Annotated in this window: 38 protein-coding genes and 5 pseudogenes (2 of these 43 running past the window's edge); 21 read left to right on the forward strand and 22 right to left on the reverse strand. The window is 69.6% G+C overall.

What is annotated here, in order from left to right:
- Nucleotides 1–72 carry the beginning of a metallophosphoesterase gene (locus A3Q37_RS08150; RefSeq protein ID WP_065479888.1) on the reverse strand. 1,161 nt of this gene lie to the left of the window's left edge, so only the first 72 of its 1,233 coding nucleotides appear in the window; its start codon is at nt 70–72; the stop codon falls past the left edge of the window.
- A gap of 369 nt (nt 73–441) precedes the next feature.
- Here A3Q37_RS08150 and A3Q37_RS08155 point away from each other — a divergent pair, with 369 nt between their 5' ends.
- The 3 genes from A3Q37_RS08155 to A3Q37_RS08170 all read left to right on the forward strand — a co-directional run bounded on the left by A3Q37_RS08155 (nt 442) and on the right by A3Q37_RS08170 (nt 6,728).
- Complete coding sequence (locus A3Q37_RS08155) at nt 442–2,055, forward strand: S8 family peptidase (protein WP_065479893.1); 1,614 nt, start codon at nt 442–444, stop codon at nt 2,053–2,055.
- Between the two features lie 271 nt (nt 2,056–2,326).
- Complete coding sequence (locus A3Q37_RS37710; protein ID WP_255311771.1) at nt 2,327–5,563, forward strand: AAA family ATPase; 3,237 nt, start codon at nt 2,327–2,329, stop codon at nt 5,561–5,563.
- A 277-nt stretch (nt 5,564–5,840) separates the two neighbouring features.
- Nucleotides 5,841–6,728: a S1 family peptidase gene (locus A3Q37_RS08170; RefSeq protein WP_065479899.1), complete on the forward strand. Its 888-nt coding sequence runs from the start codon at nt 5,841–5,843 to the stop codon at nt 6,726–6,728.
- 113 nt (nt 6,729–6,841) lie between these two features.
- On the opposite strand, the gene A3Q37_RS08175 is transcribed toward A3Q37_RS08170, so the two are convergent.
- Nucleotides 6,842–7,195, reverse strand: coding sequence for a hypothetical protein (locus A3Q37_RS08175; protein WP_065479902.1), 354 nt, complete (start codon nt 7,193–7,195; stop codon nt 6,842–6,844).
- Between the two features lie 729 nt (nt 7,196–7,924).
- Here A3Q37_RS08175 and A3Q37_RS36770 point away from each other — a divergent pair.
- The 4 genes and pseudogenes from A3Q37_RS36770 to A3Q37_RS38310 form a co-directional block, all read left to right on the forward strand.
- Nucleotides 7,925–8,380 (forward strand): hypothetical protein, encoded by a 456-nt coding sequence (locus A3Q37_RS36770; RefSeq protein ID WP_141693551.1) that lies wholly within the window; start codon nt 7,925–7,927, stop codon nt 8,378–8,380.
- Entirely contained in the window at nt 8,359–10,881 is a 2,523-nt protein-coding gene (locus A3Q37_RS08190; RefSeq protein WP_065479912.1) for a hypothetical protein, read from the forward strand. The genes A3Q37_RS36770 and A3Q37_RS08190 overlap by 22 nt, the downstream gene beginning before the upstream one ends.
- A 137-nt stretch (nt 10,882–11,018) precedes the next feature.
- A pseudogene (locus A3Q37_RS38305) lies at nt 11,019–11,318 on the forward strand (transposase); the annotation flags it as partial.
- Between the two features lie 154 nt (nt 11,319–11,472).
- A pseudogene (locus A3Q37_RS38310) lies at nt 11,473–12,249 on the forward strand (transposase); the annotation flags it as partial.
- A 59-nt stretch (nt 12,250–12,308) separates the two neighbouring features.
- Here A3Q37_RS38310 and A3Q37_RS35515 read toward each other — a convergent pair.
- Nucleotides 12,309–14,750, reverse strand: a complete 2,442-nt coding sequence (locus A3Q37_RS35515) for a P-loop NTPase fold protein (RefSeq protein WP_079137701.1) — start codon at nt 14,748–14,750, stop codon at nt 12,309–12,311.
- A gap of 275 nt (nt 14,751–15,025) precedes the next feature.
- Between A3Q37_RS35515 and A3Q37_RS08200 the strand changes: the two genes are divergently transcribed.
- On the forward strand, nt 15,026–16,792 hold the full coding sequence (locus A3Q37_RS08200; protein ID WP_065479918.1) for a hypothetical protein: 1,767 nt from the start codon (nt 15,026–15,028) through the stop codon (nt 16,790–16,792).
- Between the two features lie 129 nt (nt 16,793–16,921).
- Here the strand turns inward: A3Q37_RS08200 and A3Q37_RS08205 are convergent, their stop codons facing one another.
- The 8 genes and pseudogenes from A3Q37_RS08205 to A3Q37_RS08240 form a co-directional block, all read right to left on the reverse strand.
- Complete coding sequence (locus A3Q37_RS08205) at nt 16,922–18,406, reverse strand: hypothetical protein (protein ID WP_065479921.1); 1,485 nt, start codon at nt 18,404–18,406, stop codon at nt 16,922–16,924.
- 55 nt (nt 18,407–18,461) lie between these two features.
- The gene (locus A3Q37_RS08210; protein WP_065479924.1) at nt 18,462–22,337 is read right to left on the reverse strand and encodes a caspase, EACC1-associated type; all 3,876 of its coding nucleotides are present in this window, start codon (nt 22,335–22,337) and stop codon (nt 18,462–18,464) included.
- Nucleotides 22,338–22,343: 6 nt separating this feature from the next.
- Complete coding sequence (locus A3Q37_RS08215; protein ID WP_065479927.1) at nt 22,344–22,775, reverse strand: effector-associated constant component EACC1; 432 nt, start codon at nt 22,773–22,775, stop codon at nt 22,344–22,346.
- Between the two features lie 525 nt (nt 22,776–23,300).
- Nucleotides 23,301–24,824 carry an aldehyde dehydrogenase family protein gene (locus A3Q37_RS08220; RefSeq protein WP_065479930.1) on the reverse strand — a complete coding sequence of 508 codons (1,524 nt, stop codon included), beginning with the start codon at nt 24,822–24,824 and terminating at the stop codon, nt 23,301–23,303.
- A gap of 111 nt (nt 24,825–24,935) precedes the next feature.
- Nucleotides 24,936–26,195: a GAF domain-containing protein gene (locus A3Q37_RS08225; protein ID WP_176711373.1), complete on the reverse strand. Its 1,260-nt coding sequence runs from the start codon at nt 26,193–26,195 to the stop codon at nt 24,936–24,938.
- A gap of 107 nt (nt 26,196–26,302) precedes the next feature.
- Nucleotides 26,303–26,890, reverse strand: a complete 588-nt coding sequence (locus A3Q37_RS08230) for an N-acetylmuramoyl-L-alanine amidase (RefSeq protein ID WP_065479935.1) — start codon at nt 26,888–26,890, stop codon at nt 26,303–26,305.
- 254 nt (nt 26,891–27,144) lie between these two features.
- The gene (locus A3Q37_RS08235) at nt 27,145–28,593 is read right to left on the reverse strand and encodes an SWF or SNF family helicase (protein ID WP_065479937.1); all 1,449 of its coding nucleotides are present in this window, start codon (nt 28,591–28,593) and stop codon (nt 27,145–27,147) included.
- Nucleotides 28,590–29,889 (reverse strand): annotated as a pseudogene (locus A3Q37_RS08240) (DEAD/DEAH box helicase); the annotation flags it as partial. The gene A3Q37_RS08235 and the pseudogene A3Q37_RS08240, both read right to left, overlap by 4 nt.
- Before the next feature lie 130 nt (nt 29,890–30,019).
- Here A3Q37_RS08240 and A3Q37_RS08245 point away from each other — a divergent pair.
- The 4 genes from A3Q37_RS08245 to A3Q37_RS08260 are packed head-to-tail and all read left to right on the forward strand — an operon-like array spanning nt 30,020 to nt 35,830.
- Nucleotides 30,020–31,477 carry a site-specific integrase gene (locus tag A3Q37_RS08245; protein ID WP_065480256.1) on the forward strand — a complete coding sequence of 486 codons (1,458 nt, stop codon included), beginning with the start codon at nt 30,020–30,022 and terminating at the stop codon, nt 31,475–31,477.
- 56 nt (nt 31,478–31,533) lie between these two features.
- Nucleotides 31,534–33,195: a hypothetical protein gene (locus A3Q37_RS08250; protein WP_141693552.1), complete on the forward strand. Its 1,662-nt coding sequence runs from the start codon at nt 31,534–31,536 to the stop codon at nt 33,193–33,195.
- Nucleotides 33,192–35,420: a hypothetical protein gene (locus A3Q37_RS08255; protein ID WP_065479943.1), complete on the forward strand. Its 2,229-nt coding sequence runs from the start codon at nt 33,192–33,194 to the stop codon at nt 35,418–35,420. The genes A3Q37_RS08250 and A3Q37_RS08255 overlap by 4 nt, the downstream gene beginning before the upstream one ends.
- Entirely contained in the window at nt 35,417–35,830 is a 414-nt protein-coding gene (locus A3Q37_RS08260) for a hypothetical protein (RefSeq protein WP_065479947.1), read from the forward strand. The genes A3Q37_RS08255 and A3Q37_RS08260 overlap by 4 nt, the downstream gene beginning before the upstream one ends.
- Before the next feature lie 241 nt (nt 35,831–36,071).
- On the opposite strand, the gene A3Q37_RS08265 is transcribed toward A3Q37_RS08260, so the two are convergent.
- A complete protein-coding gene (locus tag A3Q37_RS08265; RefSeq protein ID WP_065479951.1) occupies nt 36,072–38,099 on the reverse strand; it encodes an AAA family ATPase in 2,028 nt (675 codons plus the stop codon).
- Between the two features lie 406 nt (nt 38,100–38,505).
- A pseudogene (locus A3Q37_RS08270) lies at nt 38,506–40,269 on the reverse strand (SNF2 helicase-associated domain-containing protein); the annotation flags it as partial.
- Between the two features lie 260 nt (nt 40,270–40,529).
- Between A3Q37_RS08270 and A3Q37_RS08275 the strand changes: the two are divergent.
- Nucleotides 40,530–41,630 (forward strand): acyl-CoA desaturase, encoded by a 1,101-nt coding sequence (locus A3Q37_RS08275; protein WP_065479954.1) that lies wholly within the window; start codon nt 40,530–40,532, stop codon nt 41,628–41,630.
- Nucleotides 41,631–41,724: 94 nt separating this feature from the next.
- On the forward strand, nt 41,725–41,907 hold the full coding sequence (locus tag A3Q37_RS08280) for a membrane protein (protein ID WP_006129405.1): 183 nt from the start codon (nt 41,725–41,727) through the stop codon (nt 41,905–41,907).
- 40 nt (nt 41,908–41,947) lie between these two features.
- On the opposite strand, the gene A3Q37_RS08285 is transcribed toward A3Q37_RS08280, so the two are convergent.
- Complete coding sequence (locus A3Q37_RS08285; protein WP_065479957.1) at nt 41,948–42,892, reverse strand: hypothetical protein; 945 nt, start codon at nt 42,890–42,892, stop codon at nt 41,948–41,950.
- Between the two features lie 216 nt (nt 42,893–43,108).
- Between A3Q37_RS08285 and A3Q37_RS08290 the strand changes: the two genes are divergently transcribed.
- Nucleotides 43,109–44,014 carry an oxygenase MpaB family protein gene (locus A3Q37_RS08290; protein WP_065479960.1) on the forward strand — a complete coding sequence of 302 codons (906 nt, stop codon included), beginning with the start codon at nt 43,109–43,111 and terminating at the stop codon, nt 44,012–44,014.
- Nucleotides 44,015–44,183: 169 nt separating this feature from the next.
- On the opposite strand, the gene A3Q37_RS08295 is transcribed toward A3Q37_RS08290, so the two are convergent.
- The 5 genes from A3Q37_RS08295 to A3Q37_RS08315 form a co-directional block, all read right to left on the reverse strand.
- Entirely contained in the window at nt 44,184–44,789 is a 606-nt protein-coding gene (locus tag A3Q37_RS08295) for a class I SAM-dependent methyltransferase (RefSeq protein ID WP_065480259.1), read from the reverse strand.
- A gap of 58 nt (nt 44,790–44,847) precedes the next feature.
- Complete coding sequence (locus tag A3Q37_RS08300; protein ID WP_065479962.1) at nt 44,848–45,423, reverse strand: TerD family protein; 576 nt, start codon at nt 45,421–45,423, stop codon at nt 44,848–44,850.
- A gap of 162 nt (nt 45,424–45,585) precedes the next feature.
- Nucleotides 45,586–45,750, reverse strand: coding sequence for a Sec-independent protein translocase subunit TatA (gene tatA / locus A3Q37_RS08305; RefSeq protein WP_065479965.1), 165 nt, complete (start codon nt 45,748–45,750; stop codon nt 45,586–45,588).
- 72 nt (nt 45,751–45,822) lie between these two features.
- Nucleotides 45,823–48,678 (reverse strand): HAD-IC family P-type ATPase, encoded by a 2,856-nt coding sequence (locus tag A3Q37_RS08310; RefSeq protein WP_107471508.1) that lies wholly within the window; start codon nt 48,676–48,678, stop codon nt 45,823–45,825.
- Nucleotides 48,671–49,036 (reverse strand): metalloregulator ArsR/SmtB family transcription factor, encoded by a 366-nt coding sequence (locus A3Q37_RS08315; RefSeq protein ID WP_065479970.1) that lies wholly within the window; start codon nt 49,034–49,036, stop codon nt 48,671–48,673. The genes A3Q37_RS08310 and A3Q37_RS08315 overlap by 8 nt, the downstream gene beginning before the upstream one ends.
- A gap of 315 nt (nt 49,037–49,351) precedes the next feature.
- On the opposite strand from A3Q37_RS08315, the gene A3Q37_RS08320 reads away from it, so the two are divergent.
- On the forward strand, nt 49,352–50,011 hold the full coding sequence (locus A3Q37_RS08320) for an ATP/GTP-binding protein (RefSeq protein ID WP_218064547.1): 660 nt from the start codon (nt 49,352–49,354) through the stop codon (nt 50,009–50,011).
- A gap of 25 nt (nt 50,012–50,036) precedes the next feature.
- On the opposite strand, the gene A3Q37_RS08325 is transcribed toward A3Q37_RS08320, so the two are convergent.
- On the reverse strand, nt 50,037–50,465 hold the full coding sequence (locus tag A3Q37_RS08325; RefSeq protein ID WP_065479973.1) for a PPOX class F420-dependent oxidoreductase: 429 nt from the start codon (nt 50,463–50,465) through the stop codon (nt 50,037–50,039).
- 140 nt (nt 50,466–50,605) lie between these two features.
- Here A3Q37_RS08325 and A3Q37_RS08330 point away from each other — a divergent pair, with 140 nt between their 5' ends.
- The 3 genes from A3Q37_RS08330 (at nt 50,606) to A3Q37_RS08340 (ending at nt 52,694) form a co-directional block, all read left to right on the forward strand.
- Nucleotides 50,606–51,019, forward strand: coding sequence for a roadblock/LC7 domain-containing protein (locus A3Q37_RS08330; RefSeq protein WP_065479976.1), 414 nt, complete (start codon nt 50,606–50,608; stop codon nt 51,017–51,019).
- A 109-nt stretch (nt 51,020–51,128) separates the two neighbouring features.
- Nucleotides 51,129–52,166 (forward strand): DUF6397 family protein, encoded by a 1,038-nt coding sequence (locus A3Q37_RS08335; RefSeq protein ID WP_065479980.1) that lies wholly within the window; start codon nt 51,129–51,131, stop codon nt 52,164–52,166.
- A 39-nt stretch (nt 52,167–52,205) separates the two neighbouring features.
- Nucleotides 52,206–52,694: a GNAT family N-acetyltransferase gene (locus tag A3Q37_RS08340; protein ID WP_065479983.1), complete on the forward strand. Its 489-nt coding sequence runs from the start codon at nt 52,206–52,208 to the stop codon at nt 52,692–52,694.
- A 24-nt stretch (nt 52,695–52,718) separates the two neighbouring features.
- Here the strand turns inward: A3Q37_RS08340 and A3Q37_RS08345 are convergent.
- Nucleotides 52,719–53,421: pseudogene (locus A3Q37_RS08345) on the reverse strand (histidine phosphatase family protein).
- Nucleotides 53,422–53,667: 246 nt separating this feature from the next.
- On the opposite strand from A3Q37_RS08345, the gene A3Q37_RS08350 reads away from it, so the two are divergent.
- Nucleotides 53,668–54,318 carry an LAETG motif-containing sortase-dependent surface protein gene (locus A3Q37_RS08350; protein WP_065479986.1) on the forward strand — a complete coding sequence of 217 codons (651 nt, stop codon included), beginning with the start codon at nt 53,668–53,670 and terminating at the stop codon, nt 54,316–54,318.
- 92 nt (nt 54,319–54,410) lie between these two features.
- Here A3Q37_RS08350 and A3Q37_RS08355 read toward each other — a convergent pair whose 3' ends face one another.
- Nucleotides 54,411–56,543, reverse strand: coding sequence for a SpoIIE family protein phosphatase (locus A3Q37_RS08355; RefSeq protein ID WP_065479988.1), 2,133 nt, complete (start codon nt 56,541–56,543; stop codon nt 54,411–54,413).
- 183 nt (nt 56,544–56,726) lie between these two features.
- On the opposite strand from A3Q37_RS08355, the gene A3Q37_RS08360 reads away from it, so the two are divergent.
- Nucleotides 56,727–57,671, forward strand: the 5' portion of a protein-coding gene (locus A3Q37_RS08360; protein ID WP_065479991.1) for an enoyl-CoA hydratase/isomerase family protein. It continues 159 nt past the right edge of the window; the window shows 945 of its 1,104 coding nt (coding positions 1–945); its start codon is at nt 56,727–56,729; its stop codon lies beyond the right edge, outside the window.

A 57,671-nucleotide genomic window follows, 5' to 3' on the forward strand; every position in this document is an offset into this window, starting at 1 on the left:
ACTCCGCGGCTCTGCTTGCGCCGCGCCGTCTGCCGCGCTGTCCGCGGATCGGGTATCGCTGGTCTCGGTCACGCTTGCCCTCCTGAGGTTCTTCCTGGGCGGATCCCGCCGCCGATGCCCTGCTTCTGCTCCGGCCGCACTGCCGGATTCTCTCGCAGAGCGCAGGATCCGCTTCGGGGGGTCGGTCCGCGACGCCGAGGGGGAGCCCCGTACCTGGGGCCTCTCGCCGCAGCCGTCGCACCGCCGTTCCTTTAGGTAGCGCTACGTATTGATAGGCGCCGTCCGAGCGCCGCAAACTCTGGGCGGCAAAGCCCATCACAGGTCATCCCCGCGGCCGCCCGGCGTCATCTCCCGTCACCACGCCTCTTCCGTGGTGCCCGCGCGCCGTGCGGTCCACCCCCACCAGGCCCGACCGGGTCTGACGCATCAAGAGGAGAAGCTGTGGATCGTCCAGTTCGCACCTTGCGGAGACTGCTCGCCGTCGGCGCCGGTGCCGCCCTGCTCGTCGGTGCCGCCTCGACCGCCGGGGCCACGGCCGTGCCCGTACCGCCGGGCGGCGGCGAAGGCCGCATCGTCGGTGCGGACCGCCCCGACGCGGTCGAAGGCTCCTACATCGTCACACTCAAGGACTCCGTGGCCCGCACCGAGATACCCTCCGTCGCGCGGTCCCTGTCCCAGCGCCACGCGGGCCAGGTCAGGAGCACCTACACCACCGCCCTGCGCGGCTTCTCGGTGAAGATGAGCGAGGAGAAGGCGAAGCGCCTGGCCGCCGACCCCTCGGTGGCCCGCGTGGAAGCCGACGGCGCGGCGTACGCCACCGGCACCCAGCCCAATCCGCCCAGTTATGGCCTGGACCGCATCGACCAGCGCAACCTTCCGCTGGACAGGAGTTTCACCTACCCCAGTGACGCCTCCAACGTCACGGTCTACGTCGTCGACTCCGGTGTCCGTATGAGCCACGGCGACTTCGGCGGCCGGGCCACCAGCGGCTACGACTTCATCGACAACGACTCCAACGCCTCGGACTGTCATGGGCATGGCACGCACGTCGCCGGTACCGCCGCGGGCAGCTCCTACGGGGTCGCCAAGGGCGCCAAGATCGTCAGCGTCCGCGTACTGAACTGCCAGGGCAGCTCCGGCACCACCTGGGACCCGGTCCTCCGCGGTATCGACTGGGTGACCAAGAACGCCAAGAAGCCCGCCGTGGTCAACATGAGTGTCGGCGGCGGCAAGACCCAGTCCATCAACGACGCGATCAGCAACTCCATCGCCTCTGGCATCACCTGGGTCGTCGCGGCGGGGAACAACAACGCCGACTCCTGCCAGTACTCGCCCTCGTCCACCCCGGCGGCGATCACCGTCGGCGCCACGAACAGCTCGGACGCCCGCGCCACCGGCTGGAGCAACGGCCAGGCCTCCAACTACGGCACCTGCCTCGACATCTTCGCCCCCGGCGACAAGATCATCTCCACGTCGAACGCGGGCGACAGCGCCAACCAGTCCATGAGCGGCACCTCCATGGCATCCCCGCACACGGCCGGTGCCGCCGCCCTGCTCCTGGCCGCCAACCCGTCGCTCACCCCCGCCCAGGTCCGCGACAAGCTCGTCGCCGACGCCACCCCGGACAAGATCAGCGACGCCCGCCCCGGCTCACCCAACCGCCTGCTCTACACCGGCGCCGGTGGCGGTGAGGACCCGACCGACCCTCCCGGCAAGAGGTTCGAGAGCACCGGTCAGGTCCAGATCCGCGACAACGCCACCGTCGAGTCCCCCATCACCGTGACCGGCATCGATGGCAACGCCCCCGCCAACCTGTCGGTCACCCTCGACATCCGCCACACCTTCCGCGGTGACCTCAAGGTCGAACTGCTGCCCCCGGGCGGAGGCGTGGCCGTCCTGAAGAACTTCAACCCGAACGACAGCGCCGACAACGTCCAGGGCACGTTCACGGTCGACGCCTCCGGCAAGCCCGCCAACGGCGTCTGGAAGCTGCGCGTCACCGACAACTGGGTCAACGACACCGGCTACATCAACTCCTGGTCCCTCCAGTTCTGAACCACCCCGCGCCTCCCGGGCCGGTGAGCCTCTCCGCGAACCTCACCGGCCCGGGACGGGGGCGTCCGTGGCGCCCGCACACGCGCCGCGGACGCCGCTCCTCTTTCCCACGCCTTTCCAGCGCCTATTCAGAGCCGTCGGTACGGGCCATCATGAGGCTGTTCCGACGGCCCGGTCGCATCGTCCGCCTGCCTCTGCCTGCTTCTGACTGCCCGTTCGCCCTATCACCCATCCGTCATGCCGATGCCGCCCAGGAGCGCGGAAGGAAGCCGTGAACGCCGAGCCGCCGCCTCCTCCCTCCGTCCCCGGCCCCCTGATCGGACGCTTTGCCCTCCTGGCCGACGTGTGCGCGGCGCTCGACCGCAGACCCGCCGTCGCGGTGATCACCGGGGAGGCCGGGGCAGGGAAGAGCCGACTCGTCCATGAAGTCCTGCGGCGGACCGCATCACCGGAGGCCGTCACCCTGGCCGCCCGCTGCCAGGAGACGGACGCGCCCTTCCCGTTCGCGCCGCTCATCGAGGCGTTGAGCCGCTTCCGCTCCGGGTGGATCCCGGCGGACCTGCCGCCGGTGACCGGGGCCCTGCACGCCCTGCTGCCCGAGCTCGCGGATCGCCTCCCGCCCGCGCCGCCTCCCCTGACAGACCCACACGCCCAACACCACCGCGTCCTGCGCGCCCTGCACGCGTACGTGGCATCGCTCGGGGAAGTCGTCCTGGTCGTCGAGGATCTCCAGTGGGCCGACGCCTCGACCTGCGCCCTGCTCCGTACGGTCGTCGCCGACCCGCCGCCCCACCTGGGACTCGTCCTCACCGCCCGCAGCCATACCGCACCCCACACCGACGCCGAGGGGAGCGACGGACTCCCGTTCCCGCTGCGCACACCGCCCCACGTCACGGTGGTCGAACGACACCTCGCACCGCTGACGGCGGCGGAGACCGGCGAGCTGGCCGCCGGACTGCTCGGAGTGCAGGCGGTACCGGAGGAGTTCGCCGACCGCCTGCACCGGTGGACGGGTGGCCTGCCGTACGTGATCGAGGAGGCGCTGCGCGCATGGCCCGGCTCCACGGAGTCCCCCACCGACGCGGAGGGGGAGCCGGGGGAGCCGCCCCTGCCCGCGTCCGTGCGCCGCGTGGTGGTGGAGCGGCTGCGTGGCCTTCCTCCGGCGGCGCGCCAGGTGGTTGCGGCGGCGGCGGTACTGGGCGAGCCCGCGCCCGTGGAACTGCTGGGGGCTGTCGCGGGGTTGGGCGAACCGGAGGCGCGGCGTGCGCTCGGGGCGGCGCTGAGGGAGGGGGTCCTTCGGCCGACGGGGAGCGATGGTGCTTTCCCGCACGATGGGGCGTGCGCCCGAGACGGGGCTTGCGCTCGCGATGGCGCTTACGCCTGCGCCCGAGACGGCGCCGCTGCCCGCTCCTCCGCTGGAGCTGACGCCTTCCCCCGCGACGGCGCTTACGCCCGCGACGGCGCTTACGCCCGCGACGGCGCCTGCGCCCGCGACGGCGCCTGCGCCCGCGACGGCGCCTGCGCCCGCGACGGCGCCTGCGCCTGCTCCTCCGACGCCGCTCACGCCCTCCCCCGCGACAGCGCCTGCGCTCACGACGTAGCTGCCCCCTGCTCCTCCGACGGCGCCTGTGCCTCCCCCCGCGACGGCGCCCACGCCTCCCTCTCCACCACCGCTTTCGCCTTCCCCTACGCCTTGGCGCGCCGGGCCGCGTACGACGCGGTCGCCGAACCGGAGCGGCCTGTTCTGCATCTGCGTGCGGCCCGCGCCCTGGCCCGGCACATGAGTCCCTTCCCGCTGGCGGGGATCGCCGAGCACTACCGGCGCGCCGGCCGTCCCGTCCAGGCGGCGCGCTGCCTGGAGGCGGCCGGGAACCGGGCGGCGGGGGACGGGGACGCGGGCCTGGCCGCGGCTCTCTACCTCGACGCCCTGCGCAACGGACCCCCGCCCGTGGCCCGCGACCGGGTCGCGCTGAAGCTGGCCCGCGTTGCCCTGAACGCCCGGCTTGGCCCGCAAGTGCCCGCCGCGCTGCGGCAGGTCCTCGACCAGCACTCGCTGGGCCCCGGGCCGAGCGGTGAGATCCGGCTGCTCCTGGGCCTGTTGCTGCGCAACCAGTCGGGGGCCGGGGTGGAGGCGCTGGAGGAGATAGCGCGGGCGGTCCCCGACCTCCTCGTCGTCTCCACCGGCCAGGCCGTCCGTGCTCTGGCGATCACGGCCATCCCCTCCCTCAAGGGCTGGCCGGTCGGCGAGCACCGCCGTCTGCTGGCCGAGGCGGAGCGGCTGCTGCCCGAGGTCGAGGAGGAGGACCTGCGCTCCGCCGTGCTGGCCAACCGGGCCACCGCCCTGGCCCTGATGGGCGACCCGTCGGCGTGGGAGGCGGTGGCCGATCTGCCCGAGACCCTGACCGGTGAGGCGGCGGCGAGGGTGTACGCCAATCTGGCGGGCGCCGCGAACTCCCTGGGCCACCCGGAGCGTTCCCGTACCTTCCAGGCCCGGGCGTGGCGGGCCGTGCGGACCAACCATGCCCCCTATCTGGAGGCGTTCGTCGAGACGACGGACGTGGTCGCCGCCTTCACGAACGGCCGGTGGAAGGGGCTCCTGGGGCGGGCCGAGCGTGCCGAGGCGCAGTACCAGGACGTGCCCGACTTCCACGCGGAAGCCCTGCTGGTCTGCGGACTGCTGCGCCTGCACACCAAGGGGCAGACGGATGTGGCGCGGCGGCTCCTGGAGCAGGCCGTACGGACGACCGCGCTGGACACCGGCGTCGTACTGACCGCCGCTGCGGCTGCCGTGGCGCGGATCCACCTGGCGGCCGGCCGCCCCTCGCAAGCTGTTCAGGCCGTGGAAGGGGTGCTGCGGCAGGTCCGCCGTACGGGGGCGTGGGTATGGGCGACCGCCCTCGTGCCGCCGTCGGTCGAGGCCTTCGTCCGGGACGGCCGCCCCGACGAGGCGCATCGCCTGGTCGCGGAGCTGGCCGCGGGCATCGCCGACCGCGACGCACCCGCCGCCCGGGCCGCCCTGCTGACCTGCCGGGCTCTGCTCACCGCCACGGACGACCCGCAGTCCGGGCGTACGGCACCCGATGCGCTGTACGCGTCCGCGGCGGACGCCTGGACGCGGCTGGAGCGACCGTACGAAGCCGCGTACGTGCAGGAGGCTCAAGGGCTCCACCTGCTGGCCTCGGGCGTGCCGGCCGGGCGCGCGGTGCTGCACGAGGTGATCGCGGCCTACCAGGACATCGACGCCGTATGGGATGTGCTGCGGTGTCAGCGCGAACTGCGGGAGCACGGCCAGACCACCGTCCGCAGGCCCGGGGCGCTGGGATACGGCGACCACCTCTCGCCCCGGGAGCGGTCGGTGGCCCGGCTCGCCTCGCTGGGCCTGTCGAACCGCGAGATCGCGCGCGAACTGGTCCTCTCGCACCGGACGGTCGAGCACCACGTGGCACGCGCACTCCGGAAACTGGGGGTCTCGTCCCGAACCGAGATCGGCGCACACCTCGGACCCTGACCGAAGACGTCCGGGAGAGCGACACACTCCACGGTGCATTTTCCGCCATCCCCTGACCTCCCAGGGTCGTCAATCCACCGATTTGTTACGGTCCAGAGCTCGCCGCAAGAACTACTTATCGGCCAGCCGCATTCCGGGGGTCTTGTGTGGGCCGACCGGTCTCTCCAGCATGAATAATGTTGTCAGGGACACGTCGAATTGATCGTGTTCCCGATGACGTGTCATGGGCGTCCACCCAAACGCCCCGAGTTTCCCCCCACGATCTGGAGGAACCACAGTGCGACTCTCTCGCCCCCACAGCCTCACGAGACGAGCACGACTCATCGCCGGCGCCACGGGCCTTGCCGCCGCCGCGGCGCTCGCCCTTCCCGCCGCCGCCACCGCCCAGCCGGCCCCGAAGACGTTCAGCGCAACCGAGCTCAACCAGACCGCCGCCTCCGTGCGCACCGCCGATGTCGGCGGTACGGCCTGGTACGTCGACACCGCCTCGGGCAAGGTCGTCGTCACCGCCGACAGCACGGTCAGCAAGGCCGAGATCGCCAAGCTGAGGAGCGAGGCTGGCGTCAACGCCGACGCTCTCGTGGTCAAGCGCACCCCCGGTAAGTTCTCCAAGCTCATCGCGGGTGGCGAAGCCATCACCACCGGCGGAGCCCGCTGCTCCCTGGGCTTCAACGTGCAGGACAGCGCGGGCACCAAGTTCGCCCTGACCGCCGGCCACTGCACCAACATCGGCAGCTCGTGGTCCATCGGCACCACCGCCGGATCGAGCTTCCCCGGCGACGACTACGGCATCATCCGGCACTCCGACCCGGGTGCGGCCGACGGCCGTGTCTATCTCTACAACGGCAGCTACCAGGAGATCGACGGCGCCGCCGACGCCACGGTCGGCCAGTCCGTCCAGCGCAGCGGCAGCACCACCGGCCTGCACGGCGGCACCGTCACCGGTCTCAACGCCACCGTCAACTACGGCGCCGACGGCATCGTCTCCGGTCTGATCCAGACCAACGTCTGCGCCGAGCCCGGCGACAGCGGCGGCGCGCTCTTCTCCGGGAGCACCGCGCTCGGCCTCACCTCCGGCGGCAGCGGCAACTGCTCCTCCGGCGGCACCACGTTCTACCAGCCCGTCACCGAGGCGCTCAGCGTCTACGGGGTGAGCATCATCTGATCCCGCACGAACCAGGGTTTCGCCATCGGCCCTGAGTGCTGTCCCCGCCGGTTCGTCGGCGGGGACAGCGCCCGTTCGCGTTCGGGACACCCTGTTCCGGGGGCCACCCCGGCTCAGCGGAACTCGTGGACCACCTGGATCTCACCGACGATGTGGGCGTTGAACTCGTCCAGCTCCTCGGCCGGAACCCAGAGCTCAAGGATGGTCCGCCCGCCGGCCTGCTGGACGGGGTACCGACTCAGGAACTCCGACTCGACCTCGAACCGCGTGACGAACCCGGCACCGTCGTGCTTCACGTTCCAGTCTCGCGCGATCCTGACCGCGTAGTCCTCGTTGAGCACGGGGTAGAAGATCGGCTGCTCCGGCAGCCGGGGCGGCCAGGCACGCCAGTTCAGCTCCCGAACCAGCTCAAGCTCCTTGGGGCCGGTGGGCCGCCACAGGGTCGTCGTCGCTCGCCGGCTGGTCATCCGTTGCATCGCTCTCCACACGAGGCCCACCGGTACGGCGGGCCGGGAGACCGGACAATACCGGCACCACGGGCTCGGCCGCGAAGCGTTTTCCCGGTGCCTGACCGATGAAAGCCCAGGTCAGGCACCTCTTCATCTGCCTCTAGAAGAACCCCAGCTTCTTCGGCGAATACGACACCAGCAGATTCTTCGTCTGCTAGTGGTACAGCAGTTGTATCCAAGCTGACCAGGGGAAACAGCAGTTGGTGCGGCTCGCTGGAGGGGTCTGGTCCGGAAATGGTCCGGATCTTGGTCCGTCTCGGCTTGCGCAAGGTGTTGCTGCTGGGCGGGGCCTCCTCGGACTGGCGCTGTGATCGGCAGTGCGACGAGCTGGATTCCGCCGGGGACCTCCCCCCGTTTGCCGAGCACGGGTCGGCTGGTTCAGATGTCCAGGCGGCGGCGGGTAGGCCGTTGAGGAAGTCGGTCGCCTTTCGGCCTTCGGCGGTCAATGAGTCGCAGCGGAACCGTCCGGACGCCACGGCGGCGGAAGCAGGAGCGGCAACCAGGAGCAGGGCGGCGCCCCCCCGGCAGACGACGCAGCACGCCGCCCTGCAGCGGATCTCCTGCCCCGTCGTGCTCGCTGCTGACGCTGGTAGCGCCTGGTGACTACGTGATTCCGATGAATTTTTGACCAGCACCTGAGTTCAGGCGCTAATGTGCCGACATCACCATAGAGGCAGGGGAACTCACGTGAATTTTGACCCGTCACAGCTCTTCGACGACTCGGTCACCTGGCTCCTCCAGGCCCTCAAGGCCGGCACGGGCGAGGGCATCAAGGCTGCTGTAGCGCGGTGGTTCTCCCGGGGGGACGATGATGCCGAGCAAACCGTCCTCAGTCGCCTGGACCGCACGGCTGACGTGCTTGGCGCTGCTCCCGAAGGTCCGGAAGGCGAGGGCGTACTCAATAGTCAGCATGAGCGTTGGGTCGGCCGGTTCGAGGATGCCTACAGCGACTGGGACGGCGACCAACAAGCAGCTGCTCTTGAGGAGTTGAGGTTCCTCCTTGAGGAGCACGCACGGGCCGTCGGCGCGCAGTCGGGCGACGGTGGAGTCTCAGTGGCCGGAAACATGAGTATCAAGGCCGAAGGCGGTTCCATCGCTGCAGCCATCATCAACGGCGGAGCATGCATCGGCTCCCCTTCCTAGCCGACTTCGGCACAGAGCTGAACGAAGCCACGGCCACCTCCAGCCAGGCGGCAGCATTTCCGGACCTGGCTCAGCTCCCCTCTGATACGCGTTTGATCCTTGCGCAGGATCGTTCAATGGCGGCCGAGAAGGTCGTCATCTACAACCTCCCTCCCTCCCACACGTCGGCGCCTCCGCTGCCAGCTGTCAGTAAGTCCTTCGCGTCCTGGGAAGTGGGTGAACTCAGTGTCAAACCATCCGTCGGGGAGGGGCTACCCCCGTACGTCGAGCGGGCCCACGACCTCGAGTTGCGTCAGTGCCTGAGAAAGATCAGGAACGGCTCCTCCTCAGTCGTCGTGATCGAGGGAAACTCCTGTGCCGGGAAAACACGCGCAGCCTACGAAGGCGCCGGTACAGAGCTGCACGACTGGGCGCTGCTCTATCCTCACTCAACTGACGGCCTCAGGCAGGCGGCAGCAGAGGGGCTGGTCAGACCACGAACCATCATTTGGCTCGACGACGCCCACAGCACTGTCCTTGCCGATCGGGACGGCGAGAAGGCCGCCGCGCTGCTCCTGACGCTCAAAGATGCCGTGAGCCACCTGGCGATCGTCGTCACCATCTGGCCCGGCCACTACGAAATGCTCACCGGCGCCGCCCCTGCCTCCCAGGGGCAGGACCGCCTTGCTCGGCGCCGGACGCTTCTTCAAGCCAGCCACCACGTCACCGTTCCCGACATCTTCACCGACCGCGAGCTCGATGACTTCCAACGCCGGGTCACCGACCCGCAGTGGGTGCAGGCGGTAGACAGCGCCCGTGGTACCCAGGAGTTGACCCAGACGCTGGCCGCCGCCGTAGAACTCATGCACCGCTACCGCCGCAGCGACCACCCCGGCAAAGCCCTGGTGACCGCAGCAGCTGACCTCCGCCGACTCGGAGTGCGCGAACCCATTCCAGCGCGCACCCTCACCGCAGCAGCACCCGGCTACCTGACCTCGCACGCACGCATGAAACTCGTCGGAGACTGGGCAGCAACCGCACTCGCCTGGGCACGAGAACCCTGCCATGGCGTGTGCCCTGCGCTGCCGCCAGTCCTGCACCCCGACGGCATCGGACCGGACCCGGAGCGATGCGACCTCAATGACTATCTGGAGCAGCACATTGCCGAGGAGCGTGCCTTCACCGCCCCTCCTTCCCCCTTCTGGCAGGCTGCGCTGACGGCGGATCTCGGCGGTCTCTCCTATGCGAAGTTGGGCACCGCGGCCTTCTCCAGCGCCCGGTTCAAGATCGCTCGTGATCTTTACATCAAGGCACTTGAGCGTCACCACACACCGGCGTTCAGTGACCTCTGCGTCCTCTATAGCGAGACGGGAATGATCCACACGCGGCGCGGAATCGACGAGCTCCTTGCGCTGTGCGAACCGATTGAGGACGGCGGCGAAAGCGCCTTTCATCTGGGCACCGACATCGGTTATGTCGCGACGGGGCAGGTGGACGCCGAGTACCGAGAGAGAAGTGTCGAACTCGCGACGGCGCTGCTCGAGCGCGCTGCTGAGGCAGGCCACGCGCTTGCTAGGACCGCCCTCGTCATGATGTACGAGGATCTCGGCCAGCTGGATGAGGCGGCAGCGGTGGCGCGGGTAGCGGATGCTCCAGAAGCCCAGCAGGAGCATCCAGCGGCACTCTTGCATCAGGCGGCGGAGGGCGACGCGGACGCGCTGCACGAACTGAAGAGGCTCGCGCACATCGTCGGACCCCGCTGGCATGCCCTCGTGGCCACGGCCTTCGACGTGCCCTCCCGTCTATGCGCGTGGCCTTCCAAGCTGAGCAAGCAAGGGGAGCGGGACCTGGCCCGGCAGCTCCTGGATGCCGGCGTCGCCGCGAAGTCCGCTGCGGCTCTGAGCATGTTGCTCAACTTCCTAGACCGCCCGGAGGATCGGCAGGAGGCAGCGGCCCTCAAACGCTCGGCAGCAGAAACCGACTCACACTTCTTGTTCCAGCTGTTCATGGAACTGTGGCCCGAGCGTCGACGCGAGGCACTCGCACTGCTCAGCAGAGCACGCCGTCAGCGCCGGCACGGGGCCGTGTGGACCGTCGTCCGGCATCTACACAAGATCCCCAGTGCACGCCACACCGCTGAAGGCATCGCCCACATTCTGGCCATGAGAGACCGGCAACCCTGGGCACAGTACGAACTGGCCTTGTGGATGTACGAGCGACTTGAAACACCTGAGGAGGGACTGCCCCCGCTGGAGAGCATTCCCGACGAGGTGTTCGCGCTCATGGAAGCTGCAGCGGTTCATCACCAAGGCGCACGCCGCTTGTGGGGACAGTTCCTGAGCCGCATGGGGAGGGAGCACGAAGCCCGCGAGGCCCTGTTCGCCGCTATCGACAGCGGCGACTACACCATCGTCACCCACGGCGAGCTCGGTGAGCACCTGTTCCCGGACCAGCCGACCAAGGCGGAGCAGTTGAAGATGTACGGCCTCACCCCTGAGGGAGAGCCACACGACGTCTGGTAGTCCAACGATTAGGAGCTACTGCCACTCACTCCTCGGCCAGTTGCCCGCGATCGAGTCCGCTCATCCATCTCAGAGCCCGACTAAAGGCAATGCCGTGACTGTGTTGGTGATCTTGTTCGTATGCTGACGACGGTCGGTGGCGGTGGTTCGCTGGTCGTGGCGGGCTGGACGATCCGGGGTTCGACCATTCGCTGCTCAGTGAGTTTCGGGCCCGCCTGACCGAGGGTGACCGGGCCGATCAGCTATTGCAATTGATGCTGGACCGCTTGGTGGAGGCCGGGCTACTCAAGGGGCGAGGGCGACAGCGTACCGACGCCACCCATGTCCTGGCGGCGGTGCGCCGGTTGAGCCCGGCTGGAGCTGGCGGGCGAGAGCGTGCGGGCGGCGCTGGAGGAGATTGCCGGGGCCGATCCGGACTGGCTGATGCCGCTGATTGAGCCCGAGTGGGCCAAACGTTACGGCCGGAAAGTCCAGATCGGAAAAGTTCCGGGCGGCAAGGCAGCGGTGCGCGAGTGCGCCGAGGAGTTCGGCCGGGACGGGCAGAAGCTGCTCGCTGCGGCCTGGGCGGCCGATGCCCCGTCGCGTCTGCGGATGTTGCGGCAGGTGGAGATCCTGCGGCAGGTCTGGATACATCAGTATCACTGCGATCGCGAGGGGTATCTGCGCTGGCGGGAGGGCACGGCCCTGCCGCCGACCGCGCTGCGGTTCGACTCCCCTTACGACACGGACGCGCACTACTGCGTCAAACGCGATGTCGAGTGGAGCGGATACCGGGTTCATTTCACCGGGTCGTGTGACCAGGATCTGCCGCACCTGGTGGTGCACGTGGCCACCACCATCGCTCCCGTCCAGGACGGACAGCCGACTGACAAGATCCACGACGACCTCGCCACCCGCCGGCTGGCTCCGGCCGAGCACATCGTGGACACCGCCTACCTCTCACCCGCCCACATCGAGCGGGACCAGCGCGTTCACGGCATCACACTGCTCGGCCCGATCCTCGCCGGCAACAGCCGCCAGGCCAAAGCTGGCTCGGGTTTCGACAAGTCGGCCTTCATCATCGACTGGGACAACGAGCAGGCCACCTGCCCGCGAGGTGCCACGAGTGCGTCCTGGACCAAGCTGCACATCTCCGGCCACACCGATTTTCAGGCCCGCTTCGCCGACAGCGACTGCCGGCCCTGCCTGGACCGTGCCCGGTGTACCTCCTCGGCCATTCGCTCCCGCTCTGTCGCGGTGCTCCCGCGGCTGCTGCACGAGATCCAGATGCGTAATCGGCTCGACCAGCAGACCGAGCAGTGGCAGCGTCGGTACGCCATCCGCGCCGGGGTCGAGGCCACCCTCTCGCAGAACGTCCGAGCGCACGGCCTACGGGTGTGCGGGGCCCTCCTCGCGACCCGGCCTCCTCGTCACCGGCCAGAAGGGCCTCAGAAGAGTCGTTGTGCAAGGTCGGCAACTGCGGGTCCGTCAGCGGTGGCGAGCAGCGCTCGGAGATCTGCACAGGCGTCGCTATGCCTGGCGGAATCCATGCCTGTTTTTCGCAGAGCTTTAGCCCAGTTGAGATCGTGGCCGGTGTGGGGTGTGAGCACTGCCAGGCCGGTTTCGCCCTCGACTCGGGTGGTGAGGGCACCTTGCAGAGCGGGCCAACGGGCGGTGATCTCGGCGAGGGTGATGAGGTGCATGGCGTCTTCGACAGAGAGGGCTTGCGTGGTGCCGTCTTTGTAGGCGAGGACGCGGAGGTAGAACTGCCACACGGTCAGAAGCCTCTTGGCTTCCCGAATGGAGAGGTGGCGCTGAGCGCTCAGTCTGTCCTGCAGGCGGTCACGTATGACTGGGTGTGTTTCCAGGGCGAGTACTTGGGTTTCAAGCTCGGACTGGGGTGCTGCTGCCTCTGCTGGTATCAGGTTCACTGCTGGGGGGTCGACTACTGCGGCTGAATGTGCAGTTGGTGCGGGGGATGCGGTGTGGAGTTCGGGCGTTTGAGCGACAGGGCCCAGCAGGCTGCTTGTGGCGGCTACGAGGCTGTGGGGGGCGATGGGGGGCAGGGTGACGGGGAGTTGGATGAGTTTCCGCAGATAGGTCCATCCCCAGGATGGGTCTTGGTGGCCTGCCCGTCCTTGCGTTGAGGCGAGATCGGAGTAGGCGCTGTCAAGGTGTGCTGCGACGACGGCGGAGTCCAGTCCGACAACGAAGCGGCATGGCACCGCGTTCGGCTCGACGCGTCGATGCGGGGAGTGGAGTGCTCCGGACAGGAAGAGGTTGATAGCCTCGAAAACTTCGGCGGTTGCGCGTGCCGAGCAGCGATCTAGATCGTCGATGAACACAATGAGTTCGCGACCGCTGGACCAGATTGTTTCCAGGAGGTCGCTGATGTCGTGCTGGACGAGATAGAGGTAGCCGGACCGGGCGTTGTAGTAGGGGTCGCGCAGCGCGTTGTCTGATCCGGATGTCGAGGCGGCAAAGGCACCGCTGAGCACAGGGCCATCGAGGATCTCTCCTGGCAGGAAGGAGTGTGCCCGGCCCAGAAGGAATCGAAGGGCCGTGTGTAGTACTCCTAGGGACAGTAGAAGCAGGGGAAGGCCGATGGCCAGGAGCGCGGCGTTCACGTTGTGTCCCGACCACCTGTAGTGCGTATCTGCTTTGGCCAGTTGCGCCACGACTGGGACGATCAAGGCAAAAACGCCTACCCGCAGTAGCGGCGAGAGAAGCCGCCGACTAACGGTGCGGCGCAGGTGATGGCGGTCGAGTCGTTCTGCGTTACGGCGTAGCCAGTACGCCTCGCGGTCGCGACCTGCGGTGCCTTGCGCTGAGCGTGAGGCTTGCACGATGTCGCGAGAGAGCCCGGCCCAGATCTGGTCGCTGGTTTGATACGCCCAGGGGTTGAAGCGAACCGTTACCACCGTGCGAGAGGCCGGCGGAGGGGAGGGCGTGCCGTGCAGCAGAGGCCACCTGCTGTGCTTGCTATTGGCGCCCGCCCGGCTTTGGCTGAGCAGGAACCTGATAGTCGAGCGCACAGGCAGGTTGCGGCGGCGCAGCCGTCGAAACCACTTGTTTACCTCATCCTTCCAGTGCTGCCAGCGGCCGACGGAGGCCGGAAGCACGTCCTGCTGGCGGGCAATGACCTCCTTCTCAATAAGTTGCATAAGCGTAGATTTGCCTGACCCCCACGGCCCCTCGATCGCTACGACCGAGGGGCCGGTACCGTCCTCCGCAACCAGTTCACCCGTCGGCGAGGAGCCTTCCTCGGCCGGCATGAGCAGGTCGGCCACCGCTGACACCAGGGCCATGCGATCGAGCAGGTCGCTGCCGGCCGGCCGATCGGCAAATCCTCTGAAGTGCACGGTGCCGTTGTGTAGGTCCGATCCATAAGACGAGTCCCCTAGCGCGGCCTCCCGCTCCAGTTGCTCGCGTTCGAAGCTGGCCAGAAGATCGGCGGAGGGGTCGAGCAGGGCCGAGCGCAGGACATTGGGGTGTGCGTCAAGCTGCTGATCTAGCCAGCTCGCGCCCAACCAGTCGCCGAGGAACGGGAAGCTCCCGCGCAGTCCGTGAAACCACTGCAGATCACGTAGCGTGGGGTCCACGGCGCACACCAAGTGCCACTTGTCCGGAGGGTTCCTGGCCGCCACCCTTTCCAGCGTTTGGCGGACCTGGCGACGGCGGCTGGTGGTCATGGTCCCAGCAAAGGCTTTGATCTCATAGGCCACACGCTCGCCGGTCTCAGTCTCCGCCACCACGTCGATGCCGACGTCGGAACGTCCGGCATCGTCCGAAGGTACGCGTGCGCGAGGGTCCACTTGCAGCAACAGCTTGGTGACCAAGGCGTGAAACTGCTGGTAGTTGGCTGTAAGGCGGTCCCATGGGTAGCTCACCGGTCAACGATACGATCATGCCAAAACCCTCGCGCTGCTTTGCCTCGAATTCCCTTTCAGCATTAGCCAGCCGTCGTCTTCCACACGCCCGAGGCCCATGGCAGGGTGCGCGACTACGCGGAGCGCTACCAGGCGGCTGCTGCGTCCTCCGGGCCACGTCGTGTCGACCGTCGCCGTGGCAACCACCATCGCCTGGGCGGTCGGCGGCCCTGCATTGTCAGTGCCCCGCGAGATGATGGAACCGGAAACACTCGTGCATAGGGCAAAGGCAGGGAATGCTGATGTTGGTGCCGTGGACCACGTTGGAGCCGCTGCAGACGGAGAACGTAGTCGCCGTCATGCTGTGCCGTGAGCACCCTCGGGCCGTCCGGATCCGCCCCTCGCAGGGCGACGGCGGCATTGACGTTGTCGAAGTCACCGAAGACGGCTGGGTGGTCTACCAGATCAAGTACTTCGCGACCAACCTCGATGCGAGCCAGAAGAATCAGGTCGCCGACTCCTACAACAAGGTGCAGGCATACGCGGCCTCCCAGGGTGCCCGCATCGCGGCCTGGCACCTAGTTGTCCCGCTGGATGCCACCAAAGAGAACCGCTTTGCCTGGTTCCGTACGCTCACCCAGGGCTCCGACTTCCCCTGCGAGTGGATGGGACTGGCCCAACTCAACGGCCTGGCGGCCAAGTATCAGGACGTCATCGACTACTTCCTCGGCAATGGCCTGGAGCGGGTACTGACGCTGCAGCAGCAACTGTTTGACCTGATGGGCCTCCAGAAGAGCACCGATCGGGCTCTTGACGAGGGCAGGCCGGCTCTTCTCCAGGCTGCCGACGCCATCGGCGGCCTGGAGGGCCTCTACCAGGCCCTCAACGCGCACGATCCGTTCTACCGGTACAGCTTCTCGGTCGACCAGGACCGTACGATGCCGCAAGGGGAACCGATGCTCGTCTTTGCCAGCCAGACCCAGGACGGCGACGGGCCCTGCATCACCTTTCGCGTCTTCGCCCGCTATGAACAGGCTGTGCGGGACCATGAGTTGGGTATCAAGTGGGCGGTGTCCTTCTCCGAAGACAGGCCCGTAACCCAGGCATTCCACGAGGCACTTACCTACGGCACCCCGGTGACCGTGTCGTCCACCGAAACCGCATCCTTCAACTGCACCCTGGACCTTCCTGGCGGCCTGGGCGGCCAGTTCTCCGAAGGCACCGCCAGACTCGGGCCGGCCTGGCAGGACGAGGCACCCAGTCGCAAGATGCGGCTGCAGCTTCTGGATGAAGCTGGCCAGGTCCTGGAGAGCCTGATCTTCGAGATGGAACCGACCCGCAGAGGGCTGTCCGGGAAAGGGCTGTCAGCATTCGGCCGGGACGCCTCTGGCGTGCTGGAGGTGCAGACCCTCACGGTCCTGGAGGGCAAGCGGCAGACGACGATGCGGTTCAGCCGCAACCCCCTTGAAGGGCTTCCTCCTGACGAAGTCCTCCCGGTTGTGCGCTTCATGGCGAGGCTCCACACAGCGCACAGTATTTGCGCTGCTGCACCCTACGGCCCCGTCCACAACAAGCCGATGCCGTTCCAGGGCGACCCGGACAGTGACATGCACGTGATGGCCGCGCGCGCTGCGGCCGTAGCACAGGCCCTGTCGGTCGTACAGGAATACACAACAGAACAGCTGGTGATGCCCGACCTGTTGCAGACAACCCTCGTGGAGGCAGCCAGGCTGCAATGGATCGCACGTCTGCTGCGCGAGACGACGTTCAGCTATCAGTGGAGTCGTGCAGAGATGGCCCTGCCCAAGGAAGCCTCTCCTGTTCCGGTCACGCAGGGAGACGTTCCGGAACGGCGAACCTTCTACCTGCCTCTGACGGTCGCGCTTGCCGGCCAGGAACGTGACCTCGGCCTTGGTATGGAGCGGATCGACTTTTCGTCTGCACTGGTCGAAGCGATGGAGGGCGAGGACGCCTGGCAGTTGAAGTGTCGCCCAGGGGACAGTGCCGAGGGCACCAGTACGCATGTGCCTGTTGCGGACCCTGACTGCGCCCAGCACGCGTAGCCGTGTGAGCCCGGCACGGTGCGACCTGCCCACCGCCCCCCGTTGCAGTACTCAGGCTTCCATGGCTACGTCGATAGGAGACCTGTGAGTAAGCAGCGGGGCACAGTGAATGCGCGCAGATTGACGACGCTACTCCTCGTCGCGGAAGGGCGGGATCTGACGCATGGCCAGCACCGAGCCGTCCCGGCTGATCGAGACAACGCCGCCCCAGACGTGGTCCCAGGATGTCCCGTATTCCTTGCCCTTTCTGGCGTGGACCCGCTTTCGGTAGGCGGCTAAATCGGCCTGTCGTCCGGGCTCTTTCCTGGTGATGAGGGAATCGAGAACATCGGCGGCGACGCCGGAGAATGCTTGTACTCGTTTGCCGTTGAGACGAAAGACGTGGTCTGTGCCCTCGAATCTCTCGCCGAGCAGGGTGTAGTCCTGGTCTTGGACGCTGCCGGAGGCGGCGTGGGCGAAGCCCTGGAAGAAGTCGCTGCCTTGGCGGGTGGTGAGGAGCGCGGCGGTGGATTCGCCGTCCCCGGCGAAGGCCGTCAGACCAGCGGCTCCCACGCGGGCCAAGACGCGCTGGAACCACTCGTAGTCCTTGGGGTCTTTGGGGCCGACTTGGCATCCGGGCTCGGAGGAGTCGGGGTCCTTGCCTTGTCCTGGTTTGAGGATGCCGATGCCTGGTTGCTCGTTGCCAAGGTCTAGGCCGATGCCGGCGGCGGGGGTTCCGTCGGGGATGTGCAACCAGCCGCCGGGGCCGTCGGCATGCAGGACGTGGACAGTGAGCGGGTCGGTCAGGGCGATCTCTGTGCTGAAGAGCAGGGCCGGGGTTTCGTTCCAGGCTCCGATGTGTACTCCGTCGGCGTGGACGGCTGCGGAGGCCAGCTGTTCGTATGCCTTCTGCCGGTCGCTGTGGTTTCCCTTGCAGGCGATGGGGATGACGCGCGAGGACTCGCCTGGCTTCCAGACCTCGGCGAAGAATTGCGGACGGTAGGGGTAGCCGACGGTCTTTGTCTTGGCCTTGTCGCGACTGGTCAGCGTCCAGCCGGCCCGTAGCGCGGTGTCGGCACGGACGAACGAGACGCTGTACTCCGGATAGCGGCGGGTGAGTATCTGTTCGCTGACGGCGAGAGCGAAGGCGTGTCCCAACTCCTCTGACTGCAGCGCCTTGTAGTACATGGCGATTCGCTTGCCCTCGTCGGACAGGCCGAGCAGGTTGCCCTCATGCGTCAGGCCGAGCTGGGTCTCGGTATGGGCACTGAGCGCCTGGCAGTACTTCAGGCTGCCCCAGTGCTCGGCCAGTCCGCGTGATGCACCGCGCTGGGACAGTGCAAGCCCGCGGCCCAGGTGGTGCAGGACGTCCCAGAACGTCAACGTCACGGACAGGTCGACCTCCGTGCCCGGGAGCGGGCGCAGGCCTGGTTTGCGCCGCAGCGGCTCGTAGGTCTCTCCCGTCTTGGTCTTGCCTTCCTCCTGCCGCTTTTCGAACGTCTCGCGACGCTCCCGTTCCTTGTCGGCGGCAGCCTCGTCTATCTTGCCCACGAGCTCCCGCGTCGAGTGCACCGAAACGGAAACCTGCTGCCTGAGACTGTTCAGGACCTCTTCAGTCTTCGGAGTGCTTGCCACGACCGCCCTCCCTACGTCGGATGTCCCGGTCGACCACCGATGGCCGACCGGTCACTCAGTCGAACAGCGGCGCCAGTGCGTTCGGACCGGCGAGGATGCGCCAGGCGGGAATACGGACCACGTTCGTGACAGGACCGGCCTTCGCACCCCGACCGCCTGAGGGAAGCCCGACGAGCAGGCCGGCTCGTTCGTGTACCAGCCGAAGGTGTCGTGCCGGATCACGGTCCGGCCCGGGGCCGGTGTCGACGACGACCGCGGTGTTGCCGCCGGACGCGGTGAACAGCAGATCGATGCGCTGTCCACCGACCAGCGCATCACGTTCCAGCTCGACAACACCGTCTGCGGCGAGGACCTGCTGCACAGTGTCGGTGAGATCCCTACGGTGACGGCCCTGCCGGAGACGCGGCTCTGGCGCAGGAGTGGGCCGCCTGCTGGTGGTCTGTCCTGGGTCCCACAAGAGCGAGCGTGAGGACAGCAGATGAGGGAGCCCCGTCTCTTGCTGCCAGTAGGCGTGGTTGCCCACCGTGATCAACTGCGACTTGGCTCGCGTGATCGCGACGTTCCAGAGACTGACCTGGCTCGTCACCCAGTGGGCCGTGCGTTGTGGGGTGTTTGTGGTGGCCACCGGGCTGAGGATCATCACGTCGCGCTGGCCGCCCTGGAAGGCGTGCACCGTTCCTACCCGGACCCGGTCGCTGCCGATCATGCTCTCCAGGGCGTCCTTCTGGGCACGGAACGGTGTCACCACGCCCACGGTCGCGCTCTCGGGCAGACGGCGAAGCAGCGCCCGCACGATGTCGGCAACAGCGGCGCCCTCGGACGGGTTGCGCCAGGACTTTCCTCCCGGGCCGCGTGCCGACTCGCCGGAGGGCACATGCGCCCAAGCCAGTACAGGGGCCCCCTCCCCGGTGTTCATAAGATCGATCGCGGGTATCTGCCGGCGCACGTCGGTCATGAGCTCCAGCGCGCCGGAGTAGCAATGGCCGTTGACGATTTCGGCGATTTCCGGGTGGCAGCGGTAGTGCTCGTCGAGCAGCAGCGCGCTCTCGCCGTTCTGCGCGGCGGCGTGGTAAGAGGAGTGGACGTGGTAGGCAAGCCGCCGGTCCTCCAGCCAGGCCGCGCTCAGACCCGCCCTGACGCGGGCCTGACGTTCCTGTTCCGGCGAGATACCGGGGATGTGCGTCAACTGCATCGGATCCCCGATGATCAGGGCCCTGCGGGCGCGGAACAGCAGGGGCAGCACCGCCGCGATGGAGCACTGGCTGGCCTCGTCGATGACGACCAGGTCGAAGAGTTTTGGATCGGGCCTCAGTTGGCGCACCGCGTGGGTGGTGATCGCCCACCCTTTCAGGTGGCGCAGCAGGTTCAGCTGGCTGCGCTGGGTTCCCTTGCGCTGACGCAACGTCTGAAGCCGCTGGTCCAGCAGTGATCGCCCGCGGTCGAGCACCTCCGCCGACATGGCCTCGCACAGCTCTGCGGACAGCTGGGCCCGTGTCGTGGCGCAGCCTGAGCGGGCCTGGCGCACGGCCTCCTCGTCGTAGGCGGCCTGAGCCGGCGTGAGGTCACGCACCTGGCGCTCCAGGCCGGTCAGATCCGCCAGGTCATCGAGAAGATCCGAGGCAACGGGTCGTTCCGCGGCCCATGGGGGGAGTTGGACCGCTGCATCGGTACCGGCAGCGGTGACGAATACCTTCATGGCGCGCGTTCGGCGCCAGCGCCCCCACCAGCCGCCCGCCGCTGCTGCCCGGCGGGCCCTCGTTTCCCAACGTGCCAGCGCCGAGAGGTCGCCGGATTGCCACAGCCGTGACAGGGACGCCACCGGAAGCTCGGCCTTTCCGGCCAGGTCGGCGCGCTGCGACAACATCTGGGCCAGCCGCACCTCACCCTCGACCTGTCGTGCGGCCTGGTCGCGCAGGGCGGCGGCGCGCGAGCGGAGGTTTCGCAGTTGACCTGCCACGGTGGCGGAGCTGCGCGCGGGCTGGGCAGGCGGAGCGGACAGCAGCTGCTCGAGCTTCTCGGCCTCCTTGACCAGAGCCTCGACGTTGCCGGTGCGCATCAGCAAGCCGGGAGCGATGTCGTCGCAGCGCTGGGCGACGACGTTCACCGCCTCGTTGTTGGTCGACGCCACCAGTACTGACTCACCTGCCGCGACACAGGTGGCCACCACCGAAGTAACGACCTCGCTCTTTCCCGTCCCGGGTGGACCGGTGGCCACGGTCAGCGGCTGCGTCATCGCGGAGACGACCACCTGCTCCTGGCTCTCGTTGAAGGGCCCGGCCGACACGACGAGAATGGCATCCGTGGTGGGCGCGGGGTTGCCGCCGTTCAGGAGCGCGTCCAGTGCCGTACCCGGGATCTCGTCCTTACGGGTGGAGATGGCCAGGAGATTCTCCACGACGCCGTCGCTGGCGAACCGCTCCACGCTCGACGGGGCCAGGATCACGGCGGCGTTGTGCGCGCCGGGACGCAGGGCCTCGTTCACCGAGTCCCCGCTCAGAGCGGAGGCGTCGAGCGGTTCAAGCTCGGGGAGCCCCAGGACATCAAGCAACTCCCGTACGGCTTTGATCATCTGCGCGTCGTTGCCGTGCTGCCACGTCGGCTGCCAACGGGCTAACAGCTGGGCAGCCTCGTCCTCGGAGAGAACCTCGGTCACCAACTTGGTGTGCAGCGATGGCACCCCGCTCGGGCGGAGCACCGCGCGACCGCTCTCGTCTGGAGCCAACTCCATTTGCTGAATCAACAGCGGGGCGATCCCGACATCCGTGCCCCGGCTGCCCTCACCGCGGGAAGGGAGCGTGATGGCCGGATATCCGTACCAGTATTCGTGCTGATCGGCAGCGCGCCCTGAGCCGTTCTTCGCTGTGGTGCCGCCTGAGCTGTGCGCACCGGGCAAATTCTTGGGGGCCGGCAGTGCTGGGCTCAGACCGGACTGAACGGTCTCGGGTCCCTCGTCTATCAGGAAGTACTGCGTGTTCCGTCCTGCCCGCCGATCGGGCAGCATGCTTGCCGCGGCTTGGGCGTTTAGGCACTGCGCGTAGTAACGCAGCAGGCGCTGCCAGTCGTTGGAGTTCTCACGATCAGCCGCGACCCGCTCGCGAGCCTTGAGGTGAGCCGCCGACGGCGGGGGCGGTTCATGGGGCGGAGAGGGGAGATGGACCGGGCTGGCCACCGATCGGGCGAAGTGCAGCGTGTGGGTGGCACGGATGGTGGACTTGGTCGGGCGTTGCTCCTCCGGCACACCCTTGCGCACCATCTGCGTGGTCAGATACTCGAAGAGGTCCTCCGGCGATATCCAGCCGCTGTCCTTGATCCGTCCGTTCCGCAGTCCTTCGACGATTTCACCGGTGAACCGCGAAGTACCGAGCGTCGATCCCTCGGGAGCCATGGCGGAGGCAGCCTGGAGCGCGTCCGAGGCGGTAATGAAGTACACGCCAGTGGGATGCAGCAGGGTGCTGGGCTCCGCCTCGTCCGAGTCCGCACCCTTCCGGCCCTTGGCATGCCAGCCCTGAACGACGGAACCGCTGGCGCAGCAGTCGAGCAGCACGATCTTGGACGCGGCGCGGCAGGACTGCAGAGTCCGCTCCAGGAACTCCGCCGATACCGCCGTGCGGGGAAGATCGGCGGGGTCGCTGTCGCGGGTGAGGAAGTACAGCTGGTTGTCGGCCTCGGAGAACTCGCCGTGTCCGCTGAAATACAGCAGTGCGCTCTCACTTTGCTGGCGCTCTTCGAGGAACGACTCGATGGCGTGCAGCATTTCCGCACGCGTCGGGTCCGGCACCATGTCGCAGTCGTTGTATTGGCCGATCTCCGTGCTCTGCAGAACGGCTTGCATGTAGTGCAGATCGGCACGGACTGCCGGAAGGTCGTGATAGTGCTCGTTGTCGTATGTGGAGACGCCGATCAGAAGGGCGTATCGATCGTTGTTGCGCACTCCCGATCAGTCCGCCGTGGAGGTGTCGTCGTGGTCCGGCGTGCCATGAGCCGAGTCACCGCCTAGCGGTAGGGATCCCTCAGCCAGGAACCGTTCGAGGCGTGCGTCGTCCTCACGCGCCTCGCGGCCTGTGATGCGCATGGTGGACCCGTCCGGACGGGTCGCGATGATGGTGCGCTGGGGGACCTTGGCAAGCCATACCTGAATGCAGGCTGCGGCAAACGACCCGGCGCTCAGGGCCAGGCCGACGACCTCCGAGACGTCGCCGCCCTTGTCGGTGCTCACCGCGGGACTGGCTGAGGGCAAGCGCAGGGAGGCTGCCGGGTCCGTCTCCGAAACCTCGGCAAGCAATTCGCGGGCGTCCCTCCGAGCTCGCAACGGATCCTCGTCGATCACAGAGATCAACAGGCGCGGCAGGCCTTTTCCGTCGTTGCTCACGCGTCCCCCTGCGCTGTCAGCTGTCGCCCTACGATGCTTCGGGAAAGTACCTGACGAGCCAACTATGGAAACGTGAACTATCCGGAAACTGCTGTTAGTTGACGCGAAAGCGCTCCACCCTTGTAGGCGTCAGCAACCGGTGCACATAGCGCCTCCGGTCGACCAGGACCCTCCCCGCACCGTGGATCAGCCGTGCGAGGCTCAGGTCGGAATGGAACTGGCAGAGCGGGAGCCGATCGTTGATGTCGTCACTTGCTTCGGTTGGCTTCAATGCTTCGAGAGTGTGAGGAGGGCAGGTACTCCAGCGGTTCAAGCGCTGCCTACGGGTATTCGGTGGGTCGTCCGCTCGTGAGCGGACGACCCACAGGATGACTCTCTTCCGGCGCCATTGGTCCGCAACTGGTCCGTGGGGAACTCCGCCGGATGTCAGAGAGTAATGAGAAGAACCCAACACGTTACATTGGGTGGCTGTTGCGTCGGGGTGCCTGGAGCGCAACGATGCCGCCAGGCACCCAACTTGAGGCTCTAGAAGAACCCGAGCTTCTTGGGGTTGTATGAACAAAGAACGTTCTTCGTCTGCTGGTAGTGCTCCAGCATCATCTTGTGGTTCTCCCTGCCGATGCCCGACTGCTTGTAGCCGCCGAACGCGGCGTGCGCCGGGTACGCGTGGTAGCAGTTCGTCCAGACCCTGCCCGCCTTGATCCCGCGTCCCGCCCGGTAGGCCGTGTTGACGTCGCGGGTCCAGACTCCGGCGCCCAGCCCGTACAGGGTGTCGTTCGCCGTGCTGATGGCGTCGTCGAAGTCGGTGAAGGACGTCACGGCCACGACCGGGCCGAAGATCTCCTCCTGGAAGACCCGCATCCGGTTGTCGCCCTCGAAGACCGTCGGCTGGACGTAGTAGCCGCCCTCCAGCTCACCGCCGTGCTCGACGCGCTGGCCGCCCGTCAGGATCTTCGCACCCTCCTGCTGGCCGATGTCCAGGTACGAAAGGATCTTGTGCAGCTGGTCGTTGGAGGCCTGGGCGCCGATCATCGTGTCGGTGTCCAGCGGGTGGCCGGGCACGATCTGTTCCGTGCGGGCGATGGCCGCCTCCAGGAACGCGCCGTAGTGGCCGCGCTGGATGAGCGCGCGCGACGGGCACGTACACACCTCGCCCTGGTTGAGGGCGAACATCGTGAACCCTTCGAGGGCCTTGTCGAGGAAGTCGTCGTCGGCGCGCGAGACGTCGTCGAAGAAGATGTTCGGCGACTTGCCGCCCAGCTCCAGCGTCACCGGCTTGATGTTCTCGGAGGCGTACTGCATGATCAGCCGCCCCGTCGTGGTCTCACCCGTGAAGGCGATCTTCGCGACGCGCGGGCTGGAGGCGAGCGGCTTGCCGGCCTCCGCTCCGAAACCGTTGACGATGTTGACGACGCCCGGCGGCAGCAGATCCGCCACCAGACTCAGCCAGTAATGGATCGAGGCGGGCGTCTGCTCGGCCGGCTTGAGGACCACGGCGTTGCCCGCGGCGAGCGCCGGGGCGAGCTTCCAGGTGGCCATCAGGATGGGGAAGTTCCACGGGATGATCTGCCCGACCACGCCCAGCGGTTCGTGGAAGTGGTACGCCACGGTGTCGTCGTCGATCTCGCTGAGCGAGCCCTCCTGGGCGCGCAGGGCCCCGGCGAAGTAGCGGAAGTGGTCGATGGCGAGCGGGATGTCGGCCGCCAGGGTCTCCCGTACGGGTTTGCCGTTCTCCCAGCTCTCGGCGACCGCCAGCTCCTCCAGATGGGCCTCCATCCGGTCGGCGATCCTGTTCAGCACCGACGCCCGGTCCCCGGCGGACGTGGCGCCCCAGCCAGGAGCCGCCGCATGGGCCGCGTCCAGGGCACGTTCGACGTCCTCGGACGTGCCGCGCGCGATCTCGGTGAACGGGCGGCCGTTGACGGGGCTCGGGTTCTCGAAGTACTGACCCCGGGCCGGCGGCACGTACTCCCCGCCGATCCAGTGGTCGTAGCGGGACGCGTACGTGACGATCGCGCCCTCGGTGCCCGGCGCAGCGTAACGGGTCATCTCTGTGGCCTCCCGGATCCGGTGCCGCCCGCCGTTGGACGGCCCTCGGCGCGAGGCTAGGGACGGTGACGTTGCAAGGCCGTTGCAACCGGGCGCACGGCAGGCAGGCCCTCAGCCGCGCTGCTCGGCGTCGATTCCCCGGACCCGGGCCAGCAACGCCGGCCGCTGGCCCGCCGGGACCGCCTCGGCCAGCGCCCGCCACACCGGCAGGTCCTCCTCGCCCCACGGGCTGTACGCCCAGTCGGCGAGCAACCCCGGATCACCCCGGGCGATCAGCGCGGCCCGCAACTGCTCCTCGATCCGCCGCCGCAGCCGTACGACCGCCGGGGCCCCGGAACCCGGCAGCAGCGGGCCCGCGTACGCGTCCAGCGCCGCCGCCACCGCGCCCGAACCCAGCCGGCGCGTCACCGTGTCGAAATCGGCGTCCACCGGGACGGCCAGCCGGTACGGGCGCGAGTCCAGCAGATCGGGCCCCAGCAGCCGCCGGAGCCGGGAGAGCTCCGCCCGCAGCGTCACCGGGGTCACCGACTCGTCCTCGTACAGCTCGACCAGCAGCTCGTCTCCGCTCAGGCCCTCCGGCCGACGGGCCAGCGCGACCAGGATCTCGCTGTGCCGACGGCTGAGCCGCAGCCTTCGCCCGCCCGCCACCAGCAGCGCCTCGTCCCGGCCCAGCGCACTCAGCCGCACCGCGTCGACGTCCGCCCCGGGCGGCGGTGTCAGCAGTGCGAGATGTGACTCGGCGGCCCGCGCCACCGCCTGGACGAAGGCCAGACTGTGCGGATGGGCGAGCCGGTCCCCGCCCGTGATGTCCACGGCTCCCAGGACCCGGCCCGTACGGGGATCGTGCAGCGGTGCCGCCGCACAGGTCCACTGCTGGACCGGCCGCAGGAAGTGCTCGGCCGCGAAGACCTGGACCGGGCGGTCCACCGCGATCGCCGTCCCCGGCGCGTTCGTCCCCGCCACGGACTCGGCCCAGCGGGCGCCCTCCACGAAGTTCATCAGGCCCGCCGCCCGCCGCGCCGCCGTATGGCCCTCCACCCACAGGAGGCGGCCGTGCGCGTCGCAGACCGCCAGCAGATGTTCCCCGTCCGTGGCGTACGCCCCCATCAGTTCACGGATCACCGGCATCGCCCGGGCCAGGGGATGCGCCGCCCGGTAAGGCCCCAGCTCGTCCGGGCCGAGCTCCACGACGGGGGCCTCGTCCGGGCTGACCCGCGCCCGCGCCGAGCGCCGCCAGGACGCCCCGACCACCGCGCGGACGGGCCGCTCCAGCCGCCCCGCCGAGGTGAACACATCGTGGGCGTGACGCAGCGCGCCGCTCCGTTCGCCGGGATCGGTGTCCGCCGCCAGGGCCACCCAGGGATCCGTCAACTCACCCTCCCGTCCAGGGCCGTCGTGCTCTCCCATCGTCGTCGCCGTCGGCCTCCGCGACAACCTCGGTGCGGAGAGTCATCACCACGGGTGGTGGGGGAGAGGACTCAGGCGGCGTCGCGGACGAGCCGGAGGTAGCGTTCCCAGTCCCAGTGGACGCCCGGGTCGGTGTGGTCGCTGCCCGGCACCTCGTGGTGGCCGACGATGTGCTCCCGGTCCTTGGGGATGCCGTGCCGGTCGCAGATGTCGGCGGTGAGCCCGGCGGACCGCAGGTACATGACGTCCGTGAAGAACTCCGGGCGGTCCACCCACCCTTCGTGCTCGATACCGATGCTCCGGGTGTTCCAGCTCCAGTTGCCCGCGTGCCAGGCAATGTCCCTCTCCCGTACGCACTGGGCGACGTGCCCGTCGCCCGAGCGCACCACGTAGTGGGCCGACACCTGCTTGGAGGGGGAGCGGAAGATACCGGCGGTCGGCGTGAACAGCTGCTGGGCGACATGGATGACGACACGGTCGATCCGGCGCTCGGAAGGGCGGGAGGGGACGGTGTAGTTGGCGGGGTGGGCCGGAACCCAGAGGGCCGTCGCATAGTCGGTGGACCCCTTGGACGCCGCCACGGCCCGGACCGACGACGGCAGAACGGCCGCCGCACCCAGCGTCGCGGCGGCGTACTGGATGATCCTTCTGCGGTGCAACAGTGCTCCTGGGGTGGGGCGACGGGCCCCGGTCGATCGATCGCCCCTGTCGCAGCACATGACGAGCGCATGGGATGCCTGGTTCCCGGTGGTTGCTTTCCGGACGCGCGTGCGATCCGCGCACATCCGGGCACGTGTTGCCGGTTCACTGGAAGCGCCTATGCGCGTGCGGCCCCCGCGTGTCCGGTTCTGGTTCCCGGAGGGACCCAGCCCCCCCCCCCCCCCGGGAACCGGCCGTGTCAGACCGCCGCGCCCTACCCGCTCATCCCGACCGCCGTTCCGTCCGCCGCCCCGTCCTCGGCCCCCGCCAGCGCCCCCGCCGGATCGTCGTCCGCCGGTCCGGCGGGTACCCACCGTCCGCGCTCCTTGCGGTAGGGCCACCAGCGTCCGTCCTGGTCCAGCCGGAGCTGGAGGTCGGTGCCCGCCATGGTCCAGCGGGCCCGCCCGCTCGCCCGCAGGGCCGGGCGCTCACCGGTCTCCCACGCCTCGCCGAGCCGGGCACGGGCCCGCCCCAGGTCGTCCGGGTCCGGGACCCACTCCTCGTCGAGCACGGCGAGCGCCGCCACCCCGCCGTACCGCCAGGCGCGGACCGCCGCGTCCAGGTCCGCGGGCCGGCGGCCGGAACCCGCTGCCAGCCGGGCCCCGACCCGCGCATCCGGCCGGGCGTCCGCGGCCAGCCGTACCGCGTCCTGCTGCGGGGTCAGCTCGACCGGGAGCGACTGCTGCTCGTGCCCCGGGGCCAGGGCGTCCAGCAGCATCCGGTGGGCCCGCACCGCGCTGTCGGCCGCCAGCACCTCCAGCGCCGCCGGGTCGATGCCGGGCGCGGGCGGGGTCTCCGTGTCCAGGGACGGCCCGAGCCCCGGCGCGTCGGGGGCCGACGGGGGAGCGGGGAGCGGCGGAAGGATCCCGGCCGCCGCGAACGCTTCCCCGGCCGGGACCCCGCGAACCTCCCGCGCCGCGTCACCGGTGGCCCCTGCCGTCCCGCCGTCCCCCGAGCGGACCGCGCGAGCGGCGCTGCGCACCTGGAGTTCGTCCAGCAGCCGCCGCTCGTCGCGCCCCCGCATCAGCAACAGGACGAACGGGTCCTCGTCCAGCAGGCGCGCCACCTGGTAGCAGAGGGCCCCCGAATGCGGGCAGTGGTCCCAGGCCCCGCAGGTGCACTCCGGCTCCAGGTCCCCGATGCCCGGCAGCAGTTCGACCCCGGCGCCCGCCGCGTCCTCCACCAGATGCGGCGGCATCTCCCGGTCCAGCAGCGCCGCGATGTGCCCGGCCCGGTCCACGGCCATGTCCAGGAACCGGTCCCAGGCGCCCGCGCCGAGCTGCTGGAGCAGGACGTCGCTGCGGTGGGCCGTGCCGTCGCGGTCCCGCACCATCGCCGTGATCCGCCCCGGCCGTACGGAGACCGCCCCGACCCCGCCCTTCCGGGCCAGTTGGCGGCCCTGCTTCAGCTGCTGACCGTCCAGCGCCGTGTCCTCCAGGGCCTGGAGCCACGCCCGGCCCCACCAGGACGTGGCGAAACCCCGGCCCTGGGTGGGGGGAAGCGCCGCGAACGTACGCTCAGGTCCGGGCGCGCCGACCCGCGACGCACAGGCCCCCTCGTCCCCGCCCGAGACGTTCGCGTCGTTCGCGTCGTTCGCCCCATACTCCGTCTCCGTGCCGTACGGGGAATCGTCCTCGAAGTCGTATCCGTAGTCGTCGCTCATCGCGCGCCCCCTCGCAGCTCGACCAGGTCGGCCAGTTCCGCATCGGTCAGTTCGGTCAGTGCCGCCTCGCCCGAGCCGAGCACCGCGTCCGAGAGACCCTGCTTGCGGGCCAGCATGTCGGCGATCCGGTCCTCGATCGTGCCCTCGGCGATCAGCCGGTGGACCTGCACCGGCTGCGTCTGGCCGATCCGGTACGCCCGGTCCGTCGCCTGCGCCTCCACCGCCGGGTTCCACCAGCGGTCGAAGTGCACGACATGACCGGCACGCGTGAGGTTGAGCCCGGTCCCCGCCGCCTTGAGCGACAGCAGGAACACCGGCGCCTCGCCCGTCTGGAAGCGGGCCACCATCTCCTCGCGCCGCGCCACCGGCGTACCCCCGTGCAGGAATTGCGTGTCCACCCCGCGCGCGGCCAGGTGCTCCTCCAGCAGCCGGGCCATCTGCACGTACTGCGTGAAGACCAGCACCGAGCCCCGCTCGGCCAGGATCGTGTCCAGGAGTTCATCCAGCAGCTCGACCTTCCCCGAACGGTCCGCGATCCGCGGCCGCTCCTCCTTGAGGAACTGCGCCGGGTGATTGCAGATCTGCTTGAGCGACGTCAGCAGCTTCATCACGAGCCCCCGCCGCTCGAAACCGTCGGCGGCGGAGATCTCCGCCAGCGTCTCGCGGACCACCGCCTCGTACAGACCGGTCTGTTCCGGCGTCAGCGACACGGCCCGGTCGGTCTCGGTCTTCGGCGGCAGCTCGGGCGCGATGCCCGGGTCGGACTTCCGCCGGCGCAGCAGGAACGGCCGCACCAGCGCGGCGAGTCGCTCCGCGGCGGCCGGATCGTTCCCGCCCTCGACCGCGGCGGCGTATCGCGTACGGAAGGTGCCGAGCCGGCCGAGCAGACCGGGCGTCGTCCAGTCCAGGATCGCCCACAGTTCGGAGAGGTTGTTCTCCACGGGGGTGCCGGTGAGTGCGACCCTGGCCCGGGCGCCGATCGTCCGCAGCTGCTTGGCCGTCGCCGAGTGCGGGTTCTTGACGTGCTGGGCCTCGTCGATGACGACCATGCCCCAGGACACGGCGGCGAGCCGGGGCGCGTCGAGGCGCATCGTGCCGTACGTCGTCAGCACGAACTCGCCGTCCACCAGACCCTCCAGGGAACGCGACGCGCCGTGGAAGCGGCGGACGGGCGTGCCCGGGGCGAACTTCTCGATCTCCCGCTGCCAGTTGCCCATCAGCGACGTCGGAACACACCACCAACGTCGGCCCGGCGGCGCCGGGATCGGTCTGCCGGTGCAGATGCAGGGCGATCAATTCCCTATAGGTTCAGCGTGTTGAAGGGCTACAGGAGGGGTTGAGTAGAGCTGTGTGGCGGGTGTTCTGGGTGGGTGCGGACTGGTGGGAGCGGTCTGGCGGATCGGGTCTCGTAGGTGCCGACTTTGAAATGCGGGAGGGCGATGCGGTCTTCGTTGCGCCTGATTACCGGATCGATCCCGTGCTGTGCCGGTACGGGCAGTCGGCGGTTTTCCGGGGGTACACGGCGGAGACGCGGCGTAATTACTCCTGTGATTTGGTGCTGCTGCTGACGTTCTTGTGGAGCCGGGGAAGGCATTGGTCGGATGCCCGAGACAAGGACTTGGAGGATTTCAAGGACTGGCGGTTCAAGGCTCCGCAGAATCCGGGGCGGGTCGGGGCCTCGAAATCGAATCGTGAACTCGCCGCTTTCGTTGCGTTCTTCAAGTGGGCGAAGCGGAAGGGGTACGTCACGCACAGCCCGGTAGCGGTGCGCGAGGTCGTCGGGCGCGAGGGTGAGGTACGCGAGGTGCCCGCCGGTCTGGAGCCGGTGAAGCCGGCCTCGGGCATGCACTGGCTCACGCCGAGGGCATGGCGCTTGTGGATCGCTGTCGGGCTGTGTGGGCACGACGCTCAGGATCTCGTGGAGCCGGGTTGGATGGGACGGCTGGAAGACAGGAACGTGGCGTTCACGCGACTGGTGGTGTCATCGGGACTGCGCCGTCAGGAGGCGGGGGCACTGCTGACGTTCGAGGTGCCGGCCACCCGGCTCGGCAACAGCCGCTATTGCTTCGGCCGGCTGGCTGCGGAGTCGACGCGGGCGAAGGCGGCGCGGACCTACTACGCGTCTACGGAGTCGGCGCGGGACATCGAGTCGTACGCGGACGGCTCCCGCGCCTGGGCCGTGAGCAAGGCGCAACTCAAAGGCCGCTATGACCGCTTGGCCGGGATGCGGCTGGTCATCGAGGTGACGCCCGGGCCGCGGAGGAAGGTCCGCTGGGTGGAGCGTGACGGCACCTTGTGTGAGCAGGCCCTGGACCGGCTGACCTGGCAGGAGCGGACGTTGCTGTTCACGGAGGGCCCGCTGGGGCCGGAGCCGATGTGGCTGTGGCTGAACGAGGCGGGACTGCCGTTTCATCCGCACTCGTGGGAGGCCGTCTTCCGTGCGGCGAACTTGCGGTGCCGGAAGGTGCTGGCGCCTCCGAAGCATGAGCGGGTGGATCCGCACAAGGTGTACTGGCCGCACGCCAGGGTGCACGCGGGGCGTCACAGCTTCGCCTTGAAGATGTTGGTCACGCTCAATGAGGTCCTCGACCGCAGGTTCGGCCTGACCGCGCGCGAGCGCCGGCACTATGGGCAGCTTCTCGGGGACCCGTGGCAGATGGTTCAGGGGCTGCTGGGCCACGCCACCCGCCAGATCACGGTCGATACGTATCTCGCGCCGGTACGCCACCTGGACCTGGCCTCGTTGCTGCGGGAGGCAGAGGAGCCGGCTGGTGAGGCGGTGACCGACCTGGACGGCGTGTTCGCGAAGCTCGCCCGGGAATCGGAGGGCATCCAGGACATCGATGTGAAGCTCACCGTCAAGCAGACCGGAGGGAGGGCATGAGCCGCAGGGGACGATCCGCGTCGCTGCCGCCGGCCGACCACTCGGCTCCGGCAGTCATGGACCCGCTCGACGGCCGGGTCGTGCACCACCGCGACCGTGACGGCCACGTGAGGAAGTTCGACTTCGCTACGCTGCCGGTCGCCGAACCCATGCAGCGTTCCCTGGCCGTGCTGTTCGCGGATGTCACCAAGGGCTGGACCTCGCACGAAACGTCCAAGGGAGCGTTCAAGAACATCAGGACGTTCACCAAGTACTTGTCCGAATGCGTGAAACCTCCGCAGGACCTGGATGACTTGACTGCGGCGCTGGTGAACGGCTGGTGGCTGCAGCAGAAGGATCGCCAGGGCAGCCGGGACGCGTTCCGGCAGGTGCGGAGCCTGCTGATCGAGGATGCGCGGCTTCAGCAGGGCCCGGTCGCGGAAGCGCTGACCCGCCGCGTTCCGCTGCTTCCCCGCGACCAGGAATCGTATGAGTCAGCCGAACTCGGACAGATCAAGCTGACGGCCCTGCGGATCTTCCGCTCTGCCCGGTTGCGCATCGAGGAGAACGCCGCACATCTGCACCAGTGGCACGAGGGCGCATTCTCGCCCACCAGCCCGGATGGACTGCTCGGCGAAGCCCTGGACATCATCGCGCGCACGGCAGACGTTCCCCGCTACGTCACCATCGGGCAGGTACAGCGCCGGTATCGGCGGGCGCTGGGAGGCAACAACGCCGAGGCTTTGTGGAAGCGGCTGTTTCTGGACCGGATGGAAGCTGTCTCGCTCGGAGTGCTGCTGATGGCCGAGTTCGGCTGGAACCTGAGCGTGATCAACGTGATGCCCACGCCCACGGCGGCTCCGGACTTCGGCGGGGACGGACATCCCACCTACAACATCAAAGTCTGGAAGCACAAGGGCAATCGGTTCGAGAGCGAGAACGTCACCGACACCGGCGCGGGCTCTCCCGGCAGACTGATCACCGAAGCCCTGGAGGCAACCCGGTTCGCCCGGGCCTTGGCCAACGGCCTGGAGCCGGACATCGATCGCTTCATCGGCTGGCGTCCCTTGCAACGCAGGGATAGCACCGACAAGGCGCGACGGGTCACCGTCGGCCCGATCCGGCTCGGCCTGGACGGCTCCGACGCGGCGTTCTGGGGAAAGAAGACCGGAACAGGCTCGCCGTTCCAGCGGGGACGGCGAACAGTGGTGGTGGAGCGCGGAGAGCCGTCCCAGCACAGTCAGGACACGCATGAACGCCGGTACGTGCTGCCGGACAAGCGAGTTCAGCGGGAAGCAGCACCAGTTGTCGCCGCCGGTGCAGCTGCCGCCGTCCGCACCGCCCGACGCCAGGTGAAGCTTCGCGCCCGATTGGTCGACCAGCGGGTCGCCGAGCACGGTGAGACCGCCACCGCGGACTGCTCCGGAACCGAAGGCGGTCTGGCGCCGTTGCCGGACGGCGGCTGCGGGGCCTCGTTCCTGCTCTGCCTGGCCTGCGAGAACGCCCGCGTCCACGCAGATCACCATCCTCGTCTGGTGCTGCTGCACCAGGCTCTGGCCAACGCCCGCAGCGTGCTGCCGACGCCCGCTTGGGAACGGCGGTGGGGCGACGCCCACGCTCGGCTGGAAGACCTGCAACGGAAGGTCGGCCCAGGCGCCTGGCAACTGGCCCGCGCGAGGATCACCGACCTCGACCGCACCATCGTCGACAATCTGTTGAACGGATACCTCAACCCGTGACCGCTCCTCTTGAAGCCGACCCCTATCTGCTGCCACTGCCCTCAGCGGCCACCCCGGTCTTTCCCGAGCACCTGGTCGTCGCTCGCCACGCTCACCTCAACAGCCGCTATGGTGACGCGATCTGGCCACTCGCGCCCATCATCGACGACCCCAGCATGGAACACGGCCGCCTCGCCTGGGCCTCCTGCCCCGACGGCTTCCGCGAGGAGCTCAGGCTGATCACCTGGACGTTCTTCAACGGCGAACTCCGCAACACCTTCGTACGCGACCGGGGCAGTCGGCTGCGGACCCGCCTCGCGCCCGGGACCGCCCGGAATACGGTCTACCAGTGGTGGGGGATGGCCGACTGGCTGCACAGCCAAGGCCACACCAGCTTCACGGGTTGCGACCGCGGCACGTTCAGCCTTTATGCCGCGCATCTTCGCAAAACGATCACTACCCGGGGCGCCGTGAGGAAGGCCCTGACCGCGGTGACACGGCTGTGGGCATTCGACCAGCTCAGCGCACGGCCGATCGAGATTCGCCGTCCTCCATGGGACGAGGAGGGCATGGACGACTACCTTCCTGCCGCCTCGCCACGTGGCCCGGAGAACGCGCGAGAGCCCCTGAGCGAAGAGGTCATGGGCCCGCTCCTTGTCTGGGCACTGCGTCTGGTGGACGACCTGGCCGACGACATCATCGCCGCCCACAAGGAGACCGTCCGTCTCGACCGGGCGGCCCTCACCCAGCCCAGCACCCCCGAAGGCCGCGCGTCCCTGCGCAGCTACCTCACCGAGCACCTCGCCGAACGGCGCCCACTGCCCTCGACCCGCCAGAACGGGAAGACCGCTCTGGCCCGTCAGTACATCGCCGGCGTCACCGGCGCTTCCCTCAAACAGGTCGCACTGGCCTACCGGGACCGCGGACTTGGCGCCCTGGTCACTGCGGATCCCGGTCCCTGCCCGCTGGACATCCCGGTCACGGGACAGATCGCCGGCCGCCCCTGGCGCTCGCGCATCGACTACACCGAAACCAGCGAACTCCTGAGGCACCTGATCACAGCCGTGTTCATCGTCTGCGCATACCTGACCGGCGCCCGCACCCAGGAAGTGCTCGCGATGCGCTCGGGCTGCTGCCCCGATCCCGAAGACGGGCAAGGACGACACCTCATGCGCATCCAGCCCGACGATGTCGACGAGTCTCTCGACGACGAGGACGAGCTGGACGACGGCCTTGAAGACGAGCCGCATCTGCTGATCCGCAGCAGGCATTTCAAGACTGCCACCGACCCGGACACCGGCAACTACCTGCCCAGCGGAGCCGAACGGGCCGTCCCCTGGGTCGCCATCGTCCCCGTCGTCAACGCGATCAGAGTCCTCGAGCGACTCGTCCCCGAGGACGACCTGCTCTTCGGCGCATCCGTCCACAACCGGACCCACCCCAACACACGGACGGGCTCGCTGATCGTCGACACCATCCGGACCCGGATCGAGGACTTCGTGACCTGGGCCAACGTGGAAGCCGACGCCCACGACCTCCCAGGAGAAGTGATTCCACCCGACCCGCACGGCAAGATCGGACTCGGACGCTTCCGCCGAAGCCTCGCCTGGCACATCGCACGCCGACCAGGAGGACTGGTCGCCCTCGCCATCCAGTACGGGCACATGCGCACCGTGCTGAACACCGACGAGTCGGGCCGCTACGGCAGCCGCAGCCGTTCCGGCATTCACCAGCTCGTCGACATCGAGACCGCCCTGGCCACCGCTGACGCCGCCGCCGACCTGGCTGAGCGGTTCGAAGCCGGCGAAGGCATCTCCGGTCCTGCAGCCCGACGCGCCCTCTTCCAGGCCACCACCGGCCCCATGTTCCAAGGCGGCCTGGTCAAACGGGACTTCCCCTTGAAGCACTCACTGGCCCGCCGCCACCTGGCCCGGGACGGCAGCGTGCTCTACGACAACCCTCAAGCCCTCCTGCTCTGCCTGTTCAGAAGCGACAGAGCCCCCTGCCAGGAGGACGGCCGACTCTCGGAGCCCACGCTTGACCGCTGTGTCCCGAACTGCGGAAACATTGTCCGAACCGACCGGCAGGCAATCGCGCTCCGCGAGCGGGCCCACCAGTTGGAGATTGAAGCCGACCACGTTCCTGGTCCGCTGGCAGACCGCGGTCTCGCGGCAGCCCAGCAGTTCCGCGACCAAGCCGACGAACACGACCGTACCCGCTTCAGTATTGAGGACATCACGGCATGAGCCCGGCACCCGACGAACGTGACCGCATTCGCGCCGCCATGGACCGTATCCTCGACGGCACCCCTGAACGCTCCAACGGAGCGCTCACCATCGTCGCCCTCGCTATCGAGGCCGATGTTCCCCGCAACGCCCTGACCCAGCGGCACACCGACCTCAAGAACAAGTTCTACGACCGGGTCAGGGACCGGGGCGGAACTCCGGATGCCGAAGTCCGGCTCCGCAGAAAGATCTCCGACCTCAAGACCACTATGGCCAACAAGAACAAGGAGATCGTCCGGCTTCGCGACGATGTCCAGGGATTCATGGCGGAGAACACGCGACTGACCCTGGAGAACGAGGAGTTGCGGGACGTGCTCAGCGGGCGCCCGAGCAACGTCACTCCGCTGAGGGCGGGACCACGTAGCCGGTGATCGGCAGCGCGAGACGCTATCCCGCACTTCGAAGCGACTACAGCCTGGTGTTCGCCTACCCGTCCGAGGCAAACCCTCGGACGGGTAGAGCAGGTCGCAGACTCCGTCGGTCTCAGTTTGTAGGTGCCCGGTAGTGGGCTCCCTCGTTGGACGACACACACCGGAAGGCAGGACATCAGGCTGAGCAGGGAGGCCAGGGCTGCACCAGTGCGCCCGCGGCGAACGCGCGGGCGTCGCGTCATCATGCGGGCTGGGCGGTGATGGTGCACAGGCGCTTGGTAGCCCGAGTCAGGGCCACGTACAGGTCCCTCTCCCCGCCGGGGCGGGCCGTGATGATCTCCTCGGGGTTCAGGACGACGACCCCGTCGAACTCGAGGCCACGTGCTTCGGACGCGGGCACGATGCGTGCGTGGTCGGCGATGCCGTGAGCCGTCAACTGGCTCACCCGGGTGTCCGCGCAGATCACTCCCAGGAGCTCGTCCGGCTGCGCGGTGCTTTGGGCGCGCAGTTCCTCCACGACGGCGGTGACCAACCTGTCCCCATGTGTGGTCACGATGCGCGGGCTCTCACCGCTGCGCAGTGACCGTGTGGGCCGCTGGTCCGGAGCGATCCGCGCGAGCAGGTCTCGGACGCTCTCCAGGATCTCCTGCGTGGTCCGGTAACTTACCGTCAGGTCGTGCAGCCTGAACCGCGTCCCGACATGCGGGCTCAGGGCTTGCTTCCAGTCGCGTGCCGTCGTGGCCGGGCCCGACTGGGCGAAGTCACCCACCAGCGTCATCGCCCTCGTCGGGCAGCGGCGGACGATCATCCGCCACTGCATAGCGGTCAGTTCCTGCGCCTCGTCGACGACGACGTGCCCGTACGTCCGCTCGGGCGGACCGTCGACCAGGCTCGCCGCCTCGTCCAGCAACGGCACGTCCGCATCGGTCCACGGGGCGTCCGGGGCGCGCAGGAGAAGGGACCGCTCCTGCGGGGTCAGGGTCGGCAGGCGCTCGGCCAGGGCGTCGGCATCCGTCAGCAGTGCCTTCACGAGGTCGCCGGGTACCAGTCTCGGCCACAGCGCCTCGACCGCCCGGTCGACACCGGCGTCGTCGAGGAGATCGGCCCCGATGGCGTCCAGGTCCAGCTCGTGGACCGGACCCGGTTCGGCGGCGCCCTCGGCACGGCGCTGGGCGACCCCCGTGAACCGGTCGAGGTTCAGGCCCGTCATCTGCTCGGCATCGGCGTCGATCTGTTCCAGGAGGTCGCCCATGTCCCGTTGCATCGCCGTGGTGACGGCGTCGACCAGGAGTTCCTTGAACGCCTGGCGCGCGGGGTTGTGGCCGGATGTGGCCGCCACGGCGGCGGCGCGTGCAGTGGCGACCTCGTTCTCGGACAGGTGGACCAGTTCCTGCCCGACCCGGACGGTGAAGTCACCGGCGGGGGCCTGATGGTCTCGCAGCAGGCCGGCCAAGGCGTCGGCGAGGTCCAGGCCGCCCTTGAGGCGCGCCGTGTCGAACTGCTCGACCGCGTCCGGGGACACTCCGGCCAGTTCCTGACAGGTCGTCAGATCGACGTCGTTCTCCCCGAGCGAGGGAAGGACCTGGGAGATGTAGTCGAGGAAACGGGCGTTGGGGCCCACCACGAGGACGCCTTCCTCCGCGGCGCGCGGGAACGCGTACAGGACGTAGGCCGCCCGGTGCAGGGCGACCACCGTCTTGCCCGTGCCGGGCCCGCCCTGCACCACGGTCACCCCGCGGTGGGCGGAGCGGACGATCTCGTCCTGCTCAGCCTGCAGCGTCGCGACGGCCGAGTGCATCCTGCCCGTACGCCGTGCTGACAGAGCCTCGGTCAACGGGCCGTCCCCCACGACGTCTTCGTCGGTCGGGGCGGTCCCGTCGAGCAGTTCGTCGCTCACCGAGACGACCGTGCGCTCCTCGATGCGCAGGTGCCGGCGCCGCCGCAGATTCATCTGGTGGACCGGTGTCGCCTCGTAGAAGGGTCGCGCCGCGTTCGCGCGCCAGTCCACGAGCAGCGGCAGTTCGTCCTCCTCCGTGTGCAGTCCGATCCGCCCGATGCGCAGGGCCGTGCCGTCCGTCCAGTCGATGCGCCCGAAGACCAGCCCCTTCTCGGCGCCTTCCAGCCGGCTGATCTCCTTGGTTAGACGGTCGGCGGCGAGGTCTCTTTCGTACGCCTCGCCGGCGCCGTCCGCCGGAGCCTTCAGCACATTCGCCCGGTTCGCTCGTACCTCGGAAAGCCGCTCGGTGAGCAGCTCATACAATGAGGACACATAACGTTGCTCCGATTCAATCGCACGCACGGCAGAATCATTTATTTTTGACAACGAGAGGCTCCTTCGATTCGAGCCGCACCATACGGCCAAAGTTCCCTAAAGGTAAGTCTTGACTTACTTGTTGTGTCTATGCCCTTACGGCTGACCGCACTTCGTGTCATGCATTCCGTCGTTTCCTGGAATGTCGGTGATGCTGTCCCGTGCACGGGACAGGTAGTGAATCCACGGGAAAGGTTCGTGGTCGCGTCACAGGCCGGGACGGGGCTGGCCTGCATTCCAAATGCGGACACCGGAGGCCGCCGTGATCCGGTTGTGCGAAGCGGCGAGTTGGGTGGTGTTCCCGCCGCTGTGTGCGGCCCAGATGCCAGACCTCAACGACTCAACATGCTGACTTGACAGGGAAGATGAGCGTGATCGTCTTGCCGAGGCCCATGTCGTCGGCGAGACAGCCGCCGAGACCCAGCGAGGTCATGGTGTTCAGCCAGTTCAGCCCGCGCACCTGGTAGTCGCGCAGCGTCGCGGCGAGCGCCTCGGGCTGCCCGATCGACTGCTGGGCGGCGGATTCCGGATCGGCCAACCGGTCCCGCAACCGCTGGAGCCAGCCGGTCGCCGCCACCTCGACACGCCGGCCGCCCATCTCGGTCGAACCGGTCAGCACCGCGCTCAACGCGTCGATGGGGGTGACCTTGCGGTCCTGGGTCTCCCGGGCCCGGCGTGCCTCCTCGGGGTCGATGAGTACCCATTGGTCACGCAGCCGCACGATGGGCCTGGACGACTCGGCGAGCCGGTCCACCTCCTCGCGGGTCAGCTTCTGGTCGCCCAGGGCGAACCGCCAGTCGAACGAGAGCAGCGCGTCGGCGGAGAGGAACGAGGGTGCGTCCGCGGCTGTACGTCCCCGAGACTCGGCCCCCTCCCCGTCGCCCTTCCGGTCACTGAAGTCCCGGCCCGTGGCGTCCTGGCCCGTGGCGTCCCGGTCTGAGGCGTCCCGGTCGTCCGGGCCGATCACGGCGCGCGCCGTGAGCTTTCTGGCCAGTTCCTTGGGCCAGTGCACCTGCACACCGGCGGCCGCCAGGGCACGCGAGGCGGACCCCAGCAGCTCGGCGATCTCCTCGTCGGCCGGTTCCACCGCGTCCGGCACCGCGGCGGAGAGCAACGGCGCCAGCGGGGGCCAGGCGCGGGCGGCCCGCCGCAGGGTGAGGAGAGCGTCCATCCGGGCCCGCGGCCCGAACGCGGCAGCGGTCCGCGAGCCGCCCGTCCACAGCTCGGCCGCATCGGCGACGAGGGAGGGATCGCTGACGCTGTGGATCTGAAGCACGGCACGGAACGAGGGCGTGCCCACGTCCGTACCGGATCCGGAGCGCCCCGGTTCCGTACCGGATCCCGAGCGTCCCGCGCCCGGGGCGGTCTCGTGGTCCGCTTCCACTTCCGCTTCCGCGCCGCTCTGCCGCGCCGCGAGGCCCGACACCTCGATACGCAACGAGAGCCGTACGCCCGCGTCGTGACCGGCCGCCACATCGGCCGCCCAGGCCCGCCCCTCGGGCAGATGCTGGGGCTGCTGTGCGGAGAACGCGGGACCGGCGGCGGCGAACCCCGCGGCCGGGGTCCGGGGCATCGTGTCGGCCACGGCGTCGAGGAACGCACGCAGCAGGCGCTCCGGTTCGGGCAGCAACGGTTCACCACTGCCATCGGAGCCGCCTGATGTGGCGTCCGGGACCGGAGTCGCGTGCGCGGTCGGCGGCATCGACGCCGCCAGCCCCCGGACCCGTTCGAGGTCCTCCGCGTGCAGCGGTCCGATCCGCCAGGCGTCGTGGTCGGCGGGGCTCAGCCCGGGCAGCAGCAGGCCGCGGGCGACGAACTGGAGGGCGAGGAGCGCCCCCGCGCCCCAGAAGGCGATGGCGGGGGAGGCCTGCGCGTCGGCGCGTGCCCGGGTCAGGACCGGCAGAGCGTCCCGCACGGGGAGGAACAGCGCCGAAACCGTACGGGGCCGCAGGTCGGCATCGACCACGGTCAGCTCCGACACGATCCCGGCACTGGCGCAGGGGGTGTTACCGTCCGGGTCCCAGAACGCGATCATGCTGGTACGGGCCGGATCCGCGGGGACGAAGACCGCGGAACAGCGGGACAGTTCGGCGATCTCGGAGGGCTTTGCCGCAGGGTGCCTGTGCACAGGAATGGCTGATTCCTCAAACTTGACTAGTGGGCGGAGTCGCCGAGGGTACTCCACTTCACTCAGCGGCGGGCCGCTTGTTTGTGTGGCGTACGTCACTATTCCTGGTGGCCGGGTCTCGATGGTGCAGCCAGCCCCACCACCGGACTCGGGGGTCTGCCCCAAGAGGATCGGGGTGGTGGCTCCATGGCTCCGGTGGGCCCTCGATCCGTACGTTCGATGAGGTCAGCGCCGTAGAGGTTCCAGAGACCGGAGACGTCATGCCCCAGGCGACAGCCACTGTTGCGGATCCCGCCGACGAAAGCAGCGTCGACCAAAGGGACGCCGACGAAAGCTGCCCGGACCGTCCGGCCGACCCCCGCGACACAGCGGCCGGGAGCGACTTCGCGCCGCTGCTGCGTGCCGCGAGGGACCAGGGTCTGCTGGAGCGGCGCACGGACCGGTATGCGGTCGGCATCGCCGCCAATCTCGTGGCCCTCGGCGCGTTGGCCACCGGCTTCGTCCTGATGGGGGACACGTGGTGGAGCCTGCTCCTCACCCTGCCGCTGGCGGTCCTGTGGACCCGTACGGCCTTCTATGCCCATGACGCGGGGCATGCGCAGATATCCGCGGATCGCAGGACGAGCAGGCTGATCGCTCTCGTGCACGCCAATCTGCTCCTCGGTATGAACGAGGCGTGGTGGAACGACAAGCACATACGTCACCACGCCAACCCCAACCACATCGACAAGGACCCCGATGTCGGCGTCGGCGCCCTGGTCTGGACCCAGAAGCAGGCGGAGCGGCGCGAGGGCTTCGCCCGTTGGCTGACCAGGAACCAGGCCCGGCTGTTCTTCCCGATGCTGCTCCTCGAAGGCATCGCGCTGAAGATCTACGGATTCCGGTTCCTGCGCCGCCAGCCCCTCCGGGAGCGGGCCGTCTCGGCGCTCCTGCTCGCGGCGCACTTCGCCCTCTACACGACGCTGCTGTTCAGCACGCTGTCTCCCGGCAAGGCGATCGTCTTCGCCCTGGTGCTGCACGCGCTGTTCGGCCTCCACCTGGGCCTGGCCTTCGCCCCCAACCACAAGGGGATGGAGATGCCCGACCCCGACGGCGAGCGCTGGGGGCACCTCCAGCGGCAGGTCCTGACCTCGCGCAACGTACGGGGCGGCATCCTGACCGACTGGTTCCTCGGCGGACTGAACTACCAGATAGAGCACCACCTCTTCCCGAGCATGCCCCGCCCCCACCTGCGGCTCGCCCAGCCCCTGGTCAGGGCACACTGCGCCGGCGTCGGCATGCCGTACACGGAGACCGGACCGATCGAGTCCTATCGCCAGGCGCTGGCGCACATGCACGACGTCGGTGAGCCGCTGCGGTAGCGCGGGGCGCCGGGGAACACCGGCGGGGAACGTAAGGGAGCGCGGAGGCGTTCACACAACAGGAGCGGCGTCGGCCGCGAAGGAGGCGTGGACCATGTCGAATGGTGCGAAGGTCGCTATCGGGGGTGTCCTCGCGGCAGCCATCCTGTGGCCCCTGATCGGATTCTGGTGGGCGCTGCTGGTCGTGATCGGTGTGCCCGTGGCTGGCTATCTGCTGCTGGACCCGTCCCAGCGGAGCAGGCTCCGCAGGATCAACCGCAAGGAGATCGGCCGCTGACGCCAGGGCGTCGGCCTGTACGTCGCAGGGGACCGGGACGTCACATGCCCTGGGCGGCCAGCCCGTCCAGGGCCGTGAGCAGGCCGGGCAGCGAGGCTCCCCGGCCGACGGGAATGACCGTGCCCGGCTCCTCGTCCAGCAGGAACAGGGCGATGTCGTCGGTCCGGGCCACCATCGACCAGCCCGGGCCGTCGACACGCAGGGTACGTGCGTCGGCCGAGGCGTACGAGGAACGGATCCGCCCGGGAGGCGGCGGGGTCTTCGTATAGGCGGTCGCCTCCGACAGGGCCCTGCGGACACCGGGGTGCCGGGGGGACCGGGAAGGGCCGTTCCCCTGATCCCCTCCGGTGCCGCCAGCTCCTTCGGCGCCGTCATCCCCTCCGTTGTCGCTTCCCGCATCCGCCTCGGCGCCGCTCCCCACCTCATCCCGGGCGTCGCCGGCCCGCTCCCCGGTGGCGTCGGCCGGCGGAAACTGCGTGTCGTCGATCTGCTCGCGCCACGCCGACCACTGCGCGGCGATCTCGTCGGCGCCGAGCCGCCGCTGCGCCGGACCCCAGGCCTCCGCGTCGGGCGGGGCGAGGGGCGCCGGGCCCTCCCCGCCCGTATCCGGATCGTGCGGATCCGGGACGCCGGGCGCTGAGACGGCCAGGTCCATCGGCCAGCCCGGCAGGGCGCACACCATGGAGCGCTCGTCGGGGGAGAGGTCGTGCTCCATGCCGCAGTCCCACGCGGCGATGGCGACCGCCACCTGGGAGGCGTCCTCGACGACCACCGTCCACCGCGCCCCCTCACCGTCCTGCCCGAGGATGAGCCCGTAGCCCTCCTCGTACGGTTCGAGCGCGAGCGCACCGCACGCGGCCACATAGTCGTCCCCCAGCACACTGGGGAACCGCGAGGGCGTCAGCAGCATCGCGGTCAGCACCAGCAGCGCGTCGTCGGCGGCCGCATCCTCCGCACCTGCCACGGTGCCCTCCCCATCGCTCATCGCCTGCCCGCTCCTCGCCAAGTCCCGCGCTTCTCGGTCCGTCGTTCCCTGTCCGTCGGCGCACCCTAACTACTGGGTAACCCCCTCGTCGAGGGTCTGACGAGCAGGTGTGTACGGGAGCGGACCCGCCCCGTCCGGGTGCGGAGAGCCGAAGGGCGGGAGCGTGCGCGAGGTCTCCGCGTAAGGTTGGACGTCCGGCCGAACGAGGGGAACAGCATGGTGACGCGGTACGACCGGCTGAAAGAGATTCAGCGACTGGACCCCGAGCGGGACTTCCTGGAGATCTACCGTCTCACCGTCACGTACGAGTTCCCCTGGGACGTCACCCGCGCCCTCGAACTGGCCCTGTACCGCACCTATGCGGTGCCCAGCATCGGCCGACTCCTGGACGAGACTGCGGAGCTGACCGAGCGATCCCAGAAGCGTTACGACGACACCGCCCTGCTGCTCGACACGGTGGTGGAGCACGGCTTCGACACCGACGAGGGCCGCACGGCCGTCCGCCGGATCAACCAGATGCACCGCGGCTACGACATCAGCAACGACGACATGCGCTACGTCCTGTGCACGTTCGTCGTCACACCGAAGCGCTGGCTGGACGATTTCGGCTGGCGGCGCCTCTGCTGCCACGAGCTGGCCGCCTTCGCCGCCTACTACCGCACGCTCGGCGCCCGGATGGGCATCAAAGACATTCCGGAGACCTACGAGGACTTCGAGCGCACCCTCGACACGTACGAGGACAAGCATTTCGGCTGGGACGAAGGGGCCCGACGGGTCTCCGACGCCACCCTGGCGCTGATGGGCTCCTGGTATCCGGGGCCCCTCGCCCCGGTGGTGCGCGGCGCCAGCCTCGCGCTCCTGGACGACTCGCTGCTCAAGGCGTTCCGCTATCGCCGCCCGGGGCCGGTGGCCCGCGGCCTTACCCGGGGCGCGCTGCGGATGCGGGCCCGCGCCGTCCGGCTCCTGCCGCCCCGGCGAAAGCCCCACTACGCGCGCCAGAATCCCGAGATCAAGGGATATCCGGACGGGTACGAGGTCGCGGGGCTCGGCACGTTCCCCACGCCGGGAGTCCGCGGCTGCCCGGTCCCCGGCCACCGCCCGTCACAGACGCCCGCCGACTGACGGCGGCCGCTTCCGGCCGGTGCACAGCGACGTCGGGGCAGCGACGCGAACACGTGACCGCCCCATCCGCACGCGGCCGAGCCGGGGACGAGACGTGACCGCCTGGCCGCCCCCCCCGCCCGTACGCCGTCGAGTCGCGTCGAGGGCGTACGGAATCGGGCCGCCGGCCTCAGCTCTGCTTGACGGCGAGTGCGAGGAAGCGGTCGTCCTCGTCCGTGTAGGACTCCAGTCGCCACCCCGCACCGGCCAGCATCTCGCGCAGCCTGGGCTCGGCCCGCAGGTCGTCGTCGGTGATGGTGCGCCCCTGGCGCGCGGCGAGGGCGGCCCGGCCGATCGGATGGAACAGGGCCAGGACCCCGCCCGGCCGCACCACGCGCGCGAGCTCCGCCAGATCGGCCTCGGGCCGGGCCAGATGCGAGATCAGCCCGGCTCCGAACACCGCGTCCAGCGATCCGTCACGCAGCGGCAGCCGCGCGACATCGGCACGTACGAGCGTCCCGCTGGCTCCACGCCCCGCCCGCACCGCCGCCTCCAGCATGGCCGGGGTCAGGTCCGCGCCCAGCACCGTGCCCTCGCGCCCGACCGCTGCCCTCAGCGCGGGCAGCGCACGCCCCGTCCCGCAGCCCGCGTCGAGCACGGCATCGCCGGGACGCAGGCCGAGCAGGCCGGCCGCCGCCGCATAGGCGGGGCCGTCGTCGGGAAACCGGCTGTCCCAGTCCGCCGCACGCGGGGTGAAGAAGTCCAGGACATGGGTGTGGGTGTGGTCGTCGGTCATGAGGACATGCTCGCGCACCCGGCGGGGGTGCGCGAGTGCCGCAATCCGGGCCGCGCGGTCAGACGTTGACCCCGTAGTCCGAGGCGATGCCCGCCAGGCCGGAGGCGTAACCCTGGCCGACCGCCCGGAACTTCCACTCGGCTCCGTGCCGGTACAGCTCGCCGAAGACCATCGCCGTCTCGGTGGAGGCGTCCTCGCTCAGGTCGTAACGGGCGAGCTCGACGCCGTTCGCCCGGTTCACCACGCGGATGAACGCGTTGCGGACCTGGCCGAAGCTCTGGCCCCGGCTCTGGGCGTCATGGATGGAGACGGGGAACACGATCTTCGCGACCTCGGCGGGCACCGACGACAGATCGACCTCCACCGACTCGTCGTCGCCCTCGCCCTCACCCGTCAGGTTGTCACCGGTGTGGCGGACGGAACCGTCGGGGCTGTTGAGGTTGTTGTAGAAGACGAAGTGGCTGTCGGAGAGGACCTTGCCCGCCGCGGAGCACAGCAGCGCACTGGCATCCAGGTCGTGATCGGCTCCGGTCGTGGTCCGTACGTCCCAGCCGAGTCCGACCGTCACGGCGGTGAGGCCGGGGGCCTCCTTCGACAGGGAGACATTGCCACCCTTGGCCAGGCTCACACCCATGAATTTCCTCCAGTCTTGGGTCGGTCCGCACCGGTGATCCGGAAATCCGCGGCTTCACCGCATCCGAGTCCGGTGATCGGCGCCGTTCTGCTGTCACTTGTCACTTTTGTTGGCCGTTACCCGTTACAAACGCTCAGCGCGTCACTTCGGGTTCCCGCATCGTCAGGGCTTGCTCTCGTCCTTCATCGCCCTGGCCTCGCTCTTGAGGATGCGCATGGACTTGCCCAGCGCGCGGGCCGTGTCCGGCAGCTTCTTCGAGCCGAAGACGGCGATCACGACAACCGCCAGGACCAGCAGGTGCCAGGGTTCCAGACCGTTGCGCAGCATTCCGGCCCCGCCTTTCTCTCCGTACGGGTCTCTCCGCGGCAACAACAGTTGCCGCATTGCGCAACTGTACAACTAGCGAGTGCGGCCGGAGCGGGCGCCCCACGACTCCCCGACGCGCTCTGTGGCGGCGTCGGGCGCATCGGGCAGATGGCGGCGCTCGTAACGTCGGCGGGCCGCCGTGAGTCCGACCGCGTACAGCCCCAGGACCGAGCCGAGCAACAGGTAGTAGAGGAGCGGCAGGGCGCTCATGCCCAGCAACGGCCCGAGCGGGGTGAGCGGAAGGGCGACCCCGACCGCCGCGAGACCCGCGGCGGCGGCCCGCAGCGGCCCGCCCGCCCGGCGTTCGGCGGCACTGCGCCCGGTCCGCAGCAGGACCATCACGAGGGCCTGGGTGAGCAGGTTCTCCGTGAACCACCCGGCGTGGAACGCCGCCTCCCCGCCGTCCCCGGACGCGTTGTGGAGGGCGAGCGCGAGCACCCCGAAGGTGGCGAGGTCGGCGGCCGCGTTGAGCAGACCGAAACCCGTGATGAAGCGCAGGAAGTCACGCGGCCGCAGCGCGGTCGGCCTCCGCAGGACCGACGCCGGCGGGCGGTCGAACGCGAACGCCAGCTGTGCCGCGTCGAAGCAGAGGTTCTGCACCAGCACCTGCGCCGGGAGCATCGGGAGGAAGGGCAGCATCAGCCCGGCCGTCAGCATCGCGATGACGTTGCCGAGGTTCGACGAGAGGGTGATCCGCAGATAGGCGGCGATGTTCCCGCTGCTGCGCCGCCCCGCCACCACCGCACGGTCGATAGCGGTGAGGTCCTTCTCCGCCAGGACGACATCGGCCGCCTCCCGGACCACGTCCACGGCGTGCCGGGGGCAGATGCCGACATCGGCGGCGTGCAGGGCGGGGAGATCGTTGACGCCGTCGCCGAGGAACCCGGTCGTGCGACCGCCGGCGCGCAGGGCCGAGACGATCCGGGCCTTGTGCTCGGGGGTGCAGCGCGCGAACACGACGGCCCGGTCCGCCACCCCGACCAGTTCCGCGTCCGACAGGGTGTCCACCAGCTCGGCCGTCACCACGTCGTCGTGACCGGTCCGGCCCTCGGGGCGCAGACCGAGGTCCGCACACACCCGGGCCGCCGTGCCCGGATGGTCGCCGGTGAGCACCTTGACGCGTACACCCCGCCGCGCGAGCACTTCGAGCGCGTCGGCGGCGCTCAGAGCCGGCACGTCCCGCAGCGCCACCAGGCCCAGGAATGTCAGCCCCCGCTCGTCCGCAGGGGTGTACGCGCCCGCCCGGGACGCCCGGTCGGCCCGGGCCACGGCCAGCAGGCGCAGCCCGGACGCGGCCTTCCGGTCCGCCAGGGCGAGCAGCCGGTCACGCTCGTCCGCGTCCATGGCACACCGGTCGAGCACGGCCTCGACGGAGCCCTTGGTGACCAGGGTGTGAACACCGAGCCGGCCGGGCCGCCTGACCACGGCGGTCGCGACGCGGCGCACCGGATCGAAGGGCAGCACGGCGACGCCCTCGTACGCGTCCGGATCCACGGCCCCGGCGGCGGACGGCCCGCACGTGTCGGCAACGGACGGACCGTCCGTGCCGGCGACGCCCGGAACCGCCTCGCCGGGCGCGTCGGCTACCCCCGGCACCCTCTTGTCGAGCGCGCCGCCTCCACCCGGCACCGCCCCATCGAGCGCTTCGACGGCGTCCAGCACCGCTTCGTCCAGGGCGTCGGCGGCGGGCAGTTCCGCCAGCTGGAGCGTCCACAGTGCGTTGACCGCCGCCCACCGCAGTACGTCCGGATCGGGCCGGTCCCCACCGTCGGTCGCCGCTGCGACGACCGGCCGGTCCTCGGTGAGCGTGCCGGTCTTGTCCAGGCACAGCACATTGACCGCTCCCAGGTCGTGCAGCGCCGGGAGCCGTTTGACGATCACTCCACCGGTACGCGCCAGCCGCGCCGCGCCCCGCGCGAGTGCCGTCGTGACGATGACCGGCAGCATCTCCGGGGTGAGCCCGACCGCGACGGCCACGGCGAACGGCAGCGTCTCCAGGCCCCGGCCGCGCAGCGCCGCATTGGCCATCAGCACCAGGGGCGGGGTCAGGAGCATGAAACGGATGAGGGTCCAGGAGATCCCCCGGACCGAACGGTCGAAGGCGCTCGCGCCCCGCTGCCCGGCCCGGCCGTCATGGGCGGTGGCGAACCGGGTCTCCCCGCGGGTGGCCACGATCACCGCCGTACCGCTGCCGGAAGCGACACTGCTGCCCTGGAAACACCACTGCGGCTGTGCGAACGGTCCGGCCCCGGACAGCGCCGGGTCGGCGACGTCGAGGGCCTGTTTGACCACCGGCGCCGACTCCCCGGTGAGGGCCGACTGGTGCACGGTGAGCCCGTCGGCGCGCAGCAGCTGCACATCGGCGGGTACGAGATCGCCCGGCCGCAGCCGGATCACGTCCCCCGGCACCAGGTCGCCGACCGGCACCTCCCGTTCCCGGGGAGGGGAGTCGTCCGAGGCGCGCCGCACCACGGTCGCCGTGGTCGCCACGAGTTCGCGCAGCGCCGCGGTCGACCGGTCGGCGCGGTGCTCCTCGGTGGAACGGAGCAGACAGCTCATGGCGACGAGCGCCAGGATGACGCAGGCGGTGCCCCAGGCGGTGACGAGGGCCGACACCAGACCGAGGCAGAGGAGTACGGAGGTGAAGGGGTCCCGGAGGCTGCGCAGGAAGCGGCGGGGCCAGGGCACGGGCCGCCGGGCGGGCAGCACGTTCTCGCCCGTCCGGGCGAGCCGGATCTCGGCTTCTGCCTCCAGCAGCCCGCGCGGTCCGCTGTCGAGGGCGCGCAGCGTCTGGAGAGGAGTGGGCACGGTGCCGGGGAGTGGTGCGACGGAGGCCGGTGCGCCGAGGGCGACGCGTCCGGGGCCCGCGGCGGGACTGCTCTCAGGCACCGAGTTCACGCAGGCGGACGGGCTCCTGGGACGGGTGCCCGGCGCGGGCGGCCAGCTGGCCGACCATCAGCCGGACGACCGTCACCACATCGGGATCGTCGACCAGATAGACCTGCCGCCGCCCCTCACGGCGCGACCGGACGAGACCGGCCAGCTTCAGCTTCGTCAGATGCTGGCTGACCGAGGGGAGCGTCCCGCCCACCCGTTCGGCGAGCCCCGTCACATCGCTCTCGCCCTGGGCCAGGGCCCACACGATGTGCAGCCGTGCGGGTGTCGCCAGGAGCCCGAACGCCGCAGCGGCCTCCGCCAGCACCTCCGCGGGCGGATCCTGGAAGCCGCCGCCGGAACCTGTCGACACGCTCGCATCCCCTCGTCCCCGGGCCCGCCGGCACGGACCCGACACCGTTGCCCGTTCTGGACGGCCGAAAAGACCAGTGTAGGGGCCGTCCCGGCGGGCCTGGCCGGCCTCCGGCCCCTCCAAGAGAGACGCACAAGGGAGATGCGATGAGGTCGAGATACGGCAAGGAGCGACGGACACGAAACCTCATCGGTCAAGAACGATCAACCCACTCGAACGAAGCCGAACGGTTGTCATGCTGTCCGCCCGACCGGATTCCTGAAGCCCGAAGCGACCCGTGAAGCCCGCCGCGAGCCCTGAAGAGAGAAGGGACGCATGTACTCCGAGTCCAGCGACAGCGACGAGAACCCCCGTGCCGCCCGCCGCACCCCCGCGAACGTCGGCAGGACCATGATCGGAGAAGACATCGCGCTCACTCTGAAGATCGTCGTGGCGGGCGGCTTCGGTGCCGGGAAGTCGACGCTGATCGGCTCGGTCAGCGAGATCCGCCCGCTGCACTCGGAGGAGACGCTGAGCGAGAGCGAGGCGGAGGCCGAGTGCGGGCCCGGTGGGGTGGAGCGGAAGACCAGCACGACCGTAGCGATGGATTTCGGCCGTATCACCATCCACTCCGGCCTGTCGCTCCTTCTGTTCGGCACACCGGGCCAGGACCGCTTCCGGTTCCTCTGGGACGAGCTGAGCGAAGGCGCCCTCGCCGCCGTCGTGCTCGCCGACACCCGGCGCCTGGAGGACTGCTTCGCCGCCGTCGACCACTTCGAGCGCAGGCGGATTCCGTTCGTCGTCGCCGTGAACCGCTTCCCCGGCGCTCCCGACCATACGGAGCACGATGTCGCGCGGGCGCTCGACCTCGACGGGGGCACGCCGGTCGTGCTGTGCGACGCCCGCGACCGGGCCTCGGGAAAGGAAGTCCTGATCCGTACGGTCGAGTATGCCGGGCGCATGCACACCGCCCGGCTCCTCGCCTCCGTGGGCTGACGGCCCGGCGCCCCCGGCCCCTGCGTCAGTCGGTCAGGTCGGCCATCGCGACCACCTTGTCGATCCGCACCCGCACGATCAGTTCGCCGGGCACCCCGTTGCGCCGGCCGAACTCCTCGGCGGCGTCGGCCGGCACGTAACGGCCAGCGATCCGGGTCGCCCACCGCAGGAGTTCCCCGGGGTCCTCGCTCAGCTCGGCATGTCCCTGGACCACCGCGAACGCGTACGGCGGCCGGTCGTCGTCGATGCACAGGGCGACCCGGCCGTCACGTGCGAGGTTGCGCCCCTTCACGCTCTCCTTGCCGGTGTTGAAGACCACCGAGTCGCCGTCGAGAAGGAACCAGACGGGCGCGATGTGCGGACGGCCGTCGGCCCGCACCGTCGAAACCTTCGCCGTGCGGGTTCCCTCCGAGAGGAAGGCCCGCCATTCTTCATCGGTCATGTGGTGTGCCATGGGCCCATCCTGAGCCCGAACCCGGCATGGCGCGAAGCGGCACCCCGGGCGATGAGGGGCGCTTGCCCCCACGGGACCGTTGCGCGAGGCTTACGCGCGTAGCGGGGAACGGGGAACGAAGGTACGGGGAGGACGAGCACATGCCGCTTGACCGGGGACTTGACTGGCTCCTTGACGATCTCACCAGCAGGGTGCAACACATACGGCACGCGTTGGTGCTGTCGAACGACGGACTGGTCACCGGCGCCAGCACCGGCCTCGTACGTGAGGACGCGGAGCACCTGGCGGCCGTCGCGTCCGGCCTTCAGAGCCTGGCGCGCGGATCGGGGCGTCACTTCCGGGCGGGCCGGGCCCGCCAGACGATGGTCGAGTTCGACGAGGCGCTGCTCTTCGTGACGGCCGCGGGCGACGGCAGCTGCCTGTGTGTGCTGACCGCGGCCGAAGCCGACGTCGGCCAGGTCGCCTACGAGATGACCCTGCTCGTCAACCGGGTCGGCGAACACCTCGGAGTCTCCGTCCGGCAGGGCGGACCAGAAGGTGTCGAACCCTTCTGACCTGCATTTTCCGCCGCAGCTGACGAGTTATCCACAGGGCTGACGGGCGATGACTCCCTCGGGCTACCGTGATTACGGAGAGTATTCGATCCGACGGGGGAGAACAGTCATGACAGTCAAGGAAGTACTCCGGGCGCACACCGGGACCCAGGAGAACGCGAGCGCTCGGACGCGGGGCGAGGGCGGGCCCGCTTCGCCCGTGGCCCCGGCGGCGACGGTCGCGGCCGGGCGGGCGTCCCAGGAACTGGGTATCCGGCGTGCGGAGTTCGAGCTGGCGGTGCACCTGGGGCTGATCGCCGTCGTCGACGCACCGGGCGGCGGGCGACCACGGGTGCGCGAGGAGGAGATCGCGCGCCTGCGGGAACAGCCGGGCTTCCCCGACGCGCTGGTGGAGCGGGTCCGCACCGTCGGTACGGCGCAGGGGGCGGCCCTGCTGGACATCGCACCGGCACGGTTCACCCGGCTGGCACGGGCGGGCTGCATCTCACCGGTCACGTTCTATCTGAACCGGTATCGCGCGGTGGTCTGGCTCTATCTCGCGGACGAGCTCGCCGCGTTCGCGGCTCGGGAGCCGGAGCTGCTCGCCGGACGGACACCGCCGGGGATGCGCGCGATGCTGGAGTCGGGCGCCGACTGGCGGGCCCGCAACTGGCGCTCGCAGCGCATCGACCGGCTGCTGGACCGCACCACGGATCCCTGGGTGCGAACGGCGGTCCAGGCGTCGGCGCTGGACCCGGTGCAGCTGGCGGAAGTGGTCGACGACCCCTATGAACGCGCCTATCTCGTACGGGTCCGGCCCGAGCCGGTCTTCGGACGCCCGGGGTCCATGGCGGCGAGGGAGGCGATGGCGGAGCTGATGCTCGCCGACGACCCCGACGAAATCCTCTGGCGGCGGGTCAACCTGACGCTGGAGCTGGACAACGCCCGCGAGGACCGGCCCGCCCCGCGCCCCGGGGACGACGGGGAAGCCCGGGCGACACCGCCCGCCCGGACCGGAGCCCGGCCTCGGGCCGTGCGTCCGACGCCTGCCGCCGAGCCGACGACACCGCCCGCCGATACCGGGGCGCCAGGTCCCGCCGCGGTGGGCCGAAGGACGGGGAAAGGGCTGCTGGCCAGGCTCGGGTGGCGAGGCCGGGGCGGCGGATAAGCCTTCGCACCGATCGCTCGGGTGGGTCATCCTGTCCGCATGTTGATCAGGGAAGCCACCTCCGAGGACTGGCCCGCCATCTGGCCGTTCTTCCAGACGATCGTCTCCGCGGGCGAGACGCTCACCTATCCGCTCGACCTTGCGAAGGAGGACGCCGAGGGATGGTGGTTCGTCCCGGCGCCGAGCCGAGTGGTCGTCGCCGTCGACGAGGCGGGGACGGTGCTCGGCACGGCGAAGATGAACCGCAACCACATGGGCAACGGGTCCCACATCGCCAGCGCCACCTACATGGTCGACCCCGCTCACTCCGGCCGGGGCGTGGGGCGCGCACTGTGTCAGTACTCGGTCGACTGGGCCCGCGCGGAAGGGTATCGAGCCATGCAGTTCAACGCCGTGGTCGAGACCAACACGCACGCCGTCAAGCTGTATCGGTCGATCGGCTTCGACGTGATCGGCACCCTTCCCGAGGGCTTCAACCACCCGACCGAGGGCTATGTGGGGATCCACATCATGCACAAGGCCCTGTGACGACGCACCAGAGAGGAGCGGCGATCAGGTGGTGGGGTGATCCGGTGCCGTCCCCAGCTCCGGGCCCGGCAACGTACGACCCGCCGGGCCGCCGTCCGCCGCGCCGCTCGCGGTGACCTCCGGGACCACCGTCCCGGCCCAGGACAAGGCTGTCCACCCCGAGTCCGTGGAACCCTCGACCACCACCACACCCGTGTTGTCCAGGCCGTGCCGGGCGGCGAAATCGACGGTGACGTTCCCTGCGCGGGCGGCCGCCCACACGCGGATGGCGGCGCCATGGCTGACGAGCGCCACCGTCCCGTGCCCCTCGGACTCCGCCGCTTCGGCCACCACCGCGTCGAAGCGGGCCAGCGCCTCCGTCCCGTCCTCGCCCCCGGGCACCCGACGGGCCAGGTCCCCGGCGGGCCAGGCGAAGACGGTCGTCAGGAACTGCCGGACCGCGGCCTCGTCGGCCCGCATCTCCAGGTCACCCGCCGACAGTTCCCGGATCCCGTCACGGATCCGGACCTCGATCCCCCGCTCCGCGGCCAGGGGCGCGGCCGTGAGTTGCGTACGCGTCAGCGTGGAGGCGTACAACGCGGCGATGTCCTCCCCGGCGAGCGCCCCGGGCAGGGCCGCCGCCTGCCGCAGTCCGAGGTCGGTGAGGCCGGGGCCGGGGTGCGCGGTGTCCAGGAAATGGCCGAGGGTTGGACGGTGTCTGGCCGTGACGGATCAGCAGCAATCGCATAGAACGGGTCATGCTCCAGGCTCGGGCGCTCGGGCGGCGGCAATAGATGCACATCCCACCCTCTCATTCGGCCACCGCCGGAGGACAGCGCGAAGGAGGTCTGCCCGCCTTGCCAGAAGTAGCGGGGATATGCCCGGAGTTGGTGCGGCGGATTACGCACGGGGCGACTGCGCCGTTCCGGGGCGATGGCAGTACTGTGCGCCCCACCGCCATTCGGGCGATGAGAAGTATCTGGAGGAAGAATCCATGACCATACCCAGGAGATCGTGGCGTGGCGCGGGAGCACTCGTGGCCGCTGCGGTCGTCGGTCTGACCGGAGGCGTCATCTCCGCCGGTCCGGCCGTCGCTCACACCCCCACCTGGGCCGTGACCTGCTCCGAGGTGACCGTCGACCTCACCAACTACACGAGCGACGTTCCCAACACGGTGACCGTCTCGGTGGACGGCAAGGACCTGCTCCCCACCGAGACCTTCGGCCGTGAGTTCCACAAGAAGCTGGCGCTTCCGGAGCACGACAAGCCGGTGACCGTCCGACTGGTCGTCAAGGACGCCGACGGCGACGGCAAGCACTCCATCGACCAGTCGAAGACGGCGGAGGTGTGCGAGGGCGAGCCCAGCCCGACGCCGAGCGAGCCGAGCCCGAGCGAGCCGGCCCCGAGCGAGCCCGCCCCGTCGGAGACGCCGTCCACCGGGACGCCCGAGCCGAGTGCCACGCCGAGCGACGAGCCCTCGGAGTCCGCGCCGGCCGTGCCCGCCCCGAGCCCGAGCTCGCCGGACCTGGCCGAGACCGGTTCGTCGTCGGCGACGCCGGTCATCGGTGGCGCCGCTGTCGCGGTGCTGCTGGCCGGTGGCGGCATCCTGTGGGCCGTCCGCAAGCGGCGTACCGTCCAGGGCTGACGCCCCGCGACAGCCGCGGCCGAGGCCGTACGAGCCGTGGTCAGGGGGTGTGTCGCATCACCGCGGTGATGCGACACACCCCCTTTCGCTCCTCACTCCTCCGCGAGCGTCGGCGGTGGCGTGGTCGCCGACGGGGGAGTGGGGCCGATCTCGCACCAGACGGCCTTGCCCTCGCCACGGGGCTCGATCCCCCACCGGGTGGCGACCGCGTCGAGCAGAAGCAGCCCCCGGCCGGAGGTGGACGTCTCGCCCGGTGTACGCCGGCGGGGCCAGGCGCTGGACCGGTCCTGGACGGACAGCCGGATCCGCCGCACCGGTTCGGGCAGCACCTCCAGGGTCAGGACGGCCCCGCCCTCGGTGTGCAGGAGCACGTTCACCAGCAACTCGCCCGTGACGAGCTCCGCATCGTCGGCGAACTCGGCCATGTCCCAGTCGGCGAGGGCCTGGCGGACGATCGCGCGGGCGTCCGAAAGCCCTTCCGGGTCCGCCTGGTGGATGTACTGGTGGAGCCGAGGCGCGTGCGACGACCCCACGTCCGGGCTGCGGCGCAGCACCAGGAGCGCCACATCGTCGCCCGAACCCCACCGTTCCCACAGCCGTTCCGACAGATGATCGGCCAGCGCCTCGGCCCCCGCGGGCCCGGCGCTCACCTCGTTGCGCAGCGCGTCGATCCCGGTGTCGAGGTCGGCTCCGGGCTCCTCCACCAGCCCGTCCGTGTACAGCACGAACGTCTCACCGGGCACCAGATCGAGCCGGGTCTCCGGATACTCCTCGTCCAGGAGGTCCGTGGAGGTGCCCAGCGGCAGCCCGCCGCGTACCTGCGGGCTGCCGACCCGCCCGTCCGCGTGCCGGATCAACGGGCCGAGATGCCCGGCCCGTACGACCTTCACCGTTCCGGACGCCAGGTCGACCTGGGCGTACGTACAGGTGGCGAAGCGCTCGGTGTCCAGCTCGGAGAGGAACCGGGAGGCCCGTGCCAGCACGGTGGCCGGGGGATGCCCCTCGGAGGCGTAGGCGCGCAGGGCGATGCGCAACTGGCCCATGATCGCGGCCGCGTGGGTGTCGTGCCCCTGGACGTCGCCCACGACCAGCCCGTACCGGTTCTTCGGCAGGGTGATCACGTCGTACCAGTCGCCGCCGACCTGACGGCCGCTCCACGCGGCGTGGTAGCGGACCGCGATCTCGCCGCCCTCGACGTCCTGTATCCGGGGCGGGAGCATCGCGGACTGGAGCTGGGTGGCGAACTCCCGCTCCTCGTCGAAGAGCATCGCCCGCTGGAGGGACTGGGCCACGATCGCGGCGAGCCCCAGGCACAGAATGCGCTCGTCCGCGTTGAAGACCGTGCGCTCGCGGTAGAAGAGGGCCAGAGCGCCCAGCGACCGCGCCTGGGCCACCAGCGGGAGATACGCCGCGGCGCGGAACCTGAGCCGGCCGAGATGCGGCTCCAGCTCCGGGTAGCGACGGGCCAGCGCGGCGAGCGAGGTGATGAACCGGGGGCGTCCGCTGCGGATGGTGTCCGAGAGGGGAAGGTTGCGGTCGAGGTCGCCGGAGCCGAGCCCGTCGAGCACTTCCAGCGATTCCCCGCTCAGGGCGACGATGTTCAGCGCTGAGTTCTCCACGAGCCCCAGGGCGAGGCCGTCCGCCCCGAGGCGGGCCAGTCCGCCCGGTCCGGTGAGGGCGGCCGTCACATCGTCCACGGTCACCGCGCGCGACATGGCACTCGTTGTTCGTTCAACGATATTGGTCTGCCGCTGCCGCCGCTTTTCCAGATCGAGCACGAAGGCCGAATGGGTGACCTCCGCCGTCGCGTCCCGGACGACCCCCACGATCCGGTGGGCCATTCCGTCCTTCGAGCGCAGAATGCGGGCCTGGACATGGGTCCACTGCGTGGTCCCGTCGTCCAGCGGTACGCGGAAGTGGACGCTGAAGGAATTGCTCCCGCCGGTGATGGCCTCGTCGATCGTGACGTCGAGCCGGGCCCGTTCCGCCGGTTCCAGATGCTCCAGCAGGGCCCCCGGCCGATCGTCGAACGTCGCCGGATCCACGCCGAACACCATGAGCCCGGCCTCGTCGATGTCCAGGGTCCGGGTGTCCAGATCCCAGTCGAAGCTGCCGGTCCGGTTCATGGCGAGGCGCTCCGTCGGCCGGATCTCACCGTTGGTCTTCCGGTCGATCCGGCGGAGCGGAGAAGCTTCGGCGTCCTGCCGCCGTTCGTCGTCGGTCATTCCTGCTCCGGAGGTCGTCCGGCGGGTCCGGGCGTCGGCGCATCCCGTCGTCCCCAATTGTCGAGCCCCGGTCGGCGGAGTGCCACAGCGGCCGATCAGGGGGCCGCGGAACGGTGGCCGAGGGCCGTCCGCGACCATGGACGCGTCCCACGTGTCCACGAGCCCAGCGAGCGGAGCGCACGCATGAACGACGACCGGCCCGTCCTGCTGGAGACGAGGGGCACCCGCATGCACCTCACGCTGAACCGGCCCCGGGCCCTCAACGCCCTCAGCCACACCATGGTGCGACTGCTCGACGAGGCCCTGGCCCGGGCCGAGCGGGACGAGGCGATCCACTCGGTGCTGCTGTCCGGGGCGGGCGACCGGGGCCTGTGCGCCGGGGGCGACATCCGCGCCCTGCACGACGACGCCCGGGCCTCGGGACGCGCCTCCCTGGAGTTCTGGCGCGACGAGTACCGCCTCAACGCCCGCATCGCCCGCTTTCCCAAGCCGTACGTCGCACTGATGGACGGCATCGTGATGGGCGGCGGGGTCGGCGTATCGGCCCACGCCGGAATCCGTGTCGTCACCGAACGCTCACGCGTCGCCATGCCCGAGACCGCCATCGGCTTCGTGCCGGACGTCGGGGGCACCCGCCTGCTGGCCGCCGCCCCCGGCGAACTGGGCACCCATCTGGCGCTCACCGGCCGCTCCGTCGGGGCTGCCGACGCCGTCCTCTGCGGCCTCGCCGACCACCACGTACCCGCCCGCCTCCTGCCGGACCTGACCGAAGCACTGGCCGAGCCGGGCACGTCCGTCGCGGACATCGTCCAGCGGTTCGCCACCCCGCCGCCCGTGGGCGAGCTCGCCGCGCAGCGCGACTGGATCGACGCCTGCTACGCGGCGGACACCGTCGAGGACATCATCCGGAAGCTGCGCGGGAGCGGTGTCCCCGAGGCGGAGACGGCGGCGGACGAACTGCTGACCAAGTCGCCCCTCGCCCTCAAGGTCACGCTGGCCTCGGTCCGCCGCGCCGCCCGGCTCGACAGCCTGGAAGCCGTCCTCGACCAGGAGTTCCGGGTCTCCAGCCGGGCGTTCGAGCACCCGGACTTCGTGGAAGGCGTTCGCGCCCGGATCATCGACAAGGAC

This window comes from Streptomyces sp. PTY087I2 (assembly GCF_001687325.1).
Classification (GTDB): Bacteria; Actinomycetota; Actinomycetes; order Streptomycetales; family Streptomycetaceae; genus Streptomyces.

Excerpts from the sequence above, each read along its gene's own strand:
- A3Q37_RS08175 (WP_065479902.1), bottom strand. The coding sequence starts at position 7,195 with ATGACCAGCCGGCGAGCGACGACGACCCTGTGGCGGCCCACCGGCCCC.
- A3Q37_RS08190 (WP_065479912.1), top strand. The coding sequence starts at position 8,359 with ATGCATCGGCTCCCCTTCCTAGCCGACTTCGGCACAGAGCTGAACGAA.
- A3Q37_RS08200 (WP_065479918.1), top strand. The coding sequence starts at position 15,026 with ATGCTGATGTTGGTGCCGTGGACCACGTTGGAGCCGCTGCAGACGGAG.
- A3Q37_RS08220 (WP_065479930.1), bottom strand. The coding sequence starts at position 24,824 with ATGACCCGTTACGCTGCGCCGGGCACCGAGGGCGCGATCGTCACGTAC.
- A3Q37_RS08235 (WP_065479937.1), bottom strand. The coding sequence starts at position 28,593 with ATGAGCGACGACTACGGATACGACTTCGAGGACGATTCCCCGTACGGC.
- A3Q37_RS08245 (WP_065480256.1), top strand. The coding sequence starts at position 30,020 with ATGCGGGAGGGCGATGCGGTCTTCGTTGCGCCTGATTACCGGATCGAT.
- A3Q37_RS08250 (WP_141693552.1), top strand. The coding sequence starts at position 31,534 with ATGGACCCGCTCGACGGCCGGGTCGTGCACCACCGCGACCGTGACGGC.
- A3Q37_RS08260 (WP_065479947.1), top strand. The coding sequence starts at position 35,417 with ATGAGCCCGGCACCCGACGAACGTGACCGCATTCGCGCCGCCATGGAC.
- A3Q37_RS08275 (WP_065479954.1), top strand. The coding sequence starts at position 40,530 with ATGCCCCAGGCGACAGCCACTGTTGCGGATCCCGCCGACGAAAGCAGC.
- A3Q37_RS08280 (WP_006129405.1), top strand. The coding sequence starts at position 41,725 with ATGTCGAATGGTGCGAAGGTCGCTATCGGGGGTGTCCTCGCGGCAGCC.
- A3Q37_RS08285 (WP_065479957.1), bottom strand. The coding sequence starts at position 42,892 with ATGAGCGATGGGGAGGGCACCGTGGCAGGTGCGGAGGATGCGGCCGCC.
- A3Q37_RS08290 (WP_065479960.1), top strand. The coding sequence starts at position 43,109 with ATGGTGACGCGGTACGACCGGCTGAAAGAGATTCAGCGACTGGACCCC.
- A3Q37_RS08295 (WP_065480259.1), bottom strand. The coding sequence starts at position 44,789 with ATGACCGACGACCACACCCACACCCATGTCCTGGACTTCTTCACCCCG.
- A3Q37_RS08300 (WP_065479962.1), bottom strand. The coding sequence starts at position 45,423 with ATGGGTGTGAGCCTGGCCAAGGGTGGCAATGTCTCCCTGTCGAAGGAG.
- tatA (WP_065479965.1), bottom strand. The coding sequence starts at position 45,750 with ATGCTGCGCAACGGTCTGGAACCCTGGCACCTGCTGGTCCTGGCGGTT.
- A3Q37_RS08320 (WP_218064547.1), top strand. The coding sequence starts at position 49,352 with ATGTACTCCGAGTCCAGCGACAGCGACGAGAACCCCCGTGCCGCCCGC.
- A3Q37_RS08325 (WP_065479973.1), bottom strand. The coding sequence starts at position 50,465 with ATGGCACACCACATGACCGATGAAGAATGGCGGGCCTTCCTCTCGGAG.
- A3Q37_RS08330 (WP_065479976.1), top strand. The coding sequence starts at position 50,606 with ATGCCGCTTGACCGGGGACTTGACTGGCTCCTTGACGATCTCACCAGC.
- A3Q37_RS08335 (WP_065479980.1), top strand. The coding sequence starts at position 51,129 with ATGACAGTCAAGGAAGTACTCCGGGCGCACACCGGGACCCAGGAGAAC.
- A3Q37_RS08340 (WP_065479983.1), top strand. The coding sequence starts at position 52,206 with ATGTTGATCAGGGAAGCCACCTCCGAGGACTGGCCCGCCATCTGGCCG.
- A3Q37_RS08350 (WP_065479986.1), top strand. The coding sequence starts at position 53,668 with ATGACCATACCCAGGAGATCGTGGCGTGGCGCGGGAGCACTCGTGGCC.
- A3Q37_RS08355 (WP_065479988.1), bottom strand. The coding sequence starts at position 56,543 with ATGACCGACGACGAACGGCGGCAGGACGCCGAAGCTTCTCCGCTCCGC.